64 protein-coding genes and 5 tRNA genes (1 of these 69 running past the window's edge) are annotated in these 55172 nt (G+C 39.3%); 24 read left to right on the top strand and 45 right to left on the bottom strand.

Going from position 1 to position 55172, the window contains the following annotated elements; genetic code table 11:
* The 7 genes in view from HYW79_03930 to HYW79_03900 are tightly spaced (at most 34 nt apart) and all read left to right on the top strand, a layout consistent with a single transcriptional unit that may run on beyond the window.
* On the top strand, positions 1–431 hold the 3' end of the coding sequence (locus HYW79_03930) for an amidohydrolase family protein (GenBank protein ID MBI2635656.1). The gene continues 1159 nt to the left of window position 1, outside the view; only the last 431 of its 1590 coding nucleotides appear in the window; the start codon falls outside the window, past its left edge; it ends in the stop codon at positions 429–431.
* Complete coding sequence (locus tag HYW79_03925) at positions 431–1537, top strand: cell division protein FtsW (GenBank protein ID MBI2635655.1); 1107 nt, start codon at positions 431–433, stop codon at positions 1535–1537. The genes HYW79_03930 and HYW79_03925 overlap by 1 nt, the downstream gene beginning before the upstream one ends.
* Positions 1538–1564: 27 nt before the next feature.
* Positions 1565–2704 (top strand): UDP-N-acetylglucosamine--N-acetylmuramyl-(pentapeptide) pyrophosphoryl-undecaprenol N-acetylglucosamine transferase, encoded by a 1140-nt coding sequence (locus HYW79_03920; GenBank protein MBI2635654.1) that lies wholly within the window; start codon positions 1565–1567, stop codon positions 2702–2704.
* 1 nt (position 2705) lies between these two features.
* The gene (locus tag HYW79_03915; protein ID MBI2635653.1) at positions 2706–4196 is read left to right on the top strand and encodes a glutamate--tRNA ligase; all 1491 of its coding nucleotides are present in this window, start codon (positions 2706–2708) and stop codon (positions 4194–4196) included.
* 21 nt (positions 4197–4217) lie between these two features.
* Positions 4218–5084: a hypothetical protein gene (locus HYW79_03910; GenBank protein MBI2635652.1), complete on the top strand. Its 867-nt coding sequence runs from the start codon at positions 4218–4220 to the stop codon at positions 5082–5084.
* The gene (locus HYW79_03905) at positions 5056–5448 is read left to right on the top strand and encodes a M23 family metallopeptidase (GenBank protein ID MBI2635651.1); all 393 of its coding nucleotides are present in this window, start codon (positions 5056–5058) and stop codon (positions 5446–5448) included. The genes HYW79_03910 and HYW79_03905 overlap by 29 nt, the downstream gene beginning before the upstream one ends.
* Before the next feature lie 34 nt (positions 5449–5482).
* On the top strand, positions 5483–5839 hold the full coding sequence (locus HYW79_03900; protein ID MBI2635650.1) for a hypothetical protein: 357 nt from the start codon (positions 5483–5485) through the stop codon (positions 5837–5839).
* Positions 5840–5953: 114 nt separating this feature from the next.
* Here HYW79_03900 and HYW79_03895 read toward each other — a convergent pair whose 3' ends face one another.
* Together HYW79_03895 and HYW79_03890 are read right to left on the bottom strand one after the other, a co-directional pair.
* Positions 5954–6616, bottom strand: a complete 663-nt coding sequence (locus tag HYW79_03895; GenBank protein ID MBI2635649.1) for a hypothetical protein — start codon at positions 6614–6616, stop codon at positions 5954–5956.
* A gap of 58 nt (positions 6617–6674) precedes the next feature.
* The gene (locus HYW79_03890) at positions 6675–7094 is read right to left on the bottom strand and encodes a hypothetical protein (GenBank protein MBI2635648.1); all 420 of its coding nucleotides are present in this window, start codon (positions 7092–7094) and stop codon (positions 6675–6677) included.
* A 104-nt stretch (positions 7095–7198) separates the two neighbouring features.
* Between HYW79_03890 and rpmA the strand changes: the two genes are divergently transcribed.
* Positions 7199–7471 (top strand): 50S ribosomal protein L27, encoded by a 273-nt coding sequence (gene rpmA, locus HYW79_03885; GenBank protein MBI2635647.1) that lies wholly within the window; start codon positions 7199–7201, stop codon positions 7469–7471.
* On the opposite strand, the gene rplI is transcribed toward rpmA, so the two are convergent.
* Together rplI and HYW79_03875 are read right to left on the bottom strand one after the other, a co-directional pair.
* On the bottom strand, positions 7464–7919 hold the full coding sequence (gene rplI, locus HYW79_03880) for a 50S ribosomal protein L9 (protein ID MBI2635646.1): 456 nt from the start codon (positions 7917–7919) through the stop codon (positions 7464–7466). The genes rpmA and rplI overlap by 8 nt on opposite strands.
* Positions 7920–7941: 22 nt before the next feature.
* The gene (locus HYW79_03875) at positions 7942–9168 is read right to left on the bottom strand and encodes a S41 family peptidase (protein MBI2635645.1); all 1227 of its coding nucleotides are present in this window, start codon (positions 9166–9168) and stop codon (positions 7942–7944) included.
* 16 nt (positions 9169–9184) lie between these two features.
* Between HYW79_03875 and HYW79_03870 the strand changes: the two genes are divergently transcribed.
* From HYW79_03870 to HYW79_03860, 3 genes are all read left to right on the top strand, one after another.
* Complete coding sequence (locus HYW79_03870; GenBank protein ID MBI2635644.1) at positions 9185–9571, top strand: hypothetical protein; 387 nt, start codon at positions 9185–9187, stop codon at positions 9569–9571.
* Entirely contained in the window at positions 9468–9938 is a 471-nt protein-coding gene (def, locus tag HYW79_03865; protein ID MBI2635643.1) for a peptide deformylase, read from the top strand. Before HYW79_03870 ends, def begins: the two co-directional genes overlap by 104 nt.
* Before the next feature lie 100 nt (positions 9939–10038).
* Complete coding sequence (locus HYW79_03860; GenBank protein ID MBI2635642.1) at positions 10039–10896, top strand: methionyl-tRNA formyltransferase; 858 nt, start codon at positions 10039–10041, stop codon at positions 10894–10896.
* A gap of 716 nt (positions 10897–11612) precedes the next feature.
* Here HYW79_03860 and HYW79_03855 read toward each other — a convergent pair.
* The 4 genes from HYW79_03855 to HYW79_03840 are packed head-to-tail and all read right to left on the bottom strand — an operon-like array spanning position 11613 to position 13515.
* Positions 11613–12227, bottom strand: coding sequence for a superoxide dismutase (locus tag HYW79_03855; protein ID MBI2635641.1), 615 nt, complete (start codon positions 12225–12227; stop codon positions 11613–11615).
* A 12-nt stretch (positions 12228–12239) separates the two neighbouring features.
* Positions 12240–13091 (bottom strand): patatin-like phospholipase family protein, encoded by an 852-nt coding sequence (locus HYW79_03850; GenBank protein ID MBI2635640.1) that lies wholly within the window; start codon positions 13089–13091, stop codon positions 12240–12242.
* A 7-nt stretch (positions 13092–13098) separates the two neighbouring features.
* The gene (locus tag HYW79_03845) at positions 13099–13248 is read right to left on the bottom strand and encodes a hypothetical protein (protein ID MBI2635639.1); all 150 of its coding nucleotides are present in this window, start codon (positions 13246–13248) and stop codon (positions 13099–13101) included.
* Between the two features lie 9 nt (positions 13249–13257).
* Positions 13258–13515 carry a GIY-YIG nuclease family protein gene (locus HYW79_03840; protein MBI2635638.1) on the bottom strand — a complete coding sequence of 86 codons (258 nt, stop codon included), beginning with the start codon at positions 13513–13515 and terminating at the stop codon, positions 13258–13260.
* A 68-nt stretch (positions 13516–13583) separates the two neighbouring features.
* Between HYW79_03840 and dnaX the strand changes: the two genes are divergently transcribed.
* The 7 genes from dnaX to HYW79_03805 all read left to right on the top strand — a co-directional run bounded on the left by dnaX (position 13584) and on the right by HYW79_03805 (position 17245).
* Entirely contained in the window at positions 13584–14645 is a 1062-nt protein-coding gene (dnaX, locus tag HYW79_03835; protein ID MBI2635637.1) for a DNA polymerase III subunit gamma/tau, read from the top strand.
* Positions 14646–14679: 34 nt separating this feature from the next.
* A tRNA-Gln gene (locus HYW79_03830) sits at positions 14680–14750 on the top strand.
* A gap of 58 nt (positions 14751–14808) precedes the next feature.
* Positions 14809–15222, top strand: coding sequence for a hypothetical protein (locus HYW79_03825; GenBank protein MBI2635636.1), 414 nt, complete (start codon positions 14809–14811; stop codon positions 15220–15222).
* Entirely contained in the window at positions 15219–15752 is a 534-nt protein-coding gene (locus HYW79_03820) for an SET domain-containing protein-lysine N-methyltransferase (GenBank protein ID MBI2635635.1), read from the top strand. Before HYW79_03825 ends, HYW79_03820 begins: the two co-directional genes overlap by 4 nt.
* Positions 15749–16156 carry a hypothetical protein gene (locus tag HYW79_03815; GenBank protein ID MBI2635634.1) on the top strand — a complete coding sequence of 136 codons (408 nt, stop codon included), beginning with the start codon at positions 15749–15751 and terminating at the stop codon, positions 16154–16156. The genes HYW79_03820 and HYW79_03815 overlap by 4 nt, the downstream gene beginning before the upstream one ends.
* 25 nt (positions 16157–16181) lie before the next feature.
* Positions 16182–16790: a hypothetical protein gene (locus HYW79_03810; protein ID MBI2635633.1), complete on the top strand. Its 609-nt coding sequence runs from the start codon at positions 16182–16184 to the stop codon at positions 16788–16790.
* Positions 16781–17245: an NUDIX domain-containing protein gene (locus HYW79_03805; GenBank protein MBI2635632.1), complete on the top strand. Its 465-nt coding sequence runs from the start codon at positions 16781–16783 to the stop codon at positions 17243–17245. The genes HYW79_03810 and HYW79_03805 overlap by 10 nt, the downstream gene beginning before the upstream one ends.
* A gap of 60 nt (positions 17246–17305) precedes the next feature.
* Here HYW79_03805 and HYW79_03800 read toward each other — a convergent pair whose 3' ends face one another.
* Entirely contained in the window at positions 17306–17917 is a 612-nt protein-coding gene (locus HYW79_03800; protein MBI2635631.1) for a hypothetical protein, read from the bottom strand.
* Between the two features lie 250 nt (positions 17918–18167).
* Between HYW79_03800 and obgE the strand changes: the two genes are divergently transcribed.
* Both obgE and HYW79_03790 read left to right on the top strand, forming a co-directional pair.
* Positions 18168–19130, top strand: a complete 963-nt coding sequence (gene obgE, locus HYW79_03795) for a GTPase ObgE (protein MBI2635630.1) — start codon at positions 18168–18170, stop codon at positions 19128–19130.
* A gap of 55 nt (positions 19131–19185) precedes the next feature.
* Positions 19186–19416 (top strand): hypothetical protein, encoded by a 231-nt coding sequence (locus HYW79_03790; protein MBI2635629.1) that lies wholly within the window; start codon positions 19186–19188, stop codon positions 19414–19416.
* Here the strand turns inward: HYW79_03790 and HYW79_03785 are convergent.
* Genes HYW79_03785 through HYW79_03770 form a run of 4 tightly spaced genes read right to left on the bottom strand, consistent with a single transcriptional unit; the run spans position 19407 to position 23816 of the window.
* Positions 19407–20516 carry a DEAD/DEAH box helicase gene (locus tag HYW79_03785; GenBank protein ID MBI2635628.1) on the bottom strand — a complete coding sequence of 370 codons (1110 nt, stop codon included), beginning with the start codon at positions 20514–20516 and terminating at the stop codon, positions 19407–19409. The genes HYW79_03790 and HYW79_03785 overlap by 10 nt on opposite strands.
* Before the next feature lie 12 nt (positions 20517–20528).
* On the bottom strand, positions 20529–21164 hold the full coding sequence (locus tag HYW79_03780) for a GtrA family protein (GenBank protein ID MBI2635627.1): 636 nt from the start codon (positions 21162–21164) through the stop codon (positions 20529–20531).
* Positions 21165–21166: 2 nt separating this feature from the next.
* Complete coding sequence (locus HYW79_03775; protein ID MBI2635626.1) at positions 21167–23587, bottom strand: ATP-binding protein; 2421 nt, start codon at positions 23585–23587, stop codon at positions 21167–21169.
* Positions 23588–23618: 31 nt separating this feature from the next.
* Positions 23619–23816, bottom strand: coding sequence for a hypothetical protein (locus tag HYW79_03770; GenBank protein ID MBI2635625.1), 198 nt, complete (start codon positions 23814–23816; stop codon positions 23619–23621).
* Between the two features lie 29 nt (positions 23817–23845).
* Here HYW79_03770 and HYW79_03765 point away from each other — a divergent pair, with 29 nt between their 5' ends.
* A complete protein-coding gene (locus HYW79_03765) occupies positions 23846–25471 on the top strand; it encodes a glycosyltransferase family 39 protein (protein ID MBI2635624.1) in 1626 nt (541 codons plus the stop codon).
* A 67-nt stretch (positions 25472–25538) separates the two neighbouring features.
* Here HYW79_03765 and HYW79_03760 read toward each other — a convergent pair.
* From HYW79_03760 to HYW79_03750, 3 genes are all read right to left on the bottom strand, one after another.
* A tRNA-Ile gene (locus HYW79_03760) sits at positions 25539–25613 on the bottom strand.
* Positions 25614–25625: 12 nt separating this feature from the next.
* Positions 25626–25700 (bottom strand) — tRNA-Lys (locus tag HYW79_03755).
* A 21-nt stretch (positions 25701–25721) separates the two neighbouring features.
* Positions 25722–25806, bottom strand: a tRNA-Leu gene (locus HYW79_03750).
* 26 nt (positions 25807–25832) lie between these two features.
* On the opposite strand from HYW79_03750, the gene HYW79_03745 reads away from it, so the two are divergent.
* The gene (locus HYW79_03745; GenBank protein MBI2635623.1) at positions 25833–27662 is read left to right on the top strand and encodes a glycosyltransferase family 39 protein; all 1830 of its coding nucleotides are present in this window, start codon (positions 25833–25835) and stop codon (positions 27660–27662) included.
* A gap of 198 nt (positions 27663–27860) precedes the next feature.
* On the opposite strand, the gene HYW79_03740 is transcribed toward HYW79_03745, so the two are convergent.
* The 9 genes from HYW79_03740 to HYW79_03700 form a co-directional block, all read right to left on the bottom strand.
* Positions 27861–28652, bottom strand: coding sequence for a hypothetical protein (locus HYW79_03740; GenBank protein ID MBI2635622.1), 792 nt, complete (start codon positions 28650–28652; stop codon positions 27861–27863).
* A gap of 25 nt (positions 28653–28677) precedes the next feature.
* Entirely contained in the window at positions 28678–29892 is a 1215-nt protein-coding gene (gene serS / locus HYW79_03735; protein ID MBI2635621.1) for a serine--tRNA ligase, read from the bottom strand.
* Between the two features lie 5 nt (positions 29893–29897).
* Positions 29898–31259 carry a lysine--tRNA ligase gene (locus HYW79_03730; protein MBI2635620.1) on the bottom strand — a complete coding sequence of 454 codons (1362 nt, stop codon included), beginning with the start codon at positions 31257–31259 and terminating at the stop codon, positions 29898–29900.
* Positions 31260–31264: 5 nt separating this feature from the next.
* Positions 31265–31732 (bottom strand): transcription elongation factor GreA, encoded by a 468-nt coding sequence (gene greA / locus HYW79_03725; GenBank protein ID MBI2635619.1) that lies wholly within the window; start codon positions 31730–31732, stop codon positions 31265–31267.
* A gap of 104 nt (positions 31733–31836) precedes the next feature.
* On the bottom strand, positions 31837–33744 hold the full coding sequence (gene mrdA, locus HYW79_03720) for a penicillin-binding protein 2 (protein ID MBI2635618.1): 1908 nt from the start codon (positions 33742–33744) through the stop codon (positions 31837–31839).
* Positions 33728–34255 (bottom strand): hypothetical protein, encoded by a 528-nt coding sequence (locus HYW79_03715; protein MBI2635617.1) that lies wholly within the window; start codon positions 34253–34255, stop codon positions 33728–33730. The genes mrdA and HYW79_03715 overlap by 17 nt, the downstream gene beginning before the upstream one ends.
* The gene (gene mreC / locus HYW79_03710) at positions 34255–35052 is read right to left on the bottom strand and encodes a rod shape-determining protein MreC (protein ID MBI2635616.1); all 798 of its coding nucleotides are present in this window, start codon (positions 35050–35052) and stop codon (positions 34255–34257) included. Before mreC ends, HYW79_03715 begins: the two co-directional genes overlap by 1 nt.
* Before the next feature lie 5 nt (positions 35053–35057).
* Positions 35058–36089, bottom strand: a complete 1032-nt coding sequence (locus HYW79_03705; GenBank protein MBI2635615.1) for a rod shape-determining protein — start codon at positions 36087–36089, stop codon at positions 35058–35060.
* 9 nt (positions 36090–36098) lie between these two features.
* Positions 36099–37346, bottom strand: a complete 1248-nt coding sequence (locus HYW79_03700; protein ID MBI2635614.1) for a hypothetical protein — start codon at positions 37344–37346, stop codon at positions 36099–36101.
* A gap of 194 nt (positions 37347–37540) precedes the next feature.
* On the opposite strand from HYW79_03700, the gene HYW79_03695 reads away from it, so the two are divergent.
* Positions 37541–37993, top strand: coding sequence for a hypothetical protein (locus tag HYW79_03695; protein ID MBI2635613.1), 453 nt, complete (start codon positions 37541–37543; stop codon positions 37991–37993).
* Positions 37994–38063: 70 nt separating this feature from the next.
* On the opposite strand, the gene rseP is transcribed toward HYW79_03695, so the two are convergent.
* From rseP to HYW79_03675, 4 genes are read right to left on the bottom strand one after another with little or no spacing between them, the layout of a single operon-like run.
* Entirely contained in the window at positions 38064–39146 is a 1083-nt protein-coding gene (gene rseP / locus HYW79_03690) for an RIP metalloprotease RseP (GenBank protein MBI2635612.1), read from the bottom strand.
* A 6-nt stretch (positions 39147–39152) separates the two neighbouring features.
* Complete coding sequence (frr, locus tag HYW79_03685) at positions 39153–39704, bottom strand: ribosome recycling factor (GenBank protein ID MBI2635611.1); 552 nt, start codon at positions 39702–39704, stop codon at positions 39153–39155.
* 17 nt (positions 39705–39721) lie between these two features.
* Entirely contained in the window at positions 39722–40498 is a 777-nt protein-coding gene (locus HYW79_03680) for a hypothetical protein (GenBank protein ID MBI2635610.1), read from the bottom strand.
* A gap of 3 nt (positions 40499–40501) precedes the next feature.
* Positions 40502–41515 carry a rod shape-determining protein gene (locus HYW79_03675; protein ID MBI2635609.1) on the bottom strand — a complete coding sequence of 338 codons (1014 nt, stop codon included), beginning with the start codon at positions 41513–41515 and terminating at the stop codon, positions 40502–40504.
* A 78-nt stretch (positions 41516–41593) separates the two neighbouring features.
* On the opposite strand from HYW79_03675, the gene HYW79_03670 reads away from it, so the two are divergent.
* A complete protein-coding gene (locus HYW79_03670) occupies positions 41594–42487 on the top strand; it encodes a PEGA domain-containing protein (protein ID MBI2635608.1) in 894 nt (297 codons plus the stop codon).
* A gap of 161 nt (positions 42488–42648) precedes the next feature.
* Here HYW79_03670 and HYW79_03665 read toward each other — a convergent pair whose 3' ends face one another.
* The 16 genes from HYW79_03665 to mnmA form a co-directional block, all read right to left on the bottom strand.
* Positions 42649–43566 carry a DUF4238 domain-containing protein gene (locus HYW79_03665; GenBank protein MBI2635607.1) on the bottom strand — a complete coding sequence of 306 codons (918 nt, stop codon included), beginning with the start codon at positions 43564–43566 and terminating at the stop codon, positions 42649–42651.
* A gap of 218 nt (positions 43567–43784) precedes the next feature.
* Positions 43785–44714 carry a hypothetical protein gene (locus HYW79_03660; GenBank protein ID MBI2635606.1) on the bottom strand — a complete coding sequence of 310 codons (930 nt, stop codon included), beginning with the start codon at positions 44712–44714 and terminating at the stop codon, positions 43785–43787.
* A 5-nt stretch (positions 44715–44719) separates the two neighbouring features.
* A tRNA-His gene (locus HYW79_03655) sits at positions 44720–44792 on the bottom strand.
* Positions 44793–45495: 703 nt separating this feature from the next.
* Positions 45496–46023: a 30S ribosomal protein S9 gene (gene rpsI, locus HYW79_03650; protein MBI2635605.1), complete on the bottom strand. Its 528-nt coding sequence runs from the start codon at positions 46021–46023 to the stop codon at positions 45496–45498.
* Between the two features lie 10 nt (positions 46024–46033).
* A complete protein-coding gene (gene rplM, locus HYW79_03645; GenBank protein ID MBI2635604.1) occupies positions 46034–46414 on the bottom strand; it encodes a 50S ribosomal protein L13 in 381 nt (126 codons plus the stop codon).
* A 4-nt stretch (positions 46415–46418) separates the two neighbouring features.
* Positions 46419–46769 (bottom strand): 50S ribosomal protein L17, encoded by a 351-nt coding sequence (rplQ, locus tag HYW79_03640; protein ID MBI2635603.1) that lies wholly within the window; start codon positions 46767–46769, stop codon positions 46419–46421.
* Positions 46770–46772: 3 nt separating this feature from the next.
* Positions 46773–47744, bottom strand: a complete 972-nt coding sequence (locus HYW79_03635) for a DNA-directed RNA polymerase subunit alpha (protein MBI2635602.1) — start codon at positions 47742–47744, stop codon at positions 46773–46775.
* 14 nt (positions 47745–47758) lie between these two features.
* Positions 47759–48385 carry a 30S ribosomal protein S4 gene (rpsD, locus tag HYW79_03630; GenBank protein MBI2635601.1) on the bottom strand — a complete coding sequence of 209 codons (627 nt, stop codon included), beginning with the start codon at positions 48383–48385 and terminating at the stop codon, positions 47759–47761.
* Positions 48382–48831, bottom strand: coding sequence for a 30S ribosomal protein S11 (rpsK, locus tag HYW79_03625; protein ID MBI2635600.1), 450 nt, complete (start codon positions 48829–48831; stop codon positions 48382–48384). The genes rpsD and rpsK overlap by 4 nt, the downstream gene beginning before the upstream one ends.
* 1 nt (position 48832) lies before the next feature.
* Positions 48833–49222 carry a 30S ribosomal protein S13 gene (gene rpsM / locus HYW79_03620; GenBank protein ID MBI2635599.1) on the bottom strand — a complete coding sequence of 130 codons (390 nt, stop codon included), beginning with the start codon at positions 49220–49222 and terminating at the stop codon, positions 48833–48835.
* Positions 49223–49320: 98 nt separating this feature from the next.
* A complete protein-coding gene (rpmJ, locus tag HYW79_03615) occupies positions 49321–49434 on the bottom strand; it encodes a 50S ribosomal protein L36 (protein MBI2635598.1) in 114 nt (37 codons plus the stop codon).
* A gap of 2 nt (positions 49435–49436) precedes the next feature.
* Positions 49437–49652 (bottom strand): translation initiation factor IF-1, encoded by a 216-nt coding sequence (gene infA / locus HYW79_03610; GenBank protein ID MBI2635597.1) that lies wholly within the window; start codon positions 49650–49652, stop codon positions 49437–49439.
* Positions 49646–51352 (bottom strand): hypothetical protein, encoded by a 1707-nt coding sequence (locus tag HYW79_03605; GenBank protein MBI2635596.1) that lies wholly within the window; start codon positions 51350–51352, stop codon positions 49646–49648. Before HYW79_03605 ends, infA begins: the two co-directional genes overlap by 7 nt.
* Before the next feature lie 45 nt (positions 51353–51397).
* Entirely contained in the window at positions 51398–53137 is a 1740-nt protein-coding gene (locus HYW79_03600; GenBank protein ID MBI2635595.1) for an alanine--tRNA ligase, read from the bottom strand.
* Positions 53138–53557: 420 nt separating this feature from the next.
* Positions 53558–54157, bottom strand: a complete 600-nt coding sequence (locus HYW79_03595; protein MBI2635594.1) for a class I SAM-dependent methyltransferase — start codon at positions 54155–54157, stop codon at positions 53558–53560.
* Between the two features lie 64 nt (positions 54158–54221).
* The coding region (gene mnmA / locus HYW79_03590) for a tRNA 2-thiouridine(34) synthase MnmA (GenBank protein MBI2635593.1) at positions 54222–55172 on the bottom strand (951 nt) is incomplete at its 5' end.

Genomic DNA, 55172 nt, shown 5'->3' with positions numbered 1-55172 from the left:
TTTGGAATTCTCTTAGTGAAGAAAATTTAATTGAATCGTTAAAAAGTCCGTTTTCTATCATTGTTTCCGACGGCGTTGCCGCCAATTTGGATGACGCGCAATCAAATCAGCTTTTTCATCCCCGCTCTTTCGGCTCTTTTACCAGAGTTTTGGGCCGCTATGTTCGTGAAAAAAACATTTTGAGCTGGGAAGAGGCGATAAAGAAAATGACGGCTTTGCCGGCGCTTAAAATGGGCCTAAAAAACTGCGGCGTTATTAAAGACGGGTATTTTGCCGATATTACCGTTTTTAACCCGGAGACCGTAAAAGACCTGGCGACTTACGAAAACCCTTTTCAGTATTCCGGAGGAATTCATTCGGTTATTATTAACGGGAAAATGGCTTTTTCTGAAGGAAAAATACAAAACCAGGGCCTTGGCCGGCTACTATAATGGGAATTAAAAATGTAAAACTTAAAAGTATTGACTTCAAATTTGTTGTTATCGTAGGCATTCTTTTGGTGTTTGGACTTTTTATCCTTTCCTCCGCTTCATTTATTGCCGGGCAAAAAAAATTTAACGATCAAAACTACTATTTGCGGGAGCAGCTTTTAAAGGGGGTATTAATCGGAATTGCCGGTTTTTTTGTTTTTTTAAAAGTGCCGTTAGGTTTTCTTAAAAAATACAGCTTTTTGTTCTTAATTTTTTCAATCGGCATTTTAACGCTTGTTTTTATTCCACAACTTGGTCTTTCGCACGCCGGTTCAACGCGCTGGCTTGCAATCGGACCTGTTAGTTTTCAACCTAGCGAAATTTTAAAAATTTCATTTTTAATTTATCTGGCTTCATGGTTTGAGTCTAGGCAAAAAGAGTTAAAAGATTTTTCCGGAGGTTTTTTGCCTTTTCTTATGATAATCGGAATTATCGGCTTACTACTTTTAATGCAGCCGAACTTTGGAACATTTGCCGTAATAGCGCTTTCCGCGGCGGCGGTTTATTTTGTAGCCGGCGGAAAAATAAGCCATCTCGCTTTAATTGCTTTTATAGGAGTGGCGACATTTTTTATTTTTATATTTTTAAAGCCTTACGGAGCGGAAAGATTTAAAGCATTTTTGAATGGCGGAATGGACACCGCCGGTTCCGGTTACCAAATAAATCAGGCAGTTTCTTCAATCGGCGTCGGAGGGCTTACGGGCATTGGGCTAAATCAAAATTTACATTCGGCTTATTTACCGGAACCGATAGGGGATTCAATTTTTGCGGTTTTAGGCGAAAAAATGGGGCTTTTTGGCATTAGTTTTGCGTTAGCGCTTTATATTTTATTTGCGATTTTCGGTTATAGTATTGCTATTAGAAGTCAGAATTCTTTTAACAAACTTCTTGCTGTTGGTATAACTTCCTGGATTTTAATTCAAAGTTTCACTAACATCGCGGCAATTTCCGGATTAGTGCCGCTTACCGGCATGCCTTTGCCGTTTGTTAGCTATGGCAGTTCCGGGCTTGTTATTAACATGATTGGAGCGGGGATTGTGGCTAATATTTCAAGATACACTACTTGAAATTTTAAATTTTAAATTTTTAAACAAATGATAAAGATTGTGTTAACTGGAGGTGGGACGGGAGGACATCTGTTTCCTTTAGTTGCCGTCTCAAGAAAACTTAACGAACTGGCGCAATTTTCAGATATGGGAGAACCGGAAATTTATTATTTGGGTCCCGGACTTTTTTTGGAATCAAGTTTGGAGCGGGAAGAAATGAATTTTCATTACAAAATTATTATAACCGGCAAATGGCGCCGTTATTTTTCTTTTCAAAACTTTGCCGATCTTTTCAAAATCGGAGCCGGCCTTCTTCAGGCGCTTTACGAGGTTTGGCGAATTATGCCGGACGTAATTTTTAGTAAAGGAGGTTACGGCAGTTTTGGCGTAGTGATTGCCGGCTGGGTTTACAGAATCCCGATTATTCTTCACGATTCAGATTCAATTCCGGGTTTAACCAATAAAATTTTAGCGCGTTTTGCTTCGCTGGTTGCCATATCTTTTAATGAAGCGGTAGATTATTTTCCGAAAAATAAAACTTATTTTACCGGCGAAGCGATACGCGATGCGTTTTTCGCGCCGCCCAATCCGGAAATAGAACGGCCCATGCTTCACTTAGCATCCCAAAAGCCGGTGGTGCTGATACTTGGCGGTTCGCAGGGCGCTCAAAAAATAAATGACATGATTCTTGATATTTTACCGGATTTACTTATCACGGCCGAAGTTATCCATCAAACTGGAGACGAAAATTACTCGAGCGTTCTTAGTGAATCAAAAGTAGCTCTTGCCGGTCTTTCGGGCGAACTGTTTGCTTCTTATCATCCGGTTAATTTTTTGGTTGAACCGGAATATATCGCGGCTTATCACAGCGCTGATTTAATAATTTCAAGGTCCGGCGCCGGCAGTATTTTTGAAATAGCGGCATCGGGAAAAGCGAGTATTATTATTCCGATAACCGATTCGGCGAATAATCACCAGCGCAAAAACGCTTATATTTTCGGGGGTGACGGCAGAGCGGAAGTAATTGAGGAGTCCAATCTTACGCCGCGCTTACTGATGTCGGTAATCAGCGCTATATTGAGTAATCCGGAAAAAAAGAAGAATATGGAGGAAAAAGCCAGAAAATTCGCCACTCCCGACGCGGCAAAATTAATCGCGCAAGCGTTATTAAATTTAATCCCCCGATAAAATGACATTTTTAAAATTCTTATTTAAAAAAGAAAAAATAAGAACGCGGTTTGCGCCAAGCCCGACCGGTTTTTTGCACGTCGGCGGTTTGCGCACTGCGCTTTATTCTTATCTTTTTGCCAAGCAACACGGCGGAAAATTTATTTTGCGCCTGGAAGATACCGACCAGGAAAGATATGTTGAAAAAGCGGCGCAAGCAATTTATTCGGGTTTAAAATGGGCCGGATTGGAATACGACGAAGGCCCCGATGCCGATGGCCAATATGGCCCGTATATTCAGTCGGAAAGATTGGATATTTATAAAAAATATGCTGATGAATTAGTTAAAAACAATAATGCATACTATTGCTTTTGCACCGAAGAGACGCTTGAAAAAATGCGTCAAGAACAAACGTCTAAAAAACAGATTTCCAAATATGACAGGCGGTGCTGCTCTTTAAGCGAAGAAGAAATCGGTAAAAAACTTAATGCCGGCGAATCTTACGTAATAAGAATGAAAATTCCTGATAATCGGGTTATAGAAATAAACGATATTGTCCGTGGAAAGATTTTATATAATTCTGGCGAACTTGACGATCAGGTGCTTTTAAAATCAGACGGCTATCCGACCTATCATCTGGCGGTAGTTGTGGACGATCATTTAATGGAAATTTCTCATGTTATACGTTCGGAAGAATGGTTGCCGTCAACGCCAAAACATATTTTGTTATATGAATTTTTTGGCTGGAAAGCACCTTACTGGGCTCATTTGCCTCTTTTGCTAAATCCCGATAAAACGAAAATGAGCAAGCGCAAAGGGGACGTTTCTGTTGATGATTATATAAAAAAGGGCTATCTTCCCGAAGCAATGGTAAATTTTCTTGCTTTTTTGGGATGGAACCCCGGCGGGGAAAAAGAGGTTTATTCAATGAAAGAATTGCTTAAAGATTTTTCGCTTGAAAAAGTTCACAAAGCCGGTGCGATTTTTAATATAGAAAAACTGGATTGGCTGAACGGCCATTATATAAAGCAATTATCGCTCGATAAACTAAAAGAATACGCCGTTCCGTTTTTAATAAAAGACAATTTAGTAGAAAAAAATAATTATGATTCGGGATATGTTAAAAAAATATTGGCGCTAGAACAGCCGCGACTTAAGAAGTTTGGTGAGATAGGGGATAGGGTAGCTTATTTTTTCCAGGTTCCAAAATATGATTCTAATCTTTTAATTTGGCGCGATATGATGTTTAAAGATATAAGAATCTCTTTAAAAATTTCCCGAGATTCATTAATAGAAATTGGCGAAGAAGATTTTACTCGCAGTAATTTAGAAAATATTTTATTAAAAGAAGCTTCAAGAGCCAAAAACAATGATAGGGGACGCTTGTTGTGGCCGCTTCGAGTTGCCCTGACCGGCCTTCAAACATCGCCAAGCCCATTTGAAATTCTTGAGATTTTAGGCAAAAAAGAGAGCATTAAACGAATTGAAGCCGCTCTAAAAAACCTGGTGTAAAACTGGTATTATTTAATTAGCATGAAATTTTGCCTTTTTGTAATTTCAGGGCTTGTTCTTTTGCTTAACGCGCAACAGGTTGTTTTGGCGCAGTCAGAGAATGACGTTCTATTTTCGCAAATAAAAACAAAAGAAGAGGAGATAAAAAAACTGGAAACAGAGTTAAATAAATATAAAACGGCGCTAGAATCTACGCAATTTGAATCAAAAACCCTTAAAAGCCAAATTATAAAAATAGAAACCCAGCTTAAGCAATTAAACGCGGATTTAAAAATTACCCAGGCAAAAATTTCAAAAACAGAATTCAATATAAAATTGGCCTCAAAACAGATAGTTGAAAAAGACAAAAAAATTTCCGAGCGGCAAACGGCAATGGCGAGATCTTTGAGATTTTTGGCCTATGCCGATAATCGGGGCTTTATTACGGCGATTTTGGAAAGTAAACAACTCTCGGATTTTCTTAACCAGAGCGAGTATCTTATAAATATTGAAAACGGTCTTTATAGGGATTTTAAAATTTTGGCTCAAGAAAAAGCAGAGCTTAAAGACCTTCTTAAATCACAGGAAACATTAAAGGGAGATTTAAATAATCTTAAAAAAGAGCTTCTGGTAAAAAACCAGCTTGTTAAAAATCAAAACAACGAGAAAAAAGAATTACTGAATCAGACCAATAATCAGGAAATAGAGTATCAGAAAATAATATCAAAAATTCAAATTCGTCAGGCAGAAATTCAGAAAGAAATTTTTGATCTGGAAGAAAAATTAAGAGGGCAGGTGGGGGGGACTGCCCAAGCCCAAACCCGGCGCTTTAATGTGGCCCGTATTGGGGCGGATAACCCAAGGTTACGGCCCGACATCCGTGACCGGTTTCTACAATCATTCTTATAAGTTTCATAACGGCATTGATATTGCGGCTTATTATGGAACACCTGTTCACGCGGCTTTAGGCGGCGTTGTGTCGGCATCGGCCGATGATGGGCGGTACGCCTATGGTTCTTGGCTATCTATTCGCCATAGTAACGGTTTAACTACTCTTTATACTCATTTATCGTCAAAATCGGCTTCTAAAGGCGAAACGGTCAATCAGGGACAAGTTATCGGCTATGTCGGCTCAAGCGGTTTTACCACCGGCCCGCATCTGCATTTTACGGTGTATTCAACAAACACTTTCCGAGTGGAAAATCGCTGGTACGGGCTTTTGCCGTTTGGCGGTTCGGTTAATCCTTTCGACTATCTGTCTATGGGATTTTAGGCGTTAAAACACCGCGCGTGGTATTATTAAATTAATGAAAACGTTAATTATAATTGGTATCATATTAGCGGTTTTATCTCTCTACTTTGTCGTAAATGCCGATAGATCCTTTACTATAAAAGGAAGCGAGGTTTTACCGGTAGGAACCGATATCGCAAAATTTATTTTAAATAAGGTTAATAATTTTAAAACTGATAGTCTTCCCCAACTTTCAGGTGAAAAAATAGGGGATACGTCTTATTCGGAAATAACGGATAAAATAAAAACAGGGGCCGAAACAGTTGGATCAGAGGCCAGCAAACTAATTCCGATAGTTATTGATAAAGCCAAGGGGTTAATTAAAGGATCTGTAGAAAATAAACTTGTTGAGACTTTTTGCCCCGTAAAGTGAAAATTAAAAATACCGGCCAGGGTAGTGCCCGGCCGGTATTTAATAAGGGATACGTCGCAAAAGGTATCTTGTCCGACGTTGTATTGATTTAAAAACTTCTTCTCCCCTTCTTATTTATTGCGCAATTTTTGATGAAACGGTGAAAGCTATTTCCCACTGGCTTGGCGATTTGGAATATACTTTTAAGTAGTATTTCCCCGGTTTTCTAAATGTTTGAAATTTATGAGACGATTCTTCATTACCCGATGTTATTGTATGGATAAGTTTGTTTGTCCCCGCTTCATAAACTTCTATTTTGACATAATCTTTTTCTAAAGCCGGTTTTGGCGGCACCACAGTTGGAGCCCAGTACGTAAAAATTTCTATTCGCCAATATTCTCTGTCAAATGTAAGTTCCGGAAGAGTGCGATCGCCTTCGGAACTTGTTCCCGTAAAACCAAAATTCGTATTAAGCCAGGTAATTATAGGTTCCGTCTTTACTACATACGGATCTTCCGGCGGTAAAACAACGACTGGAGCTGGCGGCGGTGGCGGAGGCGGCGGCGGCGTTGGTTGGGCAACCGGCGGCGGAACAACAACCGGCGTCGATTTTTTAACTATAGTTACAGAATTTGTTTTCGGAAAGTTATCGGGATCGGCTACGGCAGACGCATAATAAGTGTCTTGGAAAGAAATAATTGCCGTATTTAATGGCGGAACATGGATATTTTCAGGTTTATTTGCCTGTAAAACAAACAAGCTTGAAATTGATGCCAAAAGGTCAAATAAAAATTTCATAGTGAAAAATTATTTTGAGATATTTCTATATTAACTTTTCTATTATAATTTTAACACTTTATTTATTCACAGGGCAATTTTGAGCCGGCCTATAACCATCGGCTTCGGCTTCCTCTGCATTTTCAAACCAGATCCTGTTTTCTTCTTTAATTACATTTGCGGATTTGCAATCTTTAGGGTAATAAGCCTTGCCGTTAATTGAAGCCACAAAATTGCCGAAACTCGCGTTTATTTTAGATGAATTTGTATCCCCCGTTCCGTAATTTTCAGGCTCCAACAGGCCGACTTTGATATTTTTATCAATAATAATAGGTGAAACTTGGTTTGAATTCATAAGCAAACCGGTCCCCAGTCCGATTAAAAATCCTAGCGTTAAAACTAAGCCGATTAAAAGGTTTTTTTCATGCCCCTTCCCCCACCTTATTAAGTATGAGTATCTTGACCCCGTTAGAAATTTATTTTTTAACCAATCAAACATAGTTTAAATATAAAATATAAACATGCTGCTAAATCTCATAAGATTTATTAGATTTCTAACGGGGTTGATTTATAATTCATAATTTGTTATTCTATTAGAAATCTATGGCGACTACTAAATCGGCCGGTTCAACAAGATTAGGCCGAGAATCAGCATCAAAACGATTAGGCATAAAACTTTTTGACGGCGAACGGGTAAAAGCGGGCAATATTTTGGTGCGTCAAAGGGGCACTAAATGGGTTCCCGGAAAGAATGTTAAAAAAGGCAGCGATGACACGCTTTACGCCATGCGTCCCGGAATCATAAAATTTACCGATAAAAAGACAAAACGTTACGATAATTCCAGAAGAGTTTTTAAAGTAATAAACGTTATTTAGTTTTAGTATCTTCCGATTCAATAAGAATTGTCAATTCTGCCTCAATTCCTTGGGGCAGTTTTATTTTTATTTTATGTTCGCCTAGGGTTTTTACCGGCGAAGACAATATCTGCTCTTTTTGAAGCCCTATCCCCTGTTTTTCAAGTTCTGCTGCTATTTTTACCGGAGTTATTGAGCCAAATGCTTGTCCTGTTTTTCCTATTTTGGTTTTAATTACCAGTTTTAGTTTTTCAATATTTTCTTTTAAAATTGCTGTTTGAGATTTTAGTTTGACTGCATCTTTTTCCTGTTTTTCTTTCCCAAGTTTTATCCGATTTTCTATTTCCGGCGTTAAAATTTCAGCAAGCCCTTTTCTTAAAAGAAAATTACGGCCGTAGCCATCGCTGACATTTTTAATGTCTCCTTTTTTACCCAAACCATCAACATCTTGAAGTAAAACTATTTTCATAAAATATATTGGTATCGCGTTCTTATTTCAGCATTTTTAAGAGAATCTCCACCGCTTTATCAAGCTGGGGATCTTTTTTGTTTGTTAGTTCTTTTTCGGTAGGAGCTACCTTAAAGTCTGGCTCCAAACCTTGTTCCGAAATTGAGATCCCTTTTGGCGTGAGCCATTTGGCAACGGTAACCTTGAGCGATGAGCCGTCTTTAAAATTTACCAGTTCTTGCACCGATCCCTTGCCGAAGGTTTTTTCGCCTATTAATTTGATGCCTAGGTTATCTCTTAGGGCGCCGGCTAAAATTTCGCCTGCCGAAGCCGTGCCTTGATTAACTAAAACCACCATCGGATAATTTTTAAGAGCGGCTACGCCGCTTGCTCGAAATTCAGTTTTTGCGCTGGTTTTCCCGAAATCCTCAATCGCAACAAGATCTCCGGCATTAAGGAACCAGCCGGCAATATCAACCGCAACTTCCAAGTAACCTCCTGGGTTATTTCTCAAATCTAAAATTATACCCTTATAGCCGGAAGTGGCAAGAATTTTTGATGCCTCTTTTTGAAATTCAAATGGGGCTGTTGAAGTGAAGCTGTAAAATGATAAATGAGCGATCGCGTTATCTTCTAACGCCTCAAGTTTTGTTATCGGGATTTTAATTATTGCTCTTTCAATGACAATATCTTTCGTTTTTGTGCCGTCATTACCTCTTAAAATAGCTAGAGTTACTTTGGTGCCTACCTCGCCGCGTATTTTCGTAACCGCTTTTTCAACGGTTATATCGTCGGTCGGTTCATTATTTATCTTTAAAATTTTATCACCCGCGAGCAGCCCGGATTTTTGGGCAGGCGTATCTTCAAGGGGCGCTATAATAACCAAAAATCCATTTCTTTTACCTATTTCGGCTCCGATACCGCCAAAACTGCCGCCAACATCCTGCTTAAAACTTTTTGATTCAACCGGAGGAAAGAATACCGTGTAAGGATCGCCGGCACCTTTAACCAATCCGGAAATAGCGCCGTAAAGCAATTCGTCGTCTTTTAGTTTGCCATTATCAACGTACTTTTCATTAAGTTTATCTAAAGTTTCCCAAAATAAGCCAAAATCAAATTCTTTCGGTTGGCCGAATTCTTTATTTATAATCCCCTGCACCGGCCGAGGAAGTCGCTCTACCGATCCAAAAACAAAACCAGCCCCAAATGCCACGACTATGGCAATAGTAACAACCGCTAAATATATATATTTTTTATTTTCCTCAAACATATGGTATTTTAATATTATGCCTTTAACGACAAAACATCAAGTTTTAGCGTGGGATTTGGTTGAGGGTTTGGATGACGAAAAGCATAAGGGGGTATATTTTCGTCTGGCAAAAACCTATGACGAATCATTTTTAAGGCGGATACTAAGCTTGGTAAAAGATGTCTGGCGTCAAGGGAAAATCAAAAGCGAAGACCGCGGCAAGTATTTCATGGGGATTTTAAAAAAGGAATTATCCTCCTTTGCTCCCGCCTACGCTAAAGCTTCGGCGGGCAAGAAAGCTACGGAGGGCAAGCAAATCTATGGCAAAAGTGTTAAAAATAATTCAAGAGGGCGATCCGGTTCTAAGAAAAAAATCGGAAATCGTAAAAGACCCAAAAAGTCCGGAAATCCAGAAATTAATTAAAGACATGGTCGCAACTATGAAAGGCGCTAAAGGCCTCGGCCTTGCGGCGCCTCAAGTGGGTGTTTCTTTACGGGTTTTTACCGCGGATATAGAGGGTAGTATTTTTGTTTTCATCAACCCGGAAATAAGGGATTTTTCAAAAGAGCTGGTTCCTTTTGAAGAGGGTTGTTTGTCGGTTCAAAAAACCTGGGGACCGGTAATTCGTCCTAAAAAACTAACTATAAAAGCGCTGGATGAAAACGGCAGGCCGATAAAAATTCATGCCAAGGGACTATTGGCTCGCGTAATTCAGCATGAAATGGACCATTTGAACGGCATTTTGTTTATTGATAAAGCGGAAAAGATTAACGTAGTTGAGGAGAAATAATGAATCCCGTTAGAAATTTTATATTAGATAAAACTAAATTAAGATTAGCAACTACTATTGTATTTATAATTAAGAAAAATCTAGATAGATTTCTAACGGGATGAAATTTATATTTTTTGGGACGCCGGAATTTGCGACGATAATTTTGGAAAAGTTAATAAAATCAGGGCTTGAACCGCAAGCCATGTTTCGCGACCCTAAGGAATCGGTTTCTGTTTTAATAGAAAAACTAAAAGATTTAAAGCCGGATCTGGGCTTAATAGCGGCTTACGGAAAGATTTTGCCAAAAGAAATTTTAGATATCCCCCGCTATGGTTTTATTAATGTTCATCCATCGCTACTTCCAAAATACCGCGGCGCTTCGCCGATTCAGTCGGCTATTTTAAACGGTGAAAAAGAAACGGGCGTAACTATAATAAAAATTGATGAAGAAATGGACCACGGGGCGATAATTTCTAAGTCCAAATTTCTAATTTCTAAATCAGATAGTTATGAAACTCTTTCTAAAAAACTTGCCGAAATAGGGGCGGAGCTTTTGATAAAAACTATTCCCGATTATATTTCAGGAAAAATTAAGCCGATTGAACAAGAGCATTCGAAAGCGACTTATACTAAAATTATAAAAAAAGAAGACGGAAAAATTGATTGGACAAAAAGCGCAGGCGAGATTGAAAGAATGACCAGGGGCTATTATCCGTGGCCAAGCGCTTGGACAATGTGGAATGGTAAAAGTTTAAAAATAATAGAAGCGGATATTTTTTATGATAGTAACAATAAAAATCGCCTGCCTGCCGGCAGGCAGGGTGAAATTTTTCTGAAAAATAGCGACATCATAATTAAATGTGGCAAAAATATTTTAATTATAAAAAAACTTCAACTTGAGGGCGGAAAAATATTGACTGCCGAAGAATTTCTAAACGGCCACAGAGATTTTGTTGGAAGTATATTAAATAGTTGAGTACCCTCCTTCGCCCCGAAAAGCGGGGCTACGGAAGGGTTATTCTTCTTTAAGAAGAATAAAAAAAGGCCTGCGCGGTGAGCTCGCGCAGGCAGGAACGATCTTCGCTGTTAGACGGCACATGGCGGCCATCCTTTACACGGGTGTGCCAAGAGGCGCATTCACCGTGGACCATAGGTCAACAGCGAAGGAGTTGAATTACTAACCGAGAGGCTCACTACCATCGGTTTGCCCATCTCACTTGTGGCGATAGGGCACCGCTCCTGGACCACCAACCCCGCATGGACATGTGGCCAGGACTTTAGTTCCGTTGCTTCACGAGACGCTAGGTAAGAAGGCGTCTCCCCTGTCGCGACAGCGACAGTGGCAACGGGATTTTGTTCGGCGCGACAGAGGCAAAACCGCAAAGGTTAGTCTCCGGCACATTTGGACAGTTACAGAACTGTCGCGCCGATTTTTGGCTTTGTTAAGGAAAAATGTGCTGCTGGGATAGGTCCATGCTCTTCGAGGCACCTGAAACTTGTCTTACAACCAGGATTCGGCCTGTTTCCCAGCATTACCTACATTATATCAAATCTACATAATCTGTCAACCCCGTTAGAAGTAAGACGCCGACGGCGTCTGCCGACTTGTCGGACTTCTAACGGGGTCAACCCCGTTAGAAGTAAGACGCCGACGACGTCTGCCGACTTGTCGGACTTCTAACGGGGCCAACCCTATAATAACTTCAAAACATTCCACCAATTTTCTATATATTCGGCCCGGCGGTTCTGGTATTTTAGATAATAGGCGTGTTCCCAGAGATCAAGTACTATAAGAGGCTGATGGCCTTTCAAATAAGGAAAATCATGATTTGGCAATGAATATATTTGAAGTTTATTTTGTTCGTCGCGCGCCAGCCAAGCCCATCCGCTGCCAAAGTGGGTGGCGGCGGTGTTGCTGAATATTTTTTTAAATTCTTCCGGCGAACCGAAAGTTGATTTAATCTCTTCAAACAATGCTTCATCAACTTCTTTTTGCGGCGCCATAATTTGCCAGAAAAACGAATGGTTTATGTGTCCCCCGCCGTTGTTATGAATCGCTTTTTTGTCGGCTTCGTCTACCATAGTTAAATTGGGCAGGTCTTTTATAAGCTCCTCCAGTTTTTTATCCCCGCTCTTAAGCTTAAGGGCGGGGTTATCGGCTAAATCGGGATATTTTTCCAAAGCAGCGTTGAGCTTATCAATATAAAACTGATGGTGTTTTCCATGGTGGATTTCCATTGTCTTAGTGTCAATGTAAGGTTCTAGTGCATCGTAAGAATATGGCAGTTTTGGCAGTTCGTATTTCATAGTTATTGTTATTTATTTATTTATAATAAAGTCAAAAAACTTTTCAAGGGTAGTGCGGCGCGGGGTATGATGACCGGTTTTTTTTCTTATTTCTTTAAGATTAAGTTCCAGTTCTTTTTGGCCGGTTTTTATTATCTCGGCCGATTTATCAAATGCCATCCAGTCGTAGGTTAAAACCGGCGGGCGAATAACAATATCCGCGTCTTTAAGAATGTTTTTTGCAAGCTGATACTCGATTACCGATAAAGCATTACTGAATAAAGAGTAAATATCATGAGTGTTTAATATTTCGTCAGGCGCCATAATCCAACGGCTGGAAACATCAACAGCGATTACAATATCAGCCCCCATTTCTCTAACGATATCGGCCGGAACGGGATTTGAAAAGCCGCCGTCCATAAGAAATCTCCCGTCTATTTCTACAGGACTGAAAACTACAGGTATGGCAATGCTTGCGCGTATCGCGTCTGTTAAACTTCCGCTTTTAAGTTTTATTTCGTCTCCAGTTTTTAAATCAGTAGCCACGGCTGTAAAAGGAATTTTACAATCTTCAATTTTTATGCCAGACAGGCGATGATCAAGGAGTTTTACTATTGATTCGCCCCGGAACAGCGATCCGTCTTTTCTGCGGATTACTTCACTGATGGGAAAAATGTCGCTTTTTTTAATACCGAGCGACAATTCTTCAAGCGTCTTAATATCTTTAGTCGCGGCGTAATAACCTCCGATAAGAGCCCCCATACTGGTGCCGGCAATATAATCAATATTAATTCCTGCCGCTTCAAGCGCTTTAATAACGCCAATATGAGCAAACCCTTTTGCTCCCCCGCCGCCTAAAGCTAGGCCTATTTTTTTGATAGCCATGGTATTTTTATTGTGATTTTAATTGCGGCAGTCGAGACTTGCTTCTATGCATGCTTTTTATATCTCTTACCACTATATTTTTTCTTGCTCGCCATTTGTCTCCTGTCCTAAAAGCGGTTTTGCCTTTTCCAGCGTTGTTTCGCGAATAATTTTTCATCCCCCACCCTTAAAGCATTAAAGAGTTTATTATTCGACCTTTAAGCGAAGCATATCCTTTTTTAAATTGTTTAAGTCTTTTTTCTCTCATGAGAGTGTCTTTTTTAGATTTGTAAGCTTCATAATATGCTAATTCCAATGGTCTTAGATTTTTAGTTGATTGAACCAGTCCTTGATTATGTTTTATAAATCTGGCTTTCAAATCTGGGGCAAAGCCAATATAGATACTATCATCTTTTTTAGATTTTAATATATAAACATAAAACATAATCTATGCTTTAAGGGTGGGGGATTATTTTTTACTTTATACTAATTTTGTGATAAAGTAAACCGCGTATGAATCTTGTTTTATATAGAAAATATCGGCCGCAGGAATGGAGTGAAGTTATCGGGCAGGAGCATGTCGTAAGGACTCTGACCAATGCCTTGAAACTTAATCGCGTTGGCCACGCTTATTTATTTTCCGGGCCGCGCGGCACGGGGAAAACCACCATAGCCCGGCTTCTGGCAAAGTCGCTTGAATGTTCCGACCTTGACCTCATAGAAATTGATGCCGCTTCAAACAGGGGCATTGATGAGATAAGAGAATTGCGGGAGGGAATAAAATTCGCGCCGACTGCTGGAAAATATAAGGTTTTTATTATTGATGAGGTTCATCAGCTTACTAAGGAAGCGTTTAACGCTCTTTTAAAGACATTGGAAGAACCGCCGGCTCACGCAATTTTTGTTCTGGCGACAACCGAAGCTCACAAAGTACCGGAAACCATTTTATCACGCGTCCAGCAGTTTGCTTTCAGACGGCTTACGGTTTTGGAAATCATGAAAAAACTTTCAAAAATTATTGAAGCGGAAAAAATAAAAATTAATGATGATGCCATAAGGTTAATTGCCAATTATGCCGGAGGAAGCTATCGTGATGCCGAATCAATGCTTGAACAGTTAAGAAACTGGAGCGAAAAAAGTATCACGAAACAAGATATAGAAGAACTTTTAGGCGCGGTTGATTTTGAAAAAGTAAAAATAATGGCCGATCACCTTTGCTCTGTTAATCCCAAAGAAGCGATAGATTATGTCGGAAAATTGTGCGAAGATGGAACGGATCTTCAGGAATTTACTAAATCGTTAATAAACCATTTCCGAAAAATTCTTCTTGTTAAAGTTGATTCTTCTCTTGTAGAGCTAATGGTGCAAGAACTCACTCCGGACCAAATTGAAACGGTAAAAAAACAATCCGAAGCGTGGCCGCTTGATAAAACCGCCCAAGCGATTAAGATTCTTTTTATCGCCCAGCAGGATATAAAGCGCTCACCAATCCCCTCTTTGCCGATAGAACTCGCGGCGGTGGAGATAATAAGTAGTAAGGAACTCTCCTTCGCCAAGGCTACGGAGGGCAAGTAAGAAATAAGAGACAAGTTTGAAAATTTATAAATATTCGGGGATCGTCTAATGGTCGGACAGCGGCCTTTGAAGCCGTTAATTGGGGTTCGATTCCCTGTCCCCGAGCAAACATATGCTAAGTCAAATGACTGAGATGCCTAGTAATAAAATTAAAAAATAAACCATGTCTTATTATTTAAGTTATCTAATGGGAGCGGAAAAAATTGAAGATAAGGAATTGGAAGATTTGGATATTAAAATTGAAGACATAGATACTGACGGCGATCGCTCGCTTAAAATTCCTGAGGACAAACTACCTCAATATATTGAACTTGTAAAAAATAAACTCACAAATGGCTTTTGGAACGAAATTATCGGCGAAAAGGAAATAATATTCTTATTTAAGTTCCAAGACGGCAATATTAAAGAGTATAGATTATCTCCTGAAAATGAGCAGGAAATTGATAAGTTATGCGCCGAATTCAACAACGAATCGCCAGAAAAAACGGCTAATGTTTACAAATACATTTCCGATAATAAGTTTTATCACGATTTTATGATAGAACATTATTCGGATATGATTAATCGACAAATGTGAAAAAACAATATCTATCACGCACTTGGGTCAATCCGAAACTTAAAGCTGGCAAATCTCCTATTCACGGCGAGGGTGTTTTTACCGGTGAAAAAATTTCGGAAGGAGAAAAGGTTATGGAGTTTGGAGGCGAGCTGATTTCAAAAGAAGAAGCACTTTCTGGAAATTACAGAAGCCGTTCCGTTTGGATAGTGGATGAAAATAGCTATTTGGCTTTGCCAAAAAGCGATACGCAAGAAAGCCTAGACGAAAATCTTAATCATTCTTGCGACGCCAATACCTGGCTTATTGACGAAGTTACAATTGTCGCGAAAAGAGATATAGAAGCGGGAGAAGAAATAACTTTAGACCAAGGTACCTGGAATTTTGAAGATAGCGAATACACTGACGATAAAGAGCCGTGTTTTTGCGGTGCGAAAGATTGCCGAAAAATTCTAACAGAAAACGATTGGAAAATTCCTGGCGTTCAAGAAAAATACAAAGGTCATTTTCATCCCCTAATTCAAAAAATGATTATGAACAATAAACTATGAAAATTTTTATTTGTGCCAGCAAACACAATTACGACAAGGTTGGGTTGATTAAACAAAAACTGGAAGCTCTAGGACACTTTGTTACATTACCGAACAGTTACGACAACCCTATGAAAGAAAACGAAATGAAAGAAATCGGACCCGACGCGCATCAAAAATGGAAAGCCGACATGTTGAAAAACCAAGATACTAAAGTTTTGGCAAATGATGCGATTTTAGTGCTTAATTTTGATAAAAATAATCAATCAAATTATATTGGCGGCGCGACTTTTCTTGAGGTATTCCGGGCTTTTGATAGTGGAAAAAAAATTTTTCTTTTTAACCCAATTCCCGATTGTATATTTACTGATGAGTTACTCGGCATGAATCCAAGTGTAATCAATGGCGATTTATCAAAAATTTAAATATAAAAATTGAGCTCGTAAAACAATGCCTAAACCAAAATCAATTTGTATATTCGGAGATAGCACTGCTTGGGGTGCGTGGGATTTGGAAAAAGGCGGCTGGGTAAACCGTCTATGGTTTCATGTCGCTAAAAGAGACGGCGACGAGTATGTAGAAGTTTATAATTGCAGTATTTCCGGCGGAACAACCAAAACAATTTTAGAACGATTTGAAAATGAGGCAAAAATCAGAGAAGCAGATGCTTTAATATTCCAAACAGGCGGAAACGATGCATCTTATGAAAACAAACCGGGTAATTACTTGGTTACTCCGGAAAAATTCAGAGAAAACCTGGAAGAAATTATCAAGCGGGCTAAGAAAATAACCAATAATGTTGTTTTTGTGGATTTAAAGAATTGTGACGAATCTAAAACAATGCCTGTCCCCTGGATTGATATTTACTACACTAACGAAAATATAAAGAAATATAGCGAAATTATGAAAGAAGTTTGCAATAAAAATAATATACTTTTCTTAGATATCAAGTTGTTAGAAAACGAGGATTTTGATGATGGCCTGCATCCTAATGCATCCGGTCATGAAAAAGTTTTTGTTCAAGTAAAGGATTTTTTAATTAAAAATCAATGGATTTAAAAATATCAAAAGAAAGAAATAAAGCAGTGCCGGCGGTTTATTTGTTCCTTCGAAAAGGAAAAGAAATTTTGCTTGGACGACGGCGAGGTTCTGGTTACTATGATGGCTGGTATTCTGTTCCGGCTGGCCATGTGGAAGCCGGAGAATTGCCTATCGGTGGATTAGTAAGGGAAATGAAAGAAGAATTAGGGATTGATATTAACCCAAAAGATCTAATACTGGTTCATACTATGTATCGCACAAAACACGATGAAACCGGAGAAAGGTTGGATTTATTTTTTAAGTGTAAAAAATGGTTTGGAGAAGTTAGAATAAACGAGCCGGATAAATGCGACGACCTTCGATGGTTCCCGATAAAAAAATTACCTGAAAACATGATGCATCATGTTAAGACCGCGTTAGAGAATTCAGAAAAAAGAATCCCCTATTCAGAACCGGGGCCCGTTAGAAGATAAATAAATTAAGTAATATAATTTATATATAAAAAAATCCCCTAAATATAAATTATTTGGGGCTTATTTAAAACGGATACGGCCGCCGGAATCTTCTTCGCATTGAGCTTTGGTATGTTTGATAACCGTATCGGTAATTCGCTTTCCCGTACCAAGGCGCCCGTCTATAAACATTAGCGCTTTAAGAAGCGTGCCGCGATAAATCATCGCGCAATGGTGATAATCCGGAAGAACGTATTGTTGAAGCAATGTTTCGTGAAAGAATTCCTGAGCGATAAATCCATATACCAGCTCGCCAGCCATTTCCAGCGGCAGAAACGCCGCTGGATATATCCGTATCACCCTCGGATAGTCCAGAAGCACTTTTTGAATCTTTTCTTCATCCAAGATTTTTTTGTCAACATAATATGTAATTTTTGCGGCAATAAGTAGGCCCCGTCTCGAAACTCTCGGTTGCTCGCTAATGTATATTATTTTTGGCGCTTTAATGTCCGGCTCAACTTTTAAAATTATTGCCTCTTCGTTTGTTAACCGAATAACTTTTTTCCAAATATCTTCAATAAATTTTTGGTCAAGCCGATACGGCATATCGGCGGCATTTTCTATTTCAGGCCTGAAAACAGGCGGGATTACAAGAAAAATAAATACAGCAAAAATGAAAACGGTTGCGCGCATTGTCGCCTCCCAATAACTATTTCAATGAGCTGTTTTTTTTAATACATACTATATCATAGTAAGAAAATATTGACAAAAATAATAGTGTATGTTAACTTATCATAAGTGATGGTATCAATGGCTGGTCATGGTGACTTGTCCATAATGATGCCGGAAAGTTCCTAACGCTGCGCAACGCGGCAACAAGGCGCGCCGGGAAACCGCATCGAGCGGTTTCCGGCGCGCCGTTTTTTTGTAGAATTTAAAATCAATGCTTATTGATGACGTTGAAATAAAAATAAACGCCGGACATGGCGGGAAGGGCGCCGTGGCGTTTAATAAAAATAAGATGAATTTGGGACCGGTTGGCGGCAGAGGCGGTAAAGGCGGCAGTGTCTTGGGCATGGGCGTCTCCGATCTTACCGCGCTCCAGCAATTTCGTTTTAAAAAAGAATTTTCCGCGGAAAACGGCAGTCCCGGCCGTGACCAATTTCGCGTTGGTCGCGACGGAAGCGATCTCATCCTAAAACTTCCGGTAGGAACCGTGGCCCACAATCTTACAAGCGGCAAAGAAATTAACTTTAAAAAGATCGGCGAGCGGATTATCCTCGCGAAAGGCGGAATTGGAGGAAACGGTAATTTTTATTTTCGTTCTTCAACCAACACTTCACCGACACAATTTCAACCGGGTACGCCGGGAGAGAGTTTTGCGTTCAGATTCGAGCTTAAGTTCATTGCCGATATCGGTTTTATAGGGCTTCCAAATGTCGGCAAATCAAGCCTGCTCAATAAGCTTACTAATGCCAGAAGCAAAGTAGCAAATTATCCATTTACTACGCTTGAACCCAGTTTAGGCGCATATTACGAACTTATCTTAGCGGATATTCCGGGGCTAATAGAGGGATCATCAAGTGGCCGGGGCTTGGGTATCAAGTTTCTGCGCCATATTGAGCGAACACATATTCTTTTCCATTTTATTAGAGCAGAATCCCCCGCTCCTTTAAAAGACTACAGGGTAATCCGCAAAGAATTAGGCGCCTGGAACAAGGCCCTTCTTAAAAAACCAGAACGCATTTTTCTTACCAAGAGCGACCTGGTAACACCAGAAGAACTTGATAAAAAATTACTGGCGCTTAAAAAAATAGATCCTCATGCAATAGCGATCTCTATCAATGACCAAAAAAGCATAAAAAATATAGAAAAGATCCTAAATGACATTAAGAATAAGAAATAAAAATTAGGCCCTTGGAATTGTTTTATTAATGAATGCGTGGTAAAATTGCTTCAATATGAACAAACCTAAGTTTCTACCCGTTTCTCTAAAAGAGCTAAATCAAAAACTGGATGTAGAAGCAAAACGTCTCGTTCTGGCAAAAGAAGAAGGCATTGTTAAGTTTGTCAGTAAAAAAGCCAACTTGGCTGGAAATTCTCGCTTAGTTTTTAAAAATAAAAATAAGGTTACGATTACCTTATTTTTTCGATTGAACAAAGATGGCAATTTAAGGTTTGCTTACGAGTAGCGTTTGGAGACAGGCAGTGTTGCGCGAATGAGACGCTCAATTCCCCTCACGTCATTTTTCTGATCTGGAGTGGCGAAAGATATGGCATGTCCGATGCCGCCTACTCGTCCGGTCCGTCCGATGCGATGGACATAATTTTCGGGATGTTGAGGAAGGTCATAGTTTAAAACAAGTTCAATCCCCTTCACATCTATGCCGCGGGCGGCAATGTCGGTAGCGATAAGAATCCTATATTTCCCATTCCTAAATCCATTAAGTGCCTCTCTGCGTTGGTTTAGCGATCTATTGGAATGAATTTCGGCCACGGTATGGCCAAGCGTTCGAATACCTTGCGTAATTTTCCTGGCGCCGTGTTTTGTGCGTGCGAATACCAGTATTGATCCGCGATATTCATCAAGAATTTTTTTAAGAAGCCGCGGTTTATCCTGTTTCTCTAAAAAGAAAAGCTCTTGGGTGATTTTTGCCGGTGGAGTGCCTGACGGAGCCACTTCAACGCGAACAGGAAGTTTCATGTATGCTCGCGCTATAGTAAAAATATCCTGGGGCATTGTCGCCGAAAAAAGCATGGTTTGCCGATTTTGCGGCAATGTTTGAAGTATCTGTTTCAATTGCGGCGCAAAACCCATATCAAGCATCCGGTCTGCCTCGTCTAACACCAAAACAGCGACCGATCCAAGCGAAATTGTTTTTTGTTCCAGATGGTCAATAATCCGTCCCGGAGTGCCGATTACGATTTGCGGGTTTTTGCGAAGTGATTGAATCTGGCGGTTGATTGACTCGCCGCCGATTAAAACTGCCGTTCGTACACCAAGATGCAACCCAATTTTTTGAAAGACCTCATTTACTTGGAAGGCCAGCTCTCGCGTTGGCAGTACAACGAGTCCCTCTTTGCCGCGCAGGGCCGCTTGAATCATTGGCACGCCAAAAGCAAGTGTTTTCCCGGTACCTGTTTGGGCAATACCTATCATGTCTTTTCCCTCTATTGCAAGGGGGATTGATTTTTCCTGGATAGGCGTGGGAATCTTGAAGTTAAGTTTATTAAGCACCTCTAAAATATTAGGCGCAATTCCGAGGTTATAAAAATCAGAAGATTGGTTCAAGGGTTATTAGGGTTATTTTTTAAAAACGATGAATTTATAGCCGAAAAAGTTGCCGAAGAAGGCCGTAACAATTGTGAAAGCGAGCGCTATATTAGCCCAAATTTTGGAGTCTAGTCCGGCTGGCGTGCCAATAATGTTTATAATCACATGAAGAATGGCAATATTTATAACCGCCACGGTGGCAGAAACACTAAAAAATCTTAATGCCTCACTTGCAATTGTTTCCGTTCCCCGTTCTTCAAATGACCAGTATTTGTTCCAAATAAAACTATTTATAACGGTGACAATAAAGGCGGCCACAAAAAACAAATCAACCGTAATGCCGGTTGAAGTATCGGTAATAAATATTAAAAGGTTATAAACTCCGGCGTTAAGAAAAGTGTTTAAAACCCCAATCACGCCGTATTTCCCAAGTTGAAAAAAACCAACCCGCTCTTTGTATTTTGCTAAAAAATAAAACGCGCCAAGTCCGGCAATGGCACAGAGCGGAATAAATATCGCCCAGAAAAAAACAAAACCGGTTAAACCAATTCCTCGCTCCGCAAGAAGGCCTAAAATTTTTAGATTTTTTAAAGTTGGTAAAGAGAGCCAGGCAACAATTTCACCGGCTAAAACCGCTAACCAAAAGTCTTTTTTTGAAAAAAACATTTCTATTGTTTAAATCGCTTATTTATAATTTCTTCAACTTCCGTTCTAGGCCGGGCATATTTTTGCCGGTTTAATTCCCTAAGTTTCTCGGCTTCGTCTAAACTTCCTTCTTTGACAGTTTCGGTTGTAAAGTTGAAGGGAGTGGTCGTGGCGCCGCCGATAAGAAGTTTGGCATAAGCATGGCGGTTATCAATATTTATTAAATCTGACTCGTTAAATACCGGCTCAAATTGTTTGACCAAAAATTTGGCGTCATCGGGTCCGATTCGAAAAGACACGGTTGAACCTACGTTTCCAAATACGGAATCGCGGATTTTTTCCGTAAGCTGGGCAATGAACTGATGCGCCAAAATAAGGTTTAAGCGATATTTTCGAGCTTCCGAAAGAGTGGTGGCAATAGAATCGGTCGCGAAATTTTGGAATTCGTCCATATAAAGGTAGAAGTCGCGCCTCATCTCCTCATTCTTTTCTTCGGCACGTTTAAATGCTGCCATTTGAAGTTTGGCGGTGATGATGAGTCCCAAAAGCGCGCTATTTATTTCTCCCAATCTTCCTTTGGAAAGGTTAATCAGGAGAATTTTACCGTTATTTATCACGTCATCAAAATCAATACCCGACCGGGTTTGGCCGATAATATTTCTCATCATTGAATTTTCAACAAAACGGCCGATTTTGGAAATTAAGTATCCCAGCATCTCTGATTTATATTGTTCCGTCATTTTAAGCATTTCTTTTTCCCAGTAATCGCGAACCAACGGATCGGTTACTTTTATAAGAAGCTGGCGGACAAAAATCGGATCTGTAAAAATTCTGGGGATATCAACCAAAGTGCCCGGATTTTCTCCATCGGCCATCAAAGTAAGCATCGCGTTTCTCATTGAATGTTCAAAAATAGGGCCCAGGTGTTCTGCCAAAAAAAGCTTTTGGAAAATGGCAATAATTTCCTGAATCGCGAAATCTTTTTCTGTTGCCGTAGACGCTTCAAGAAGATTTAAACCTATCGGCCATTCCGTATCAGCAGGATCAAACAGGATAACATCATTAAGACGCGATTGCGGCACGAGCCCCAAAATTGCTTCTACTAAATCGCCATGCGGGTCGATTATGCCAACGCCGGCACCGCTGTCGATGTCTTGCTTGATGAGGTTTCTTAACAGATAGCTTTTGCCGGTGCCGGTCTGGCCGATAACGTATAAATGCCGTCTTCTATCGAGCGGGCTTAATTTGATAAGCGTCTCCTGGCCTCTGAATTCATTTTTGCCCAAAGTTACTCCGGCAGACGGCAAAATTGCCGGCGGAGGCGCGGCTTTTGATTTAAGAAACCTCACTTTTGGAGTTTCGATTTTTACAATCGGCAGATGAAATACGCTGGTTAACTCCTCGCCGGAAAGCCAATCGGTTTCCGGAGGGTTGAATAAACGGAATGAAAAGTTATAAATTAATTTTTTTAATATATTTTTTTGGGGCCGGTAACTGTAAAAATAATTTAAATCCGGCGCCTCAAATTGAGCAAAGGCGCTTTCTATGTTTGACAGAATCTGCAAGGCCCGTTCTTCAGTTTCGGCTGACGCCAAAACTCGGATATTAGTTTCAAATAGCTGTTGCTTTGCCTTGCTGTCTACGGCGTCAATCAAATCCTTGGCAAGAGGCGTTAAAGGAGTTTGAGATTCCGGTATTTGTTTTTTTTCTTTTTCTTTGGAATTTTTTATATTAAAAAAATTTCTTATAGCGTCTATAAACGAGAGAGGGTCATCCAACTCGCCTATAGCGGAGTCCAGGTGTTTTCCGGAATATAAATGTTTTATGATTTTTGAGGCATCGCTTTTTGAAGAAGCGCTTGTCGGCCTCACTAAAATTTGAATCGCAACCCCCTCGCCTTTCGCCTCAAGCAGAGAAATGGCGTTGGTGATTAATCCCAAAGTGCTGGTTTCCAGTTTTTTGTAGGTTTGAAACGGTAAAACGTAATTCCGTTTTAACCTAAGGATTGATCCTACGCTTTTCCCATTGCGGTTAAAAATGTTGTAATCGTTTACGGCATTAATTTCTGCTTCCGGGAAGAATCCTTGAAGCTGTCTTTGAATCGTGTTTAGGAATTTTTTGGGAACTGCCAAGTGAAAAAAGATTTCTTCGCCGTTTTCCGGCACCGCGATTTCAAAAACCAAATAAGGCCTCGGCTTTAGAAAGCCTTTTTTTCGCGGCAGAATGGCGTTTAAAGAATTATAGAATTGCTCCATTACGGCCAATTTTTCTTTTTCTTTCGCGCTGTCAATAGTTTCTATTATTTTTGGGAGGCGCACTTCAAGCAAAACATAGTTTAATGAACTAAAAATCATGCCCTTTTGCCAGGCTCTGTTCCATACAAACCAAATCAGCCACAAAATTAAGGTGATTGTGAAAATAAATAATAAAAATAAGTAAAGCATTTTATTCCGTAAGCTATAAAACTACCAGCTGTTAATTATTAGTTATTTTCCCCGCTTCAACCAGCTTCTGATAAAAGCGGTCAATCAAAGCGTCGTGAAAGTCATCAAAGAGATGCGGATCATTTTTGGCTTTCGCCTCTTCAATAGCTTTGGCAATGCCCTTATCAAAAGCAATTTGGACCAAAGCTTCGATTTCCGGGGCATGTTGTTTTTCTTGTTCAGTATTCATATGTTAACATTATACCAGCATCTCATATTATGACAAAATTATTTTATAAACATAGGCACGCGGCGATTTTATTGTTAATTATCGCTATCGCGGTTTTTTTCAGATTCTGGCAATTTGACGTTATACCGCCGGGCCTTTATCAAGATGAGGCGATGAATGGCGCCGACGCCTTATTGTCGCTTAAAACCGGGGAATTTAAGGTTTTTTATACCAATAACAATGGCCGCGAAGGAATGATAATATGGCTTGACGCTTTAGCAATAAAATTTTTTGGCATAGAATCCTGGGTTCTAAGACTATTCCCTGCTATAGCGGGCGTTTTAGCAGTTTTGGGGCTATTTTTTCTAACTAAGTTGCTATTTAGCGTTGAAATAGCGCTGGCCTCAAGTTTTTTTATGGCCGTTGGTTTTTGGGCCGTAAATTTCAGCCGTATGGGTTTTCGCGCCGGCCTGATGCTGCCATTTTTAATCTGGTCTTTCTATTTTTTAATACGCGGATTTAAATTATCGATGTCGGACATCAATAATTATCGATGTCGGACATCGATAATTATGTTGGTTTTAGCGGGAGCTTTGTTTGGTCTTGGGTTTTATACCTATATTTCATATCGCTTTGCGCCCGTTTTAGCCGCGGTATTTTTTATACTTTATCTTACAAAACACCGAGCAAAAAATATGTGGCCGGGATTTGCGATTTTCACGATTACGGCTTTTATTGTTGCTCTGCCAATAGGAATTTACTTTCTGAATAATCCGGGCGATTTTTTTGGAAGAAGCGGCCAAGTTTCAATTTTTTCGGCAGATAGTCCTCTCAAATCAGCGGCCATAAGCACTGTGGCAACCATAGGAATGTTTAATATTGTCGGCGACCTGAACTGGCGGCATAATTTTGCCGGTTCGCCGCAATTATTTTGGCTGGTCGGTATTCTGTTTCTTATAGGATTCTGTATTAGTGTTAAGCGTTTGGGGTTTGGTGAAAAATTCCTTTTGGCATGGCTTTTGATTTTTCTTTTACCAAATGTTTTATCAACCGAGGGCAACCCTCACGCTTTGCGAGCTTTAGGCTCTATGCCGGCGGCAATGGTTTTTGCCGGTATCGGATTAGTTTGGGTTTGGGAAAAAATCCAAAAATATTTGAATCACCATCAGCTTTTAAGAACTAAAAAAAAGATTTTTGTATTGCTAATCGTTTTTTTATTATTTATAGGATTCGCGGAATATAACAAATATTTTATCAGGTGGGCTTCAAATATTCGCACTGCCGATGCTTTTTCCAAAGGCCAGATTGAAATCGCAAACTACTTAAATAGTTTGCCGGACAGTGTTTTTAAATATGTTATTTGGCACGCTGATGATAAAGAGACAAGCAACGGATTACCAGTTTCAGCGCAAACGGTATATTTTCTTAGTTATGGAAAATCTAATGTAAATTATGTAAAAGCAGATGAATTTGACCCCGTTAGAAGTAAGACGCCGACAGCGTCTGACGACTTGTCGACTTCTAACGGGGTTGATAAAATAAAATTAGAGAGAAATAATGTCGTTATTGTTCCCCTTTATTTTGATTTAACGTTTCTTCACGAATTAAATAAAAAATTATCGGAAGGTAAAATTGAATTTATTTATTTAAACACCCCGATTTTAATAGTTCCATAAAAATAAAGTCCCCCACCGCATTCGCGTTGGGGGGTGCTTGCACTCCGCAGCTCATTGAGCGAAGGAGTGGTGGGCCCGGGAGGATTTGAACCTCCGCTCTACCGGTTATGAGCCGGCTGCTCTACCGTTGAGCTACGGGCCCACTATTCGAAGATGGTGCCGCCGGGAGGACTTGAACCTCCAACTCTCGGCTTAAAAGGCCGCTACGCTACCATTGCGTCACGGCGGCGCCACTTGGTTTTTTAAAGATTGGTACCGGCGGTCGGACTTGAACCGACACGGGAGTTGCCCACTCCATCTTAAGCGGAGCGCGTCTGCCATTTCGCCACGCCGGCACCTCATTATTAATTTATCATATTTTATGAAAATTGTCAACATTATTGCTTTTATTCTTTTAGTGGTTTTTGCTGCGCTGGCCGTAACCAGCATGTGGAATGACAATGCCAATTACGATGAAAGAATCCACTTGCCGGCGGGTTATTCTTATTTGACGCAACAAGATATGCGCCTAAATCCGGAACATCCGCCTCTCGTAAAAGATTTGTCGGCCTTGCCGCTTTTACTTTTAAACATCAAATTTCCATACCAAAGTCCCGGCTGGAACACACTATTGATGTCGGACATCAATAGAACGCCGGCTTGGCAGACAGATGTTACTTTTGGCAACGATCTATTGTATTACTCCGGAAACGACGCGCAAAAAATGATGAGATACGGGAGGATTCCTATAATTTTAATAGGGCTACTTTTAGGATTTTATATTTGGCGATTTACCAAAGAATTGTGGGGTAATTTAGCCGGCATTATCGCTTTAGCCTTTTATTCTCTCTCCCCTACCGTTTTGGCGCATACGCGGCTTGTGACCACCGATGTTGCCGCCGCAGCCGCGTTTTTCATCAGTTTTTACTATTTATATCACTGGCTTAAAACGCCGACAAAAAGAAATCTGTGGGTTTTCGGGGTTGTTCTTGGTTTGGCGCTTCTTACAAAATTTTCAACCTTTCTTTTAATGCCGATTTTTGGGTTGATTGCTTTAATTTACGCTTTTATTCAAAACAAAAAATGGTTTTGGATAAAAAAGTATGTCGGAGGTTTTATTTTTGCTTTGATTATATCTTTCTTACTTGTGGGCGCCGTGTACGCCTTCCATATTTATAATTACCCGCCTTCAAAACAAACCGTTGACACAACATTTATACTAAGCACATTCGGTATTAAGCCACTTGCTGATTTTAATATTTGGCTTTCATCAAATCAATATTTAAGAGCTTGGGGCCACTATCTCTTAGGATTTTTGATGGTTTTACAGCGTTCTGAAGGAGGTAATACGACTTATTATCTTGGCGAAGTTTCAGCGGAAGGAGCGCGCTCGTATTTTCCCGTCGTTTATCTGATTAAAGAACCGCTCGCTTATATTTTAATGGTTGTTTTTGGATTACTTTTAGCGTTAAACCACTGCTTTCGACATTGCCGTGAACGATCGGTAAAACACTGGTGGCGGGATTTTATTGATTTAATAAAAAATAACCCCGTGGAAACGGGAATGATTTCCATTATTATAGTTTATTGGGCTTTTTCAATAAATTCGCGGCTAAATATCGGCGTACGCCATATTCTGCCGACACTGCCTTTTATTTACGCTCTCACGGCGCGTCAAATTACTAATTGGATTAAGGGAGGAATAACCGAAAGAATTCCTAATTATTCCGGGTTTTGGCAACTATTCGGTCTATATTGGAAAAGAATAAAGAGGAGCTTCGTTATTTTAGTTTTTTTCGCGTGGGCGATTCTGTCGGTGTTTTTTATTTATCCGTCATTTCTTGCTTACTTTAACGAGATTGCCGGCGGACCGAATAATGGCCATAAATGGGTTGTTGATTCAAATTTAGATTGGGGGCAAGATATTTTGCGCCTAGCGGATTTTATAGAAAAAAATAATATCAAAGAAATTAAGATGGATTATTTTTCCGGCGCTCCGGCGGAGTATTATATTAAAAATGTTAAGATTGAATCTTACAACCGCGAAGCGCCGCAAACCGGGTGGCTCGCAGTTTCAGCGACAATTTACAGCGGCGCCTGCAAAGCCGACAAAATCCCCTGTTCTTACAATGAACGCTCTTATACGTGGCTTGACCAGTATAAGCCGGTAGTAAAAATTGGGTATTCAATTTTTGTTTATAATTTAAAATAAAAAAAGTGCCCCGTCCCGCAGTTGCGGGACGGGGTGTAGCCGACGGCGCCGACGTGTGTTACGAAAGGGACGCGTCGAACGCGAACGAAGGCGGAGCCCTCATAGCGATCTCCTCTGAGTCTGAGGTTTTTCTATCCGGCCGAGACCATCCCGAACCGGTATTATTCATTATATCAAACCCACAGGATTTGTCAAATGCTATTTTAATTTGTAAAAAATCCGGCTGGGAACTCTTAGGTCAATGTAGGATAAACTATTTAACTTATTTTTCAGCGCTTCGTTTACAACCGTGAAGAGGTTTGACGCCTCTATTTCCGGACTTTGCGCCGAGTCTAGATAAATAGACCAATTGCCATCAACTACGGCTTCTAAATCAATATTGGAAGCCGGTTTGATTTTAAATTCACCAATTTTAAAAAGACCGGATTTTTCCACCGTATCGTTGAAAGAAAGAATGAATTTCAAACTGCTATCATCCAAAATTTTATCGCCTATCGAAACAGATTTTTTTTCGAAGTCTTTTATTTTAAGTATTAGCGATCCCTCGCTTATCGGCGCTTCTTTAAAAATAATTCCGTCTTTATCAAAAGAATAGCAATTTAATTCATTACACCAGAATCCGATTTGCACTCTTTTTTCGAACCCGATTACAACAGTGTGGAATAATTTTTTGTTAATCTTTAAGTTAGTGATGGTGGGAAAAGCAGCGGCCATATCCGCCTTAAGGCGGCCGCCCGGAAGAAGTAAAATATTTATTCCGATTTTAAGCGGCAAACTATCGGCTATTAATCTGTTAATGTCTTCTTTTGTCACAACATCGTTTTCGGGAATATGGATTTCGGTAATTTTTAAAAATGGCGACATGAAGAACGACCAGATTATTGTAAGTAACGCAATCGTAAAAGCGCTCCAAAAAAGCCTTGTTTTAGATTTCTCTTTCTTTTCTTGTTCGTCTGCTGTTTTGAAACGGTAGTATCGGCTTGAAGGCATGTGCTTGTACTTTTAATGGAGAAGTTTATTTGATATATCCTTCCAGAACCGTCGGGATCTTTATACTGCCGTCTTCTTGCTGATAATTTTCCATTATGGCGATAATCATTCGGCCGATGGCAAAAGCCGTGCCATTAAGAGTGTGGACAAATTCATTCTTTCCCGTTTCGTAATTTTTATATTTTATTCCCAGACGGCGCGATTGGAAATCTGTGTCATTTGAAGTCGAATGAGTTTCGCGATACTGATTTTGGCCCGGAAGCCATGCTTCTATATCATATTTATTAGCCGCCTGAACACCTAAATCGCCTGTGCAAATCTGAAGCACGCGATAAGGAATTTGGAGCGCCTGCATTAATTTCTCTTCCATTGAAAGAAGAAATTCGTGTTCTTTTCGCGAATCTTCCGGTTTTGTGAAACTAAACATTTCAATCTTATCAAACTGATGGACGCGCAAAATTCCCTTAGTATCTTTGCCATACGAACCGGCTTCACGCCTAAAACAGGAAGAAAATCCGGCATAGCGTAGAGGTAATTCTTTTTCGCTAAAAATTTCATTCATATGCATCGCGCCGATGGCTTGCTCCGAGGTGCCTATTAAATACAAACCGTCTTTTTCAAGGTGATAAACTTCGTCTTCGTTATAATCCAGATATCCCATCCCCCGCATTGCTTCCGGCTTTAGAAATACCGGCGGCACTATTGGAATAAAGTTTTCTTTTTTTAAAACGTCAAAAGCAAAACGTATAAGGGCGAATTCTAAATCTACGGCATCACGCAAAAGATACCCGAATCGACTGCCGATGGCCTTACCGGCCCGTTCCGTGTCTATCCAACCAAGTTTTTCGTTAAGAGCCATATAATCTTTGACCGGAAAATTAAATTCCGTCTTTTCCCATATTTCTCTTAAAACTATATTATCGCTTTCATCTTTACCGACCGGAACTTCTGACAACGGTAAATTAGGCAATTTTTTCAAAATGTCATTAATTTTTTTATCAATAATTTTCTCTTCACTCTCAATTTTCGCGAGCGAAATTTTAATTTGTTTTCCTTGTTCAATACCTTTGACTTCCGCGGCTTTTTTGCGCTCTGTGTTTAATTCTTCCATTTTTTTCCTAAAAATCCCCCTTTCTTCATTAAGTTCCAAAAGCAAATCAATATCGGCATCAAAACCTTTGGCTTTTATGCCTTTTATAGTTTCCTTTTTATTTTCTTTTATGTATTTTATATCAAGCATAAATTTTATTCCTTAGGTTTCATTGTTGGAAATAATATGATTTCTCTCGCGGTGTGGGAATTTGTGAGTAGCATCGCCAATCTGTCAATACCCATTCCAAATCCAGCGGCCGGCGGCATTCCGTATTCTAGAGATTCTAAAAAATCTTCATCAAGTCGTTGGGCTTCTTCGTTATTTAATCTTAGGTTTTCTTGTTCTTCAAATCTTTTTTGTTGTTTTATAGGATCATTTAGCTCGCTGTATCCCTTAACCAACTCTAAACCTCCGATAAAAACTTGAAAAGCGTCGGCCTTGGAGCTATCTTTTTCCGTTGTTTTGGAAAGCGGTAAAAGTTCGGCCGGAAAGCCAACAACAAAAGTTGGCTGGATAAGATTTTTCTTGGCGATGTCAAAATCGCCGTATTCTTTTATCAGTTTATCGTAATTTTTTTGGTGCCAAGGTTTACTGAAATCAATACGATTGTTTTCATATTCTATGACCAAATTGCCGTTATTTAATTTTTTAATCAGGTATTCAAATAATTCCTGAATAAAATACTCTAAATAGCGAGAATCTTTGTAGGCGATATAGGTCTCAAGCATTGTGAATTCGGGATTGTGGGCGGCATCCATTCCTTCGTTTCGGAAATTACGGCCTATTTCATAAACTTTTTCAAAACCTCCGACTAAAAGCCGTTTTAAATAAAGTTCCGGCGCTATTCGTAAATATAGGTCCATATCAAGCGCGTTTAAATGTGTTTTAAAAGGCCTGGCCGAGGCGCCTCCGGGAATTATTTGGAGCATAGGGGTTTCAAATTCATTAAAATCTCGTTCACCCAAAAAATTCCTAATTTCTCTGATAATTTCAGAGCGTTTTAAAAATTTTTCTCTTATCTCACTACTCATCAAGAGGTCCAGATATCTTTTTCGGTAGCGCTCCTCGGTATCTTTCAGACCATGCCATTTTTCAGGCAAAGGCCGTAGGGACTTGGCGATCATTCTTATTTCTTTTATCCGGATTGTTTTTTCACATTTTTTAGTTTTAAAAAGAGATCCTTTAATTTCAACAAAATCGCCAATATCATAATCACTAATAAACTCATCGTAAGATTTTTTATCGGCCAGGTCGGCAGGGCTTAAAAGGCCTTGGATTTTCCCGCTACCGTCTTCAAGGTCGAAAAATGCCACCCGACCGTGAATACGCTGAGTTTTTATCCTTCCCGTTAAATAAAATTCTTTTTTGGTTAGACGCCAAATCCAGAATTTATTAATAACTTCCTTGATTCGATAATCGCGCTTAATCTGTGACGGATATGGATTTTTCTTTTCATCTCTGATGTTTTCAAGCTTTTGGATTCTTGTTTGTCGAAGCTCTTCTAATGTCGGCATGCTGATTATTTCTCAATTTTAATTATTTTATATTTCGTAGTTCCGCCGGGGCTTTTAACTTCTACTTCCTCACCTATTTTCCGATTTAAAAAAGAGCGTCCCAACGGCGATTCATTTGAAATTTTTCCTTCTTGTGGCCTGGCTTCGGCAGAACCGACAATACTAAAACGTTCTATGCCGTTGGTAGTAGATTTTACCTCAATTGTTGAGCCAATATTAACAGTGTTCTCTTCACTGGGTTCTTCAATAATAACCGCGTTTTTTAAAAGTTCTTCCAGTTCTCCAATTCGCGACTCATTTAACGATTGTGCTTCCTTGGCCTCAAAATATTCCGCGTTTTCAGAAAGATCGCCCAAGTCTTTAGCTTCCTGAAGGCGCTTGGCAATTTCTTGCCGTTTTTTTGTTTTTAGTTCTTGAAGCTCTTTTTTAAGCGTCTCAATGCCTTCAAGGCTTAAGTAAGTTTGATTTGCCATAAATTTCTAATAATTTAGAACGAAGTGAATAAATTTTAGCTAAATTTATGAGCATCCCGCCTGCCTGCGGTAGGCAGGCAACTGCGGGACAGCCCACATATTCGTCATTTTAGTTTATCATAATTCTGGTTGTAATACCACTCAAAAACTCTCTTAGCAACCGGAACGGCTGCCGACGAGCCTTCGCCGGCGCCTTCAATAACTATAGCCAGAGCAATTTCCGGGTTGTCATAAGGAGCAAAACCGGTAAACCAAGCGTTGGTTTTTCTAAACGTATTGGTTACTTGGGCGGTACCGGTTTTTCCCGCCACCTCAATTAACAGATCGTTTAAAAGATATGCCGAACCTTCTGTTACGGCTCCTCTCATTCCCTCTCTTACGATTTGAAGCTTCTCCTTATCGATATTAACGTTTCTTATTATTTCCGGCTCAAATTTTCCTATAGTATTTCCATTATTATCGGTTATTTTTGAAACAATTTTTGGCTTGTAAAGCGTTCCGTTATTTGCAATTACCGAAATCGCCGCAGCAAGCTGAAGAGGTGTTATTAAAACATCGCCTTGTCCGATGGAAACATTGTAAGTATCGCCGGTAAACCAGCTTTCATTTTTTGAGGATTTTTTCCAAGCAGGATTTGGCACTAGCCCATTAGTTTCACCCGGCAGATCAATGCCAAGAGACGATCCAAATCCAAAAAGCTTAAAATATTTATCAATCCTGTCAATTCCCAGTCCTTTTATATTTTTATAACCGCCGCCGATTACATAAAAATAAACATTGGCCGATACGGCAATGGCGCGGCGCATATCAACAAATCCGTGCGCTTTCCAGTCACGAAAGATATAAGATATATCGGGGTCATATTGGTTGGGAATAGTTATGTAGCCTAAGGTGTCGTCAATTTTATATTCTGGAGAAACAATATTTTCGTTTAAAGCCGCGGCGGCCATAAACGGTTTTATCGTTGAACCGGAAGCGTAGGTACCGCCGATAGCGCGATTAAAAAACGGCTGCTTTTTATCGCTTGCCAAAGCGCCATATGTTTTATCGCTTAGACCGCTATTGAAAAGATTGCTGTCAAACGAAGGCAGGCTGACAAGCGATAAAATTTCTCCGGATTTCGGATTTATTATAACGGCGGCAGCGGCTGGCGAAATCGTATCCGCCATTTTTTCCGTCAAAGCGTCGGTTAAAAGTTTTTGAAGGTCCTTATCTATGCTTAAAATTAAATTATTGCCCGGCATCGGTTCTTCGGCGGTTAAGATATTTAAGACCGTGTTATCGGAATCCACAATGACGGCAGTTTTACCGGGCTTTCCTCTTAAATCGTTTTCATATTGCAGTTCAAGTCCGGTTTTACCGATAAAATTTAGCGGCGTGTAAAAAGAATCGGACTTAAGGTCGGCGCCAGAAACTTTTCCCAAGAATCCCAGTAAATGAGAAAAATAGTAATTTTCAAAATAGTCGCGCTTTGTTTCTCGTCTGATAAAAATACCGGGAGCGTCTCTCAATTTCGTTTCTATTGCGATCAGTTCATCTTTATTTAAATTTGAAGAAAATGAAACCGGCTCCGTTGACCCGACGTTTACTGTTTTGAGAAAATCGAAAATTTCATCCTCACGTTTATTTGAAATTTCGGAAAGTTTTTTTACCCAATTTTTCAAGGCTTCGTCTTTTTTTGGAATGTCAGCTGGAACAAGAAGCAGGTTAAAATTAGCCGCGTTATCCAAAAGCAGTTTATTATTCCTATCGTAAATAAGGCCGCGCGGCGCCTGAATGGGATAAAGACGGACATTGTTTCTAATTGCGCGACTCGCATAATAATCGCCTTGCCAAATTTGCAACCAAAAAGCCCTGCTTAAAAACGATGACAGAATAATGAAAGCGACAAAAAAAATTATAGCTCCACGGGTTTTTTCTAAAGGCGTTTCTAACTTTGATACCGACTCTTTGTCCAGGAGAATTTCTTCCGGTTCAATTTGAGCGATAGAAATTTTAGATTTTTTTCCCATTTTCAAAATTAAAAGATTTAAAAATAAGTAATGTCAGAGTAATTGTTGTAATAATTTCAATCGGAAAATTCCAGCGAACAAAATAGTAACTAAAATTTTCAAAACCGCCGAGCTTTAATAAAGCAAAACTGTTTAAAACAATCCAGTCTATCAAGCGGTATAAAAAAACAGTTAAAAATGCCATAAAAATAATATTTTCTGTTTTTAAAATAAAAAAAACCGTTCTAAAAATTATAATAAGAGCGAGGATAGTTATCAAAAAAACCAAACTGCTTTCTCCAAAATTTGAAAAGCGCGCGGTATCGATTAAAAGGCCCGATATCCAACCGATGAAAAGCGCGCTTTTATTATGTTTAATAAGAACTAAAACCAATATTAAAATTAAAAAAATATTTAAACCAAAGGATGACGGATTGAAAAAAGCAATTTGCAATGCCGTTAAAAACAATAAGGCCAATATAATCAAAAGTAATGACCTTAAACTTTTGGAATTATTTTTTGAAGGAATCATTATTGGTTTTCCCCGTTAACTATGATGAAAACATCGTTAAAGTTTTGGAAATCAATCGGTAATTTCAAATCGGCAGAGTTGAATATTTGATTATCTGCGGATTTTATTTTTTTTACCTTTCCTAGTACAAGCCCTCGCGGCCAAACGCCGTCAGTACCCGAAGATATAACCAATTCGTCCATTTCCGGCTTTTTATCTTTGGCGATTAAGTCGAGAACAATATCCGAACCGAGGCCTCTAACCAGGCCGAAAATTTTAGTATTAAGAGTTACGGCGCCGATTTGGCTTTGAGTATCTAAAATTGTCTGGACTTTGGCGGTATTGCGGCTCCTGTAAATTATTTTGCCTATGGCGGTTTTTCCAATTCCGATAACAATCATTCCAATCTCTATGCCGTCATCGCTTCCCTTATTTATTAAGAATGAACGATTATTTTCAAAATCTCGTCCAATTACGGCTGCCGGACGTATTTCGGTGAATTTTTTAGAAATGTCAAGCCCCGCTCTTAAAAAAATATTTTCTTCCTCAAGTTCTTTTAGCGTTGCCAATTTACCGTAAAGTTCAATATTTTCGTTGGTTAAAGAGGTGTTTGATTCTTTAAGTTGTTTTATGTTTAGTACTGCGGTTTGCCAAAAAGACAAAGTATTTTTAAAACCACTCAAAATTACTTCAAGTGGGCGCAGTGTTTCGCTAAAAATTTGTTTTAAAAATAAAACTGCCGGGGTTTGACCGGCAAAAATAATTACCAGGCTTATAAAAAAAAGAATTAAAAATAATGTAAAAATCTCTCTCGCCATTTTTATTAGCTGTTCACTAAAATTTCTTTTAAGGAGTTCACGTCTTCAAGAATTATACCGCAGCCGCGAACAACGGCAGTAAGAGGATCTTCCGAAAGTCTCGTTGGTATGCCTACTGTTTGGCAAACAAGTTCCGACAAGCCCCGAAGCAAGGTGCCGCCCCCGGCTAAAATTATGCCTCTTGTCATTAAATCCGCTACAAGTTCCGGCGGGGTTTCTTCAACAACATCGCGGATTTCTGAAATAATAGCATTGGTAGATGACAATAAGGCTTCTCTAACCTCTGAGTCGTTAATTACTATTTCTTTCGGTAGGCCGCTTATAAGATCGCGACCTCTGACCACAGCGGTTAGCTGTTCTTTCAAGGGGATAACGGAACCTATTAAAATTTTTATTTCTTCAGCGCTTTTTTCTCCTAAAAGAAGTTGGAATTTATCGCGGACATATTGAACAATATCTTCATTCATTCTATCACCGGCAATCCTTAAATTACGCGAAGCAACAATGCCTCCCAAAGAAATTACGGCAATATCGGTAGTGCCGCCGCCAATATCCACAATCATATTACCCACGGCTTCAGAAATCGGGAGGCGGGCTCCGATAGCCGCCGCCATTGGCTCTTCGACAAGATAAACCTCTCTCGCGCCGGCATTGCGAGCGGCATCTTCCACTGCCCGGCGTTCAACTTCTGTTACGCCGGAAGGAATGCCGATAACAATTCTCGGCCGTACCAAAAAACTATAAGAATCTTTATGGACTTTATTGAAAAAATAACGGAGCATTTGTTCGGTGACTTCGAAGTCAGAAATTACTCCTTCTATTAAGGGTCTTACCGCGACAATGTGAGATGGCGTCCGGCCGACCATTTTTTTGGCCTCAATCCCGACGCTTAGAACTTGATTAGTTTTTTTATTAATGGCAACGATTGACGGTTCGTTAATAATTATGCCCCTACCTCTTACGTAAATTAAAGTATTGGCCGTGCCAAGGTCAATTCCGACATCGCGGGAAAAAAATTTAAACAACCGATCAAACATAAAATAAATTCAAAATTTATAATTTATTAATTGTAAAATTTTTATAATTTTCACTTCTTGCTGATCACGGCGTTTTAACTCAATCGATTCCTTCTCGAGTGTTTTTTGGCTTACGACAAGCCTCCAAGGTATTCCGATCAAATCGGCGTCGGTAAATTTTTCGCCGGCACTCTTATCGTCGCGATCATCGTATAGCACCTCAAAGCCTTTGGCAACTAATAATTTATAAGTTTTTTCTGCTTCTTTTTTAACATCCGGCTCGTCACTTTTTATCTCAATAAGATGAATTTTAAAAGGCGCCACCGCTTCCGGCCAGATTATACCCCGTTCATCGTTATAAATTTCCACTATAGTTCCCATAGTCCGTCCCAAGCCGATTCCGTATGATCCCATAGTAACTTTTTCTTTCTCCCCTTTCTGATTCAAGTATTGTAAATTTAAAGCATCGGAATATTTAGTCCCAAGCGGGAAAAGGTTTCCAACCTCGATGGATTTTTCTTCTTTAATTTTTCCATCGCATTTTGAACATTTGTCCCCATTTTTTAATTTTGAAATTTCTTTATTCTCGGCATATCCGCATTTTGAGCAGACAAAAATAGTATCTTCTCCAACCGAACTTAACACTTGAAATTCATGAGTATTGTTAGCGGTAAAAACACCTCCGGCAGCCAGAGTATAAATCGCTTTAAGGCCGCAGCGTTTAAATATTTTATAATAAGCTGCTTTAACTTTTTCATAGTATTTCCAGAAATCGCTTTCGGAAGCGTGGAAACTATACAAATCTTTCATTATAAATTCTCTTACTCTTAAAAGTCCTGATTTAGCTCTCGGTTCGTTCCGAAATTTAGTTTGAATTTGATATGCTCCAAATGGCAAATCCTTGTAAGAATTAACGAATGTCGTGGCAATCGAAGTTAGGACCTCTTCGTGAGTCCAGCCCATGATGAAATTAGCGGATTTCTCTTTTTTCCCCTTGGCCTCAAAGCCGACGTCAACATTCCAACGGCCGGTGGCATCCAAATATTTTTTTTCCACTAAAGCAGGCATAAACATTTCTTGCGCATCCAAAGCGTCCATTTCTTCACGTATTATTTGCGCTATTTTTTTAAAAACACGCCAGCCTAAAGGAAGAAAGGAATAAATACCAGCGGAATTTTTAAAAATAAATCCTCCTCTTTCAAGAAGTTTGGCGTTTGTAGAAATTTCGTCTTTTGGCGCCTCTCTTAAAGTTTTTCCAAAAAGTTGTGATTGACGCATAAAGTTTTAGTTAAAATTAAATCAAGCACCTATATTCTACAATAAACTCACCATTACGAAAACATTGACAATAATAAACGAGTATGATATAATACAGCAAATTCCTGTTCGCTAGAATAGGTCGCTGATGGCGTTATGCTTTCAGTGAAAGAAACCGCACAGGCCTGGATAAGTCCGGGCAACAGGAGGCCGTTATGGCAACCTCGAAACTGCACTTTCTCATCACGAACTGCCCTGGTCCGTTCCGGCTCGTTTCAGGATGGGTGCACATGCTGGAGAGGCATGGCAATCGTCTTTTGTTTGAGTTCACGGTCAGACCGGTCGAAGCAGGCGCAGAGCTTCTCGGCCACGACCGGAAGTTCAAGATTCAGTTCGAGGTGGCGCTCATGGGGGCGACCACCGGCTATGGTCATGGCGTGAACGAGCCGCGTAATGTCCGGATGCTTGGGCGGTTCTTGATCCCCAACATCCTTCAGCAAGACGGAATCTACTACGGGACCGGATTTCTGGTAACGCGGCTCGTCAGCGAGAAGGTAGCTCCCGAGCTTAACGAGTGGCAGTGGGAAGTCGTCTTCAACGCCGGAGGCGGTCGCACTGGCTTCGTGACCAAGCTCGACAGTCCGCTTCAGAAGGACTGGACCATGTAGGTAACAAGAACTGACCAACTGCTCGACCCGTCCCGCAACTGCGGGACGGGTCTTCTATTTTTTTAACTTTTTACAGAAGTTTTAATATGTCCCTGTAGGTTATCAGCGCGACGAGGATAAGGAGCAAAACGATGCCGACCGAGTGGATGGCGTTTTCCATTTTGGGGTTGACTCTGCTGCCTTTAATTTTTTCTATGGCGAAAAACAGAAGTCGTCCTCCATCCAGAGCGGGAATGGGTAAAAGATTTAAAACTGCTAAATTGAAAGAAATTAAAGCCGTAAGCTGGAGTAAATAAATAAATCCAAGACTTGTGGCTTGTCCCGCCAAAACGGCAATACCTATCGGGCCGGAAATCTCTTTTGGAACAACGCCGTTAAAAATTAAATTTTTTAAAATTCCAAAAAAACCGGTTACAATCATCCAGGTCGTGACAAAAGCCGACTTTGTGCCTAACCACAAGCTTTCATACCAAGAATAAGCGACAATTCCGGTTTTAGCGAGAGCAATTCCTAGCGCGCCTTCTCCTTCCGGCGGATTATCGCGCGGTACTATTTTAAATTCAATTGGTGCTCCAACTCTTTCTATTCCTAAAGTTATGTTTTTTCCTAAGTATTTATTTACGGCATTCTGAAGAGTCGCGATTTCATTTATGTTGATAATTTTATCGCCAGCTTTGAGATATTTTATTGTATCGCCGAAGTTTATACCGGCGGTATCGGCCGGGGAATTTGGAGCTACTAAAACGATCTGGATTTGAATATTTCTGGCAAGTGCCGCGTTTTCTGCGTCAATTGCTTGAGGAAGGCCGATGTAAAACCCGATTATTAAAAGAACCGCTCCTAGGATAAAATTCATTACGACGCCGGCTACGGTAATTAAGCTTCTTATGCCGACGGATTTAGACGCGAAACTTCTGGGGTTGCTCTCCCCGCTCCCGTCTTCTCCCATTATCTTTACAAATCCTCCCAGAGGGAGCAGGTTAATTGAGTAGAGAGTTTCCCCTCTTTTAAAACTAAAAAGCCGTGGCGGAAATCCGAATCCAAATTCTTCAACTATTAGTCCGGCGCGTCGGGCAACGATAAAATGCCCCCACTCATGGGCGAGTACCAAAATGCCCAGAATTACTATAAATATAATGATTGTTAATAACATAAGCGCTTATTTTTCTTTTATTTCTTTTTCTTTTAATTCAGATATGTTCTCAAGGTTTTTATTGGCTTCGTCGACAATAGTTTGAGTTTTTTCTTTCAATTTGAATTTTTCATCTTCGGCAATTTTTTTTCCGCTAAACAGATCGCTGATTTCTTTCATTGTGTCGTCTCTTTTTGCGCGATTTTGTATTTTCGATTCTTCCAACTTTATATTTACGATTTTAGTTAGGGCATCTCGCCGTTCTTCGGTTAACTGGGGAATAATTATTTTAATTGAGTTTTTATCAACAATGGGATTAAGTCCAAGCCCTGAAATCAAAATTGCCTTCTCTATTGCCGAAAAAGCGTTTTTATCCCACGGTTCTATTATAAGCATCCTAGGTTCGGGCGCGGAAATTGATGCCAGTTGCTTTAATGGCGTCTTAGTTCCGTAATAATCAACAAACATATTTTCCACAAGTGCCGGCGTGGCTCGGCCGACTCTTATTCCGGAGAGTTCGGCTTTGAATGATTCATTAATTTTTTTAAGATTATTTTTTAAATTTTCCAGTATTTCCATATATTTGATTTCAAATTTTAAGATTTGTTTTGCAAGTTAAGCAGTAATTCGTCATAAGCCAGTTTCGGGTTTATATTGGTTTCGTTTAATTTAAAATAAATACCCTGGCTTGTTTTAAGAAGATCAAATAATTTCTTGTCAGGATTAAAAATAAATTTTGTTCTTAAAAATTTAATCCAAAGTTCAAAAATTGCCGGCGCTTTATTGTCGCTGTGTAAATCTTCAAAAGAAGAAAATAATTCCAAACTATTGCTTTTAACCACCTTGTCAAATATACTAAATGATTTTTCCTCCTGTGGTGAGCGGAGTCGAACCACTTTTTGTTCGTTTGAGTGCCAAAACGGCAGTTTTATACCCCTTGAGACAATTGTTTCACGAATTGAATCCAATGTCTTAACGCAAAGAATAATTATAGCGTGAACAGGCGCTTCTTCGAAGGTTTTTAGAATGGCATTTTGCGCGTAATCGTTTAAATTTTCTGCATTTTCAATTATCACGACCTTATGTGTCCCCGAATAAGGGCTTAAGCTTATAAATTTTTTCATTTGGCGAATTAAACCTATCGTAATATCGCTAGAGGCTTCGGGTTTGAAAGAAAAAATATCGGGGTGCCACCTTTGGCGAGCCTCGCCTTGGGCGGGAAATTTTTCGTCTTTATTTTTTAGGATACTGTTGGCAAACCAAAACGCGATTTTTCTTTTAGAAACTTCATCGGGACCGTAAAAAATATAAGCATGTGAAAGTGTGTTACTTTTAATACAGTTATTAAGATAATCTATAATTTTTGGATACATACCTTACCTTTTTGCTGTTATATTTCGTTTATAAAATTCCAGATTTTCCAAAACCAATCCCGCTCCTTTGGCTACGCAAAAAAGAGGCTCTTCGGCGACGTAAGCCAGAACCCCGGTAGTTTTTACCACTAGCTCGTCAAAATTTCTAAGCAGAGCCGTACCGCCGGCTAAAATTATTCCTTTATCCATAATGTCGGCTGATAATTCCGGAGGTGTTTGGGCCAATACCAATTTTATGGCTTGGATTATTTCTCTTAAGCGCTCCGAGATAGCTTCAACCAGTTCATTGGTATATATTGTTATGTTGCGCGGCAGTCCTGTTAATATGTCTCTTCCTCTTACGCTGATTTGAAGTTCGTCTTTTACGGGTAAAGCCGATCCGATTTCAATTTTTATCCGTTCTGCCGTTCTTTCTCCGATAGCTAAGTTGTGCTTTCTTTTAAGATAATCAATAATCGCCTGGTCAAGTTTATTGCCCCCGACTCGGCGGGAATGGGATGTTACTATGCCGCCAAGTGACATTACGGCTACTTCAGTAGTGCCGCCGCCGATACTAACTATAAGATTACCGGAAGCAGAGTTGATGGGAATATTAGCACCAATTGCCGCTAAAACCGGTTCTTTTACTATATAAGCGGCTTTGGCACCGGCATTTATAGCGGCGTCAACGACCGCCCTCCTTTCTGTTGAGCTTGAACCCGAAGGTACTGTTACGAGAACATCGGGCCTTGTCAGTTGAAATCGGCCTAAACTTTTTTGTATAAAATACCTTAGCATTGTTTCGGTGATGTGATAATCGGCAATAACTCCGTCACGCATTGGTTTTTTTGCTATGATGTTTTCGGGCGTTCGGCCGAGCATTTTTTGCGCTTCTGCTCCGACTGCTAGAATTGTTTTTCCATTGCTTGAGAGGGTAACTACCGTAGGTTCGTTTAAAATTATTCCTTTTTTGGGAATAAAAACTAAGGTGTTAACCGTTCCGAGATCTATTCCGATTTTTTTAGTGAAAAAAGACATAGTAACGATATTTTACGATAAATTCATCTTTAAATCAAATTTGCCATAATGAGGAAAAAATGGTAATTTTTGGAGATTATGACTAGGAAATTTAGACGCTTTATTTTTTGGATATTTGCTGTTTTTTTTGTTGCATTAAGCATCGCCGTTTCTCTTATTGCCCAAGGGTGGAGTTTTGATTTTAACACATTAAAAATTGTGAAAACCGGTGGTATTTACATAAAAACTTCCGTAACGGAAGCAAGGGTTTATATAAACGACAAATATTATAAATCAACCGGCGGACTTTTAAGTCACACCACTCTCATAAGCGGCTTGGTGCCAAAACAATATAGCGTCTTTATTTATAAAGACGGTTACTTTCCTTGGAATAAAACTATAGAAGTTAGGAACGGTTTGGTTATGGAGTTAAGCCATATAATTTTATTGCCTATTAACCTAAATAAAACAAAAATTACAGAGGTACCAGCCCAACAAATTTCCGAGTTTAGTGTTAAAGATAAAACAATTGAGATTAAAAATAATAAAGTTAAAACCGTTAAAACTTATGATTTTGATGGCGCTCTTATTTCAAATAAAAAATTTAAAATTGCAACTTCTTCGCCTCTGCGAGTTACTTCGCCGGATGGAAGGAAAGAACTTTTTGTTTCAGAAAATAAAATTTGGATAAGTTATATTAGCGATGAAAAAGAAGAGCCGACGAGAAAAACCGGCGAAACAGATTTAGTGGCTTCTTATGAGGGACCAATTAAATTTTTCGATTGGTTTAACGACTCGGAACACGTAATATGGTACGCAAATAATGAACTTAAGGTTGCCGAAAGAGATGACCGCGGAGATAAAAGATATACAGCGTCATTTTATTTGGATATAGATTCTCCGGTGTTTTGGAACCAACAGAATTCTGAATTTTATTTTTTTGAACTGAATGATGAAGTACTGGTTCTGTATAAAATTAATGTTGGGAATTAACGCTTTGACCCGTTCGATGGTTCGACAAGCTCACCATCAAAACGCTAGAATAGCGTTTTGACCACTCCGACGCCTTTGGGTCGGAGCCCCGACCGGAACTCCGACGGTACCGTCGGAGAATGCGTCGGGGCTGAGAGATTATCTTTTAGACCACTGCAATGCTATGGTCTTTGCGGAACCTTAGCTGAACGTTCACTGCATATATTATAAAGTACATCTTTGCGGTTTGAAAATATATTTTCCGATATCTTAATAGAGCGAAAATTAAGCTGGTTTACTTGTTCTGGAGTTGCAATAAGGTTCTTCGGAAGATATTTATTCCAAGTCGCAATCAGTGCGCTGGTCTTTGATAGAGGAAAAGACAATTCAACGTCGTCATGATCCAATCCTGCTAGAGATGCCAGCGTATTTGCTCCATACTTTTTTTCTCTGTCTGGGCTACACATGCAGACTGGATTATCAGAGGATACAAATGGTATTTTATCATTGGTTTTTACTACACTCCAAAGCATGTTAAATATCTTTGGAGTAATTTTTTGAACAAGTTCAATTATTGATGCGGAATGATAATTATCAAAGTTTTGGATACCTTCCTCTAACTCTTTTAATGAAACTCCCCTTACCTCTTTCTGTTGAAATGAAGGTGCGGGTTTTCGCCCGATTTTTAATTCTTCATTAAGTTCCGTCTGTCTTTTTTTCCCCTCATTTAATATTTTTATAAGAGCGTTTCGTTTACGATTTCTTTGTATTTTTGTTCGATCAAACATAGCGGCGATAAACATGGAAATTACAATCCTTTCCTTTTCATTTATTTCTTCTCCATTTTCCAGTTTCTTTGATGCTGGTATATATTCTCCCTCGATTTTTCCCAATGTTGTTTCAACTTCGAGAGTACCACCACCCATGGGTAATTTAACTAAGTAGAAATAATCCTCCTTAAATGTATTTTCAGGATTAGTGGGACCAATAATTTTCCCATCAGACATTAAAACATAAATTTGGCCATTAACATCTGAAAAGTTTCTCTGGTAACTTTCTGTAATGTAATGATTGCCTTTATTTTTCTTTGATTGGTTCATTAATTAATCTTAATGATTTTAATGGTTAACTTCAAGATTATAGCTTATTTTTACCAAGTATTTTTTGATGAATTTCTTTTGACCTTTCTTTATTGATGGCCGCATAGTAGCGGAGGGTTGTGCATGGGCTCTTATGTCTGAATAAATCTCCCGCTGATGTAAATTTTAGAATGAAAAACCGCCAGAGATTAAAATTTCTGGCGGTTATATGTTTTTAACTAAACCTCATACTGCAAATTATCAGCATCTAGTCTCCATGGATATGGTTTTAAAACTGACATAATTCGTTTCTTAAAATCGGGAACTAAAGTAGAAAAGAAAACATATCTCTCGGGGAATTCAAGAGGAATAAGAATGAACTGACCGTTGGACAATGGAGCATCACTACTAAACAGGAATCGGCCTTCTTCAGCTTCACAAGCTATTTTATATTGAGCTTCTATTCTTAATTCTTCTTCCGTTTTATCAAAATCTGGATATTTTGTCACTCTTTCAAGAAGATTCTTAAAATCAATCTCAAACGCTTTTCTTGAAACAAAAGAAAAGAAATCGTTTAATACCCCCGCGTTTGGTTTAGCTCCTTCTTTTAATATTTCTTTTTCCCAATTGATAAATAATATATTTTCTAATTGGCTAATACCCTGAATCATTTTAATATATTTATCTGATATATCACTTTCAATTCTTCCTCTATCCAAAAAGGAATTATTAAAAGTAATCCACCAGTTTACAGTTACTCCATTTTTAAGAAATATCTGTATAATCTGGGGGATTTCTTTTTGAATCAATTTTGATTCAGTTTTAAGAGGAATAAACTGATTACCTTGTGTCCTATATCTTATTTCTAAGTCTTTTGACAGACACCATTGAGTTAAAATATCCACGGATTTACCATTGAGAATACAGTCGTTAATATAATTATCTACCCACTCATTAATCTTTTGGTTATTTGAACGTAGCGTTTTATTCTTTGTCCTAAGAAATTCCATTATTGCTACAGTTTGCGGCATTCTCATTGGCTCCTCCTTTTGCCTGAGTTGTTGTAAAAGAACTTTTATTTTTTGTAAAAGAGCAGTTTTAACCAACCCAAACCGATACTTGAGTTGGTTAAATCTATTCTTTTTTATTTTTTTACTTTTATAACTCATACAGGGGTCTCCGACGGGACTTGAACCCGCAACCAATCCCTTCACAGGGGACCGCTCTTCCAATTGAGCTACGGAGACCATAAAGATGGGAGGAAAAGGAAATTCCCTCTTCCTCCCACTCACACGGAAGTTGGTGCGGACCGGCACCTCCGAAAGCACGGCAGATTCTGGTAAACCCCATACCCTTCAACCTCCTTTGGTTGAAAAATAAAAAAACTCCCGTTCTTTTCCTACTATTTTTCAATAGTAAAAAAGGAACGAGAGTCATTAAAAAAAACACCTCGTGGTCCCATCCTTTTTCTTGGACGCTTTATTCAAGAAATCCAAGCACTTAATTGCCTGTTCACGATAAGTGATTACCGTTTGGTTTATGCCAATTTGGCTTTTTCACCAGCCGCTCCGAAGGGGTGTTCAATAGCTTTTTGGGTCTCGGCTTTCACTGTCCCGAGCTCGCTTTTACCTTAATTATGCTATTCTACTATTCCTTCGTATTAATGCGTTTGAATAGATATGAAATTGTTAAACTATAGCAATCATATCAAAATCTATTATAATTGTCAACAAACTGTTTTTATACTGGAAAACAAGCGAAACTGTGCCCAAAGCGCACGATTAGCGTTTACTCCACTGCAACGCTATGACTCGATTGGTGTCTTAGTTAGGCGTAAATATCGTGTGTCTGCGGGGTTCGTTTAACGCTTCGACCACTCCGACGCCTTTGGGTCGGAGCCCCGACCGGAACTCCGACGGTACCGTCGGAGAATGCGTCGGGGCTGAGAGATTATCTTTTAGACCACTGAGGAGCTCTCCTCGCTCCCTTTAATCCGGGCTTCTTTCTTTCTTTCATTCGCGAGTCACGGGTCAGAAATCCCAATGTTTTAAGTATCGATTTTAACTCGGGGTTCAATAAAACCAATGCCCGGCTTAAACCGTGTCTGATAGCTTGAGATTGAGCCCTAAGGCCGCCGCCATAAACTTTAGCCGACATTTTAGAGAGAGCGGAGCTGCTTTTTTCAAAAGGTTGAACCGCGGTTTCTTGCATACCCTTTTCTTTAAAGTATTCGGAGAAGTTTTTGTCGTTTATCGTAATTTCTTTATTTTTTGAATTCGGCCAAATTCTAACTCTAGCTGTTGCGGTTTTTCGTCTGCCAATAGCTTCGTAAAATTTTTCCTTAAATTTTTCCTTGCCCTCCGACTTGTCCACTGAAGCTTTACCGCGTCCATCCGTAGCCTTTGGCGAAGGAGGAGCGGAGGCGGGAGCTTTAGCATTTGCGATATTTTTTTCTTTTTTTTGTTTCTTAATAACCATATGTAAAATATTATTCAATCCTTCGACTCTGCTCAGGATTAATAATTAATCTTTTCATTAATTTGGGGCGCAGACGATTTTTGTTAAGCATTCTTAGAACGGCCATTTTTAAGGCTTTACCCTTGTCTTTTTTAATGAATTCTTGATATTTTATTTCTCTTAAACCTCCCGGATATCCCGTATAGTGCCTATAAATTTTTTGTTCCGCCTTTTTTCCGGTTAAAACTATTTTATCAATATTGGCTACTCTAACGGTTATAAGCGGGTCTAAATGCGGCGCATAGTTAATTTCGCTTTTTCCCCGAAGAAGCGTGGCAATGTTTGTTGCTAACCGGCCAAGTGACTGGCCCTTCGCATCAATATTATAAGTTTTATTTTTAGAAACTGGCATGAGATTACTTTAAGAGTTCAATTATTACCATTTTTGCACTATCGTTTTTTCTTATCCCGAGCTTCATTATTCTGCAGTAGCCGCCTTCTCGTTCTTTAAAACGCGGCCCTAAAGTATGGAATAATTTATTCACTGTTTTCGGATTATAGCGCTTTAAAAGTAACCGGCGATTTGCCAGAGTATCGTTTTTTGACCGGCTTATGGCTTTCTCAACAAGCGATCTTATTTCTTTTGCGCGCGCTTCAGTTGTTCTTATCCGTTCTTTTTCAATTAAAGCACCGGTTAGATTTGAAAGAAAAGATCTTCTATAATCTGCCAACCGGCCGAATTTTCGATTTTTCTTTAGATGCTTCATGCATTATTCTTCCTGTTTTAAAGTGAGACCCAATTTACCTAATGTTTTCTTTATTTCTTTTATCGCCTTATCTCCCAATCCTTCAAGTTTCATCAAATCGCGTTCATTCAATTTAATGATCCCACCTACATTCTTTAGATGATTGCTAATCAGGATATTTTGGGTGCGATTAGATAATTTTAAATCCTCAATTTTTATTTTTAATATATCTGCCTCCTCTTCTTTCTTTGATTCTTTTTTAACAACTTCTTGTTCTATTTCCTTTCCTTCTTGTTTTGTCTTAGTTATTCCTAAAGCTATTATTTTATAATGATTAATCAAAATGTTAGAGGCGTCGGTAAGCGCTTCTTGCGGCGTTATCGTGCCGTCGGTTTCAATGTCGAATCTTAAGCGATTATAGTTTGTTTTATCGCCAACACGCATGTCTTCAACTTCGTAATTAATCATTCTGATTGGCGTAAAAATTGCATCAATGGCAATCCCGCCGACCTCCTGTTTTTCGGATTTTCGAGATTCTACGCCTGAATAGCCGAGTCCTTTTTCTATTTTTATTTCCATTTCCAATGAAGCACTTTTTGAACTAAGAGTGGCAATATGAATGTTGGGATTCGTAATTTCAATTTGGGAAGAAAGTTTTATGTCTTTTCCTGTCACCTCTTTTTCGCCTTTTACCTTTAAAATGGCGGTTTGTGGCTCAATGGAATGAACTTTAAATCTTATTTGTTTGAGATTTAAAATAATTTCCACAACATCTTCAAGAACTCCGGGTATAGTGGAAAATTCATGATTCACATCTTTGATTTTTACGGAAGTGATGGCGGCGCCAGGAAGAGATGAAAGAATTACCCTTCTTAAGGCGTTGCCTATAGTTAGACCGTATCCCGGATAAAGTTCTTCAATCTCAAAAACAGCGCGATTCGGTGAAATCTGCTTAACTAATTTTGGCGCTTTTGGCAAATAAATATTTGTTTCCATAGTTTTTAAAAAAATTACCTTGAATAATATTCTACGATCGCGTTCATATTTAAATTTTTAGGGAGATCGTCGTCTTTTGGTTCCGATTTTATTTTTATTTCAAAAGTTTTTTTATCAACCTCAAGCCATGAAGGCGCGTCATGTTTTTTTAATCTTATATCAAGTCCTCCAAATATCAACTTTAATTTGCTTTGCGGCCTTATTGAAATTATGTCTGCTACGTTAACTTGGTAAGAAGGAACGTTAATTCGTTTTCCGTTAACCAAAAAATGGCCGTGGCTTGTAAGTTGCCTGGCAATTGCTCTCGATAGCGCCAGGCCAGCCTTAAAAACTGCGTTATCCAGTCTCTTTTCTAAGATGCTTAAGAGAATGTTGCCGGTTAAACCTTTCTTTTTTTTTGTTTCATTAAAGTATTTTTTTAATTGTTTTTCGGTTAGTCCATAAATAAATCGGAGTTTTTGTTTTTCTATCATTTGTGCTCCAAACTCAGAAAGAGCCCTGCGGCGAGCTTTCCCATGCTGACCCGGCCTATAAGGCTTTTTCATAAAAGATGACTTTGGCGAAAAAGAACGCTCAGCCTTAAGACCAAGATTTTCTCCAACCTTTCGCGATAATTTTTCTTTTGGTCCGGTATATCTCATACTCTTCTAACTTTTTTAGGCCTTGGGCCGTTATGCGGAATGGGAGTAAGGTCTTTTATAGTTATAATATTTAGTCCTTGGTTTGCAAGCGATCTTATGGCTGATTCTCTTCCCGAACCGATACCTTTAACAAATACTTCAATTTCGTTTAAACCGGTCTTTTTTACTTTTTCCACCACTGCTCCAGCCACCTTTGAAGCGGCATATGGAGTAGCTTTTTTAGGACCCTTAAACCCCAAAGAACCGGCTGATGACCAGGCTAAAACCCCTCCTTTTTCATCGGTAATAACAATGATTGTATTATTATAGCTTGCTCTAACAAAAGCCTTACCGCGGTGGAAAGACCGCCCAGTATTTATTGTAGCCGGTTTCTCGCTAGGTTTCGCCCCGGTGCCCTCTTTTAAGAGCTCTTCTTCTGTTTGTGTTTTTATTTTTTTCTTTCCCATTTTATGTTTTTTCAGTACCTTTTTTTCGGCCAGAACCAACGGTTTTTCTGACATTGCCTCTTCTGGTTCTGGAGTTAGTTTTTGTCCTTTGGCCTCTTACCGGCAAGCCCTTGCTGTGGCGTAATCCTCGGTAAGCGCCGATTTCTTTTAGTCTTTTAATATTACTTTGGATTACTCTTTTTAAATCACCTTCAATTTTGTAATTTTTTTCAACAAAATCACGGAGTCTGTTTAATTCTCCTTCCGTCAACTGACTTGCTTTTTTAGTTGGGTCAATGTTTACGTTTTTTATAATTTTTGCTGCCAAAGAACTCCCGATGCCATAGACATATGATAAGGAAATGATTATTTTTTTATTTTCGGGGATAGCAACCCCGGCGATTCTTGGCATATATTTTATAAAATATAATTTATTTAAAAATTTTCAGGCAACCCGTTGAAGCTCGCTTGCTCGCCCCGTATACAACTTGTTGTTGTACGGGGCTCGCTTCAACCTTGTTTTTGCTTATGTTTTGGGTTAGAACAAACAATAAAAAGCCGTCTTTGACGACGCACTACCTTGCACTTGGCGCAAATTTTTTTAACGCTCGCTCTAACCTTCATATCTAAAATCTTCTAATTATGCGGCCCCGCTTTTCGTCTGGAGATACTTCTATTTCTACCCTGTCACCTACTAAAACCCGAATAAAATGCAAGCGCATTTTACCTGACAAATGGGCTAAAATGTCTCGGCCGTCATCCAATTTTACTCTAAAGTTGGTATTAGGCAGGGTTTCAATAACAACGCCATTAAATGGCGGCTTCTTATTGTTTATCACAATGCTTTTTCTTTGTCAATGGTAATGTTAACTCTATTTAAGTTTGTTGGCGCTCGACTGACCCAAAATGGCCATAATGAAATTGTGGCGCTGCTGATAAAGAGTTTATTTGAGATAAGCGCCCTCATTTCATTTTCATTTTGACCGGCCAATTCTTTTTTTAAATTGTTGATATCGGCGCCTAAGGCATTTTCTTCATCTATTTTTAAAGTAAAAAATAACTCGCCTTTTTTAAAGTCTGTTTTAGTGGCTGACGGATAGTTTATATCGCCTTCAAATTTAAACGCGCCTAATTCAGGATACTTTAATGAAACGAAATTACCAATTAACGCCCTAAGATCTCGTTCCCTAAAAAACATAGCCTGCCAAGTTATTTTCATATTGATAGTAAAAGAATCGGCAGAACTGCCTGTCAAAACCGATGATTTGAATTCATCAATTTTAACACTTGAAGCGCCTTTAATCAACTTAAAATCGGAAGAGTCTTTAAGAGTGCTTAGGGTATCGTTTTCTATTTCTTTGATAAGCTGTTCTTGTAAATTTAGTTTAGCTTTTTCGATCTCTATTTGGTCTATTGTCGAAACCGATCCAATTTTGCCGCTAGCCATCTCTTCAGAGCTTTGAGCGTAAAATCCGGCATATTTAGGGGATTCTTTGAATCCTGGAATTGTAAAATAAGAAGGGCCTATGTTGTATTCCAGACCGGCAACGTCGGCCACTACTTCCGCTTTTATGGAACTCGGCGTTAACTTTCCCGATACAACTTTCGCTCCCGGCACGATAATCGGCGCCTGAAGACGGAAAATTTTGCCGTCTTTGGTTTCAAATCTGGTTTGGGCAACCAGTCTCTGCGGCGCGGAACTATACGCGTTATAAATTGTAATAAAACCTCGGGATCGCAAAGATGTCTCTTTTTTTATTCCTTCGGTAGAAAAAGTTTTTGAGCCGGATTTGCTTAACATAAAGTATTCACCGGGAATAATGCCGTTTGCCAAATTAGATGAACCGCTTTTTTTACTTACCGCTACGGGTATGTCGGCATCTACTTTAATCTTTCTTATCGCGATACTTATTTCTGCTTTTGGAAGCGTCAAATAAAGCATTCCGGTAAGCGAAACTCCGCCCATAACAAAAAGAAATATCGTTAAACGTTTGAATGAAAATATTTTTTTCTTGATTTTAACATTATCGGATCCGACATAAAAATTTTCAAGATTTTTTTCCAAGTCGGGGTTGTTTGGGGAATCTAAAGGCTTACTATATTCGGTTTCGTAAACAATCGGCTCTTGCGGCACAGCTACATCTAGTTCGGGCTCTACAATCGGTTCCGGATCAGGCTCCGGCGTTATTTCTATTTTTTTTTCTTTAAAAAAAGAAGGAGGTATTACATCCATCATTCGTTTCATTTTTACGGGTTGTTTGACAACGGATGCCGCAGGAATCTTATTGGAATTATAAATAAGAATATCAAACTCTTTTGCGAATGATTTTAAATCGCTATTTTCCGTACTTAGCGATAAAGTTTTATTAACGCTCTCCGCCTCTTGTTTCAAGAGTTTAATAGAATCGGGATTGGCGCTAATGATAGAATTTTTTGGCAAAACCAAAATAATTTCCTTCTGCTTTGACCGTAAAATACGGTCAATTAAGACCGGAATGTCATCTTTGATTCTGGCGCGAATTATTTCAAAACCTTCGGGCATTTTTGTTAGCTTGCTTCTACGTTTAAGTATAACACAAAATTTTTACTATTCCACAACCCCTCTGATTCTTCGCACTCCGGCCGAAGAACTTTCTTCTTTAATAATTCTAAAATGGCCTATTTCTCCCGTGGAATTAACATGAGGGCCGCCACAGAACTCTTTTGAATAGGCTTTTGATAAATCAGGGTCGCCAATTGAATAAACATTTACCTCCTCATCGTATTTTTCCTTAAAGAAAGCGCGAGCGCCGATTTCGAGTGCTTTTTCTTTCGGCATTTTTCTCGCTATAACCGGCAAGTTCATTTTTATTTTTTCATTCACGATATCTTCAATTTTTTTAATTTCCTCCGGTGTCAGTTTTCTTGGGAACGTAAAGTCGAATCTGGTTCTTTCCTCCGTAATGTCGGAACCCATTTGTTTAACGTCGGCTTCACTGCCTAAAATATCATGAATGGCTTGATGTAATAAATGGGTTGCGGTATGAAGTCGTGTAATTTTTTCCGCCGATTCCTTATTCTGAACCGAGCCAATACCATGCCCGCCGAATTTCTTTTCAGCGCCGGCACGGGAAATTTCCTGGTGTTTTTCCATTGCCTCTTTTAACTCAGATTCATCAAATCTTATATTTCTTTCGTTTGCCAACTCTTTTGTCAGTTCCGGAGGAAATCCGAAACTTTCGTAAAGACGAAAAATATCTTTACCTGTAATTATTCCCGAAGCGGCAGTCTTTTCAAATTCTTTAATTCCCAATGCCAATGTTTTAGAAAATTTTTCTTCCTCCTTTTCTATAACTGTCAGAATGTCATTTTTTTTAATAGATAATTCCGGATAAAATTCCTTATAAATTTCTATAACTTTTTGCGATAAAGGGGTTAAAAAGTTTTTATAAAGATTTAAAATAAGGCCATGGCGAATAGCGCGACGTAAAAGTCGTCGCAAAATATATCCTTGTTCCGTATTCGATGGTAAAACGCCATCGGCGACAAGAAATACAGTAGCTCTTACATGGTCGACGATAATTCGAACCGAACGAGCTTCATTTTCAATATTACGGTGGGGAATCAACTGTATAATCGGCTCAAATAAATCTGTCTCAAAAACCGTCGGCGCGTTCTGAATGACTTTTACAAGTCGCTCAAATCCCCAGCCAACATCCACCCCTTTTTGTTTTAAAGGCGTAAAAACATCACCTTTTGAATAAAAGTATTCCATAAAAACCAAGGTGGCTACTTCCAATCCGTCAACATAAACTTCATTGCATGCACCGCAAGGACCTTCCGGCCCGGCCGGTCCCCAAACGTTACCGTCTTCTCGTTTGCCGAGCTTAATTTTTTCCGCCGGCAAAAATCGCAGCCAAGCGTCGTATGATTCTTGATCTTTTGGAATTTTTTGATCCCCTTCAAAAATCGAGGCTGATATCCGCTCTTTTGAAATCTCAAAAATTTTAGTAAGAAGCTCAAAAGTCAATTCAATGGTTTCTTTCTTAAAATAATCCCCGAAAGAAAAATGTCCCAGCATTTCGAAAAAAGTCAGGTGCGATTCGTCTCCAACTTCATCAATATCGGAAGTACGGAAAGATTTTTGTATTGAAGCAGTTCGCCGCGACCCAAAATCCTTTATAGGGTCCTTATCGCCGGTAAAATACGGCTTGAATTGCTGCATTCCGGCGGTTGTTAAAAGCACCGACGGGTCGTCTTTAGGCACAAGAGAAGAAGAGGGTACAATTTTGTGTCCCCTGCTTTCAAAAAACTCTAAAAACTTTTTTCTGATTTCTTGAGACGTCATGAGGTTAATTTTAACATTCAATACGGCTTGACACAATCTCGGTTCAATAAGTAAAATAAAGTTATCTTTAATAAAATTATAACAAAGCTAAAAAGGAGGAGGCAATGTCTCTTTGCGCGTCGTGCGGACTTCAGCTTAGCGGTAACGCCGAGCTATGCCCCCATCACCATTGTGTTTATGGAGATAACTGGGCTGAAATAAATCGCATTATGTGTGATTTTTTTCATAGAGAAATAGCGCCGCCTCGGCTTTCAAAAGAAGAACGTAACGAGGGATAATTAAGTCCCTCTTTTATTTAAATAAAAAATCGTCAGTGCAAACATACTGACGACATAAGTTTATGAACTCATAATTTTAAAGAATTTTTATAGTATAAGAATAAACATACTATATGTCAAATTTTGCATGGGTTCGTGGAATCTAAATTTTTCTTCCTAAAATAACGTTGGGAATAGTATATCTCGGATTAAATTCAGGAACGTAATCTTTAAATTCATAACTAAAACTATATTTATTAGCTATTTTTTTCCACCAAGTCTCATCGCAACCAACGTGGTTGTGAAACGGCGTATCAATAATAAAAATTCCATTAGGTTCGAGATTATCCATAATACACGAAATACATACTTCGCCTTCCTGCTTATCAAGATTGAACCCAAAACTGTTATATGGAATTATAATTAGAGGAAATTTTTTCTTGAATGCGAATTGCCGCATATCGCCTTGGATAAAATGAATCCTTCTTTGAACCGGTAAGGGCAATGTTTTTACAGCATCAACTCCCAATTTAAGCATGTGTGGGGAAGCTTCAATGCCAAAAACCGTAAAACCGCGCTTGGCTAGTTCCATCATTACTCGCCCAGCGCCGCAGGCCAATTCCAAAACTTGTCCACCAGCTTCTTTTGCGTAACTTGAAAAAAAATCAAATTCTCTATCATACCGCTCAAAAGTACTGCGGTCTATGTAGCCGAAGAGGTAGCCTCGTATTCTTTGAGCGTATTCCGCACTGTAAATTGGCATGTCTCTGCCTCCTTTTAATACATTTTTAAACAACTGAATAATTATAAATTAAACATGATTTTTATCATCTGTCAATAATCCCGCCGCCAAGCATTACACCGTCTTTGCTGTAGAATACGGCGCTTTGGCCGGGAGTTATAGCTCTTTGCGGTTCATCAAACACAATCGATTGTTTATTATAAATTGTTGCTTTTTGTAGAGGTTGGCGGTACCTGACACGCGCTAAGCATTTAATTGGTAATTTTGGCGCTTTGCCAGAAACCCAATTTAAATTTCGCGCTGTTAGTTCTTTAGAAAAGAGCGCTGTATTCTCAGCTTCGGTTACAAAAATGGTATTTTTTTTATGGTCTTTCCTGACAACATAATAGGGCGTTCCGCCGCCGGTTGAACCGATGCCTCTTCTCTGGCCAATAGTATAAAAAGAAAGGCCGTCGTGTATTCCAACTTTTTCCCCCGCCAAAGTTAAAATCGGCCCCGGTTTTTTGCCAAGCTGTTCTTTCAAAAATTCCGCAACATCAATTTCACCGACAAAGCATACCCCCTGCGAATCCGGTTTTTTTGCCGTCGGCAAATCATATTTTTTTGCCAGCGCGCGAACTTGCGGCTTGACGTAATCGCCAATTGGAAACAAGCAATGTTTTAACTGTTTTTGGGTAAGCGTCCATAAAAAATACGTCTGATCTTTGTTGCTATCTTTCGCAACATGCAACATGCAACATGCAACATTTTTGTTTTTGTTATGTGTTATGTGTTGTGTGTTGTGTGTTAGGCGGGCGTAGTGCCCGGTGGCAATATAATCGGCGCCAAGTTTGAACGCTTTCTTTAAAAACAAACCAAATTTAATTTCTTTATTGCACATTATATCGGGGTTTGGTGTTTCTCCCCTTCTATATCCATCTATCATATAATCAATCACCGATTTTTTATATTCGTTTTCAAAGTTAAAAATATAAAAAGGAATGCCCAAAACGCCAGCAACGCGTCTAGCGTCAGCCGCGTCTTCTTCCGCGCAGTT

The sequence above is a fragment of the Parcubacteria group bacterium genome (assembly GCA_016186325.1).
In the GTDB taxonomy this organism is placed as follows: domain Bacteria; phylum Patescibacteriota; class Minisyncoccia; order UBA10092; family UBA10092; genus JACPHB01.
The sequence above is the reverse complement of the archived record's forward strand: the minus strand, read 5'-3'. Positions and strand labels throughout refer to the sequence as shown.

What these genes read in the sequence shown, in the direction of transcription:
- HYW79_03925 (MBI2635655.1), top strand. Translation starts at nt 431, where the DNA reads ATGGGAATTAAAAATGTAAAACTTAAAAGTATTGACTTCAAATTTGTT.
- HYW79_03920 (MBI2635654.1), top strand. Translation starts at nt 1,565, where the DNA reads ATGATAAAGATTGTGTTAACTGGAGGTGGGACGGGAGGACATCTGTTT.
- HYW79_03915 (MBI2635653.1), top strand. Translation starts at nt 2,706, where the DNA reads ATGACATTTTTAAAATTCTTATTTAAAAAAGAAAAAATAAGAACGCGG.
- HYW79_03910 (MBI2635652.1), top strand. Translation starts at nt 4,218, where the DNA reads ATGAAATTTTGCCTTTTTGTAATTTCAGGGCTTGTTCTTTTGCTTAAC.
- HYW79_03900 (MBI2635650.1), top strand. Translation starts at nt 5,483, where the DNA reads ATGAAAACGTTAATTATAATTGGTATCATATTAGCGGTTTTATCTCTC.
- HYW79_03895 (MBI2635649.1), bottom strand. Translation starts at nt 6,616, where the DNA reads ATGAAATTTTTATTTGACCTTTTGGCATCAATTTCAAGCTTGTTTGTT.
- HYW79_03890 (MBI2635648.1), bottom strand. Translation starts at nt 7,094, where the DNA reads ATGTTTGATTGGTTAAAAAATAAATTTCTAACGGGGTCAAGATACTCA.
- rpmA (MBI2635647.1), top strand. Translation starts at nt 7,199, where the DNA reads ATGGCGACTACTAAATCGGCCGGTTCAACAAGATTAGGCCGAGAATCA.
- rplI (MBI2635646.1), bottom strand. Translation starts at nt 7,919, where the DNA reads ATGAAAATAGTTTTACTTCAAGATGTTGATGGTTTGGGTAAAAAAGGA.
- HYW79_03875 (MBI2635645.1), bottom strand. Translation starts at nt 9,168, where the DNA reads ATGTTTGAGGAAAATAAAAAATATATATATTTAGCGGTTGTTACTATT.
- HYW79_03870 (MBI2635644.1), top strand. Translation starts at nt 9,185, where the DNA reads ATGCCTTTAACGACAAAACATCAAGTTTTAGCGTGGGATTTGGTTGAG.
- def (MBI2635643.1), top strand. Translation starts at nt 9,468, where the DNA reads ATGGCAAAAGTGTTAAAAATAATTCAAGAGGGCGATCCGGTTCTAAGA.
- HYW79_03860 (MBI2635642.1), top strand. Translation starts at nt 10,039, where the DNA reads ATGAAATTTATATTTTTTGGGACGCCGGAATTTGCGACGATAATTTTG.
- HYW79_03855 (MBI2635641.1), bottom strand. Translation starts at nt 12,227, where the DNA reads ATGAAATACGAACTGCCAAAACTGCCATATTCTTACGATGCACTAGAA.
- HYW79_03850 (MBI2635640.1), bottom strand. Translation starts at nt 13,091, where the DNA reads ATGGCTATCAAAAAAATAGGCCTAGCTTTAGGCGGCGGGGGAGCAAAA.
- HYW79_03845 (MBI2635639.1), bottom strand. Translation starts at nt 13,248, where the DNA reads ATGAAAAATTATTCGCGAAACAACGCTGGAAAAGGCAAAACCGCTTTT.
- HYW79_03840 (MBI2635638.1), bottom strand. Translation starts at nt 13,515, where the DNA reads ATGTTTTATGTTTATATATTAAAATCTAAAAAAGATGATAGTATCTAT.
- dnaX (MBI2635637.1), top strand. Translation starts at nt 13,584, where the DNA reads ATGAATCTTGTTTTATATAGAAAATATCGGCCGCAGGAATGGAGTGAA.
- HYW79_03825 (MBI2635636.1), top strand. Translation starts at nt 14,809, where the DNA reads ATGTCTTATTATTTAAGTTATCTAATGGGAGCGGAAAAAATTGAAGAT.
- HYW79_03815 (MBI2635634.1), top strand. Translation starts at nt 15,749, where the DNA reads ATGAAAATTTTTATTTGTGCCAGCAAACACAATTACGACAAGGTTGGG.
- HYW79_03810 (MBI2635633.1), top strand. Translation starts at nt 16,182, where the DNA reads ATGCCTAAACCAAAATCAATTTGTATATTCGGAGATAGCACTGCTTGG.
- HYW79_03805 (MBI2635632.1), top strand. Translation starts at nt 16,781, where the DNA reads ATGGATTTAAAAATATCAAAAGAAAGAAATAAAGCAGTGCCGGCGGTT.
- HYW79_03800 (MBI2635631.1), bottom strand. Translation starts at nt 17,917, where the DNA reads ATGCGCGCAACCGTTTTCATTTTTGCTGTATTTATTTTTCTTGTAATC.
- obgE (MBI2635630.1), top strand. Translation starts at nt 18,168, where the DNA reads ATGCTTATTGATGACGTTGAAATAAAAATAAACGCCGGACATGGCGGG.
- HYW79_03790 (MBI2635629.1), top strand. Translation starts at nt 19,186, where the DNA reads ATGAACAAACCTAAGTTTCTACCCGTTTCTCTAAAAGAGCTAAATCAA.
- HYW79_03780 (MBI2635627.1), bottom strand. Translation starts at nt 21,164, where the DNA reads ATGTTTTTTTCAAAAAAAGACTTTTGGTTAGCGGTTTTAGCCGGTGAA.
- HYW79_03775 (MBI2635626.1), bottom strand. Translation starts at nt 23,587, where the DNA reads ATGCTTTACTTATTTTTATTATTTATTTTCACAATCACCTTAATTTTG.
- HYW79_03770 (MBI2635625.1), bottom strand. Translation starts at nt 23,816, where the DNA reads ATGAATACTGAACAAGAAAAACAACATGCCCCGGAAATCGAAGCTTTG.
- HYW79_03765 (MBI2635624.1), top strand. Translation starts at nt 23,846, where the DNA reads ATGACAAAATTATTTTATAAACATAGGCACGCGGCGATTTTATTGTTA.
- HYW79_03745 (MBI2635623.1), top strand. Translation starts at nt 25,833, where the DNA reads ATGAAAATTGTCAACATTATTGCTTTTATTCTTTTAGTGGTTTTTGCT.
- HYW79_03740 (MBI2635622.1), bottom strand. Translation starts at nt 28,652, where the DNA reads ATGCCTTCAAGCCGATACTACCGTTTCAAAACAGCAGACGAACAAGAA.
- serS (MBI2635621.1), bottom strand. Translation starts at nt 29,892, where the DNA reads ATGCTTGATATAAAATACATAAAAGAAAATAAAAAGGAAACTATAAAA.
- HYW79_03730 (MBI2635620.1), bottom strand. Translation starts at nt 31,259, where the DNA reads ATGCCGACATTAGAAGAGCTTCGACAAACAAGAATCCAAAAGCTTGAA.
- greA (MBI2635619.1), bottom strand. Translation starts at nt 31,732, where the DNA reads ATGGCAAATCAAACTTACTTAAGCCTTGAAGGCATTGAGACGCTTAAA.
- mrdA (MBI2635618.1), bottom strand. Translation starts at nt 33,744, where the DNA reads ATGGGAAAAAAATCTAAAATTTCTATCGCTCAAATTGAACCGGAAGAA.
- HYW79_03715 (MBI2635617.1), bottom strand. Translation starts at nt 34,255, where the DNA reads ATGATTCCTTCAAAAAATAATTCCAAAAGTTTAAGGTCATTACTTTTG.
- mreC (MBI2635616.1), bottom strand. Translation starts at nt 35,052, where the DNA reads ATGGCGAGAGAGATTTTTACATTATTTTTAATTCTTTTTTTTATAAGC.
- HYW79_03705 (MBI2635615.1), bottom strand. Translation starts at nt 36,089, where the DNA reads ATGTTTGATCGGTTGTTTAAATTTTTTTCCCGCGATGTCGGAATTGAC.
- HYW79_03700 (MBI2635614.1), bottom strand. Translation starts at nt 37,346, where the DNA reads ATGCGTCAATCACAACTTTTTGGAAAAACTTTAAGAGAGGCGCCAAAA.
- HYW79_03695 (MBI2635613.1), top strand. Translation starts at nt 37,541, where the DNA reads ATGGCAACCTCGAAACTGCACTTTCTCATCACGAACTGCCCTGGTCCG.
- rseP (MBI2635612.1), bottom strand. Translation starts at nt 39,146, where the DNA reads ATGTTATTAACAATCATTATATTTATAGTAATTCTGGGCATTTTGGTA.
- frr (MBI2635611.1), bottom strand. Translation starts at nt 39,704, where the DNA reads ATGGAAATACTGGAAAATTTAAAAAATAATCTTAAAAAAATTAATGAA.
- HYW79_03680 (MBI2635610.1), bottom strand. Translation starts at nt 40,498, where the DNA reads ATGTATCCAAAAATTATAGATTATCTTAATAACTGTATTAAAAGTAAC.
- HYW79_03675 (MBI2635609.1), bottom strand. Translation starts at nt 41,515, where the DNA reads ATGTCTTTTTTCACTAAAAAAATCGGAATAGATCTCGGAACGGTTAAC.
- HYW79_03670 (MBI2635608.1), top strand. Translation starts at nt 41,594, where the DNA reads ATGACTAGGAAATTTAGACGCTTTATTTTTTGGATATTTGCTGTTTTT.
- HYW79_03665 (MBI2635607.1), bottom strand. Translation starts at nt 43,566, where the DNA reads ATGAACCAATCAAAGAAAAATAAAGGCAATCATTACATTACAGAAAGT.
- HYW79_03660 (MBI2635606.1), bottom strand. Translation starts at nt 44,714, where the DNA reads ATGAGTTATAAAAGTAAAAAAATAAAAAAGAATAGATTTAACCAACTC.
- rpsI (MBI2635605.1), bottom strand. Translation starts at nt 46,023, where the DNA reads ATGGTTATTAAGAAACAAAAAAAAGAAAAAAATATCGCAAATGCTAAA.
- rplM (MBI2635604.1), bottom strand. Translation starts at nt 46,414, where the DNA reads ATGCCAGTTTCTAAAAATAAAACTTATAATATTGATGCGAAGGGCCAG.
- rplQ (MBI2635603.1), bottom strand. Translation starts at nt 46,769, where the DNA reads ATGAAGCATCTAAAGAAAAATCGAAAATTCGGCCGGTTGGCAGATTAT.
- HYW79_03635 (MBI2635602.1), bottom strand. Translation starts at nt 47,744, where the DNA reads ATGGAAACAAATATTTATTTGCCAAAAGCGCCAAAATTAGTTAAGCAG.
- rpsD (MBI2635601.1), bottom strand. Translation starts at nt 48,385, where the DNA reads ATGAGATATACCGGACCAAAAGAAAAATTATCGCGAAAGGTTGGAGAA.
- rpsK (MBI2635600.1), bottom strand. Translation starts at nt 48,831, where the DNA reads ATGGGAAAGAAAAAAATAAAAACACAAACAGAAGAAGAGCTCTTAAAA.
- rpsM (MBI2635599.1), bottom strand. Translation starts at nt 49,222, where the DNA reads ATGCCAAGAATCGCCGGGGTTGCTATCCCCGAAAATAAAAAAATAATC.
- rpmJ (MBI2635598.1), bottom strand. Translation starts at nt 49,434, where the DNA reads ATGAAGGTTAGAGCGAGCGTTAAAAAAATTTGCGCCAAGTGCAAGGTA.
- HYW79_03605 (MBI2635596.1), bottom strand. Translation starts at nt 51,352, where the DNA reads ATGCCCGAAGGTTTTGAAATAATTCGCGCCAGAATCAAAGATGACATT.
- HYW79_03600 (MBI2635595.1), bottom strand. Translation starts at nt 53,137, where the DNA reads ATGACGTCTCAAGAAATCAGAAAAAAGTTTTTAGAGTTTTTTGAAAGC.
- HYW79_03595 (MBI2635594.1), bottom strand. Translation starts at nt 54,157, where the DNA reads ATGCCAATTTACAGTGCGGAATACGCTCAAAGAATACGAGGCTACCTC.